This is a genomic window from Prauserella cavernicola (assembly GCF_016595675.1).
In the GTDB taxonomy this organism is placed as follows: domain Bacteria; phylum Actinomycetota; class Actinomycetes; order Mycobacteriales; family Pseudonocardiaceae; genus Prauserella_A; species Prauserella_A cavernicola.
The window spans coordinates 168,429-223,960 of sequence record NZ_JAENJH010000011.1; the positions used below are offsets into that span (position 1 = coordinate 168,429).

Genomic DNA, 55,532 nt, shown 5'->3' on the forward strand with positions numbered 1-55,532 from the left:
CTGTGGACATCCCGCTGGCGGGTCGGCCACTTCGTGCTCGTCGCCGGTGCGCTGACGAGTGTCGAGGGAACGCTGGTGTCCGTTGTGGACACCTATGAGTCGCTGGGGTACAACGGTGTTCACCTGCAACCAGTCGGTCATCTGGCCGCCGCCCTGCGGCGCGACGGTGGCGCACCCGGTGGCGCGCTGCTGGTCGTCCCCCCGACCGCGGCGGAGGCGGCCGGTGCCGTGGTGGCGGACGCGGGACTGCGCGCCGAACTCTGGGACAACGGCAGCCCCGCCCCGCTGCGGTGAAGGGCACCTTTACTGCGTTCAACGCGGTAAAGGTGCCCTTCACGGCAGCCCCGCCTCGCTCAGCTGAGCGGCTTCTCCTGCTCGCGCTCCTCGACCGCCAGCCGCGAGTGCTTGCGGCCGTAGACCAGGTAGATCACCAGGCCGAGCAGCAGCCACGCGCCGAACCGCAGCCACGTGAGCACGTCCAGGTTCAGCATCAGGTACAGGCACGCCAGCGCCGCGATGATCGGCAGCACCGGCGAGAACGGAACCCGGAACGGGCGCTTGAGGTCGGGCCTCGACCGGCGCAGCACCGGCACCGCGATCGCCACGATGATCATGGCGGACAGCGCGCCGATGCTGACCATGTCGGCGAGTTCGCTGATCGGCACGACCGCGGCGATCACCGCGATCAGCGCGGCGCCACCGATCGTCATGCGGTGCGGGGTGCCCCAGCGTGGGTGCACCCTGCCCAGAGCCTTCGGGAGCAGACCGTCCCGGCCCATCGCGAAGCCGATCCGGCCGATCGTGACGAGCTGCACCATCATCACCGACGTGAGTCCGGTGACCGCGCCCAGCGAGATCACCGCGCCGACCCAGTGCTGTCCCACCGAGTTGAACGCCGCCGCCAACGGTGCGCCCTCGTCGATGTCGGTGAACGGGATCATGCCGGTGAGCACGAGCGACACGGCGACGTAGAGCGCCGCGCACAACGCCAGCGCGCCGAGGATGCCGATCCGCAGGTCCCGGCCCGGGTTGCGCGTCTCCTCACCGAGGTTGGCCAGCGCCTCGAAACCGGTGTAGGCGAAGAACACCACGGCCGCCGCTGTGAGCATCCCGGCGAGGCCGTACACCGACTGTTCGAGGCCTAGTGCCGCCTGCACCACCGGCTGGTACAGCGTGCCGGTGTTGTCGTCGGTGGGCTGCGCCGGCGGGATGAAGGGTGTCAGGTTCGCGGCCTTGACGAAGAACGCGCCGACCACGACCACCAGCACGCACACGGCGACCTTGACGATGACGAGCGCGTTGGTGACCACGGAGGACTGCCGGATTCCGGCCACGGCGATCACCGTGAGCACCGCGATGATGAGCACCGCGCCGATGTTGACGACCGCTTCCTCGCCGAACAGCTCCGGCGGTAGCCCGAGCAGGTTCGCCAGATACCCGGACCAGCTTCTCGAGACCACGGCGGCGCCGAGCGCGAACTCGAGGAGCAGGTCCCACCCGATGATCCACGCGAAGACCTCGCCGAGCGTGGCGAAAGCATAGGTGTAGGCGCTGCCCGCGGTGGGCACGCTGGAGGCGAGCTCGGCGTAGCAGAGCGCGGCGAGCCCGGCGACCACGGCGCCGATCACGAAGGACAGGGTCACGGCGGGACCGGCGTGGTTCTTCGCCTCGACCCCTGCGAGCGTGAAGATCCCTGTACCGATGATGATCCCGACACCGAAGCCCACGAGATCCCGGCTCTTCAGCCGCCGCTTCAGGTCGCCCGATTCCTGCCGTTGGAGAACGTCGTCGACGTTGAGCGTCCGGAAAATTCCCACCCGCGACACGGTAATCCAGGTGAGCAACGCCCGCTGGGCAACGCGTGATCAGCCGTCCAGTTCGCTGGCTAGCAGCGCCGCCTGAACCCGGGAATGCAGGTGCAGCTTCGTCAGCACCCGCGACACGTGGGTCTTCACGGTCGTCTCGCCGATGAACAGCTTCGCGCCGATCTCGGCGTTGGACAGTCCCTCGCCGAGGCACGCGAGCACCTCCCGCTCCCGTCCGGTCAGCTGTTCCAGTCCCGCGGGCCGCGCGGGCGGGGGAGCGGCCTCGGCGAACGCGCTGATCAGCTTGCGCGTCACCTGCGGCGCGACCACGCCCTCGCCCGCGGCGACCAGCCGTACGGCCTCGATGAGCCGGGGTGCCTCGACGGACTTGAGCAGGAACCCGGCCGCACCGGCCCGCAGCGCGCCGTAGACGTACTCGTCGAGGTCGAACGTCGTCAGCACCAGCACCTCGCACAGACCCTGGCCGACCAGGTCGCGCGTGGCGGTGATGCCGTCCACGTCGGGCATCCGCACGTCCATGAGCACCACGTCCGGCTTGAGCGCGCGGGCCTGCCTGATCGCGGCGGCGCCGTCGGCGGCCTCGCCGACCACCTCGATGCCGTCGGCGCCGGCGAGGATCATCACGATGCCCGCCCTGATCGCCCCGTGGTCGTCGGCCACGACGACGCGGATGCTCATGCGCTCGCCTCCGGCACCGGCAGCACCGCGCGCACCCGCCAGCCCGGCCCGCCGGGACCCGCGTCGAAGGAGCCGCCGACGGCGGACGCCCGTTCGCGCATGCTGAGCAGCCCGGTGCCGGGTTCGTGCGGGCGGGCGGATCCGGTGAGCTCGTTGGTCACCTCGACGGTGACCAGGCCGCCCGTGTGCCGGATCGTCAGCGACGCCCCGGCTCCCGGCGCGTGCTTGGCCGCGTTGGTCAGCGCCTCCTGCGCGATGCGGTAGGCGGTGAGGTCCACGGCGGCGGGCAGCGTGGCGCGCTCGTCGAGGTCGGTATGGACGTCCAGGCGCATCCCGCTCGCTCTCGCCGATTCGGTGAGCCGGGAGAGCCCGTCGAGCCGGGCGGGCGCCGTGACCTCCCCTGCCGTGTTGTCGCGGAGCAGGCCGATCATCGTTCGCATCTCCTCCAGTGCGCTCACACTGTTCTCCCGCACCGACGTCAGTACCGTTCTGGCGGCCTTAGGGTCTGTTGTGGACAGAGCAGCCTCCGACTGCAGGGCGATCGCCGAGAGGTGGCCCGCGATCACGTCGTGCAGGTCCCGCGCCATCCGGGCGCGTTCGATCGCCACGGCGGCGTCGCGGTCGAGCTCCGCGATGCGCGCGGCCTGCGCCGCGTTCTCCCGCTCGGTCTCCATGAGCTCGCGATGCCAGCGGATCTCGGTGCCCCACCACACCGGAACCGCGATGAACGGCACGTACAGCACGATCGCGAGCACCGCCACGCGCCAGTCCGCCACGATGAGCAGCGCCCCCACCGACGCGCCGAGCGCGCCGAGCGCCGTGATGGTGACCATGGCCCTGCTGAGCCGCCGCGACCCGTACACGGTCGCCCCGTAGAGCGGATCGCCGAACGCCAGCAGTACCGGCACCGTCACGCCGAGCGCGGCGTCCACGGCCAGCGGCACCAGTGCCACGCACAGCAGCAACCCCGGGAAACGACGGCGCAGCAACAACAAACAGCACAGCGCGCCGAACACGAGATATCGAGTCCACATCGGAATGTGGTCGCCGCCGAACAGTGAATGCAGGCCCGCCGCGTAGAGCACACAGCCGAGCAGGAAGTAGCCCACGGCGATGGCCAGGTCCTGGCCCAGCGGCGGCAGCCCGCGGAGCGGGAGGAAACGCGGCGGCACCCGACCATCTCAGCACATCGGGCGAGCGTTCGGCGTCCTCCCAACTGATGACGGCCGGGTCCTGCCGTTCGCCGATGTCCGGCCCCGGCGGCGACGACACGCTGGGGGCGTGATCGAACTACTGGGAATCCTGCTCGTCGTCCAGGGCGTCGGCGGGCTCGTCAACCGGATCGCGGACAGCTCCACGCACAGCTGGTTCGTGCAGCTGCACCTGCTGCCCGAGGCCGCACACATCCCGGCGAGTGTCGCGCTGGCGCTGGTGGGCCTGGTCCTGGCGAGCATCGGCTCGGCCCGGCGCAAGAAAAACCCCTCGTGAGGCCGGAAAACCTCACGAGGGGTGTCGACTTGTCGCGTCAGTCCAGGTAGTCGCGCAGCACCTGCGACCGCGACGGGTGGCGCAGCTTCGACATGGTCTTGGACTCGATCTGGCGGATGCGCTCGCGGGTCACACCGTAGACCTGGCCGATCTCGTCTAAAGTCCTCGGCTGGCCATCGGTGAGACCGAAGCGCAGGCGGACCACGCCGGCCTCGCGCTCGGACAGGGTCTGCAGCACGGACTGCAGCTGGTCCTGCAGGAGCGTGAACGACACCGCGTCCACGGCCACCACGGCCTCGCTGTCCTCGATGAAGTCACCGAGCTGCGAGTCGCCCTCGTCGCCGATGGTCTGGTCGAGCGAGATCGGCTCACGGGCGTACTGCTGGATCTCGAGGACCTTCTCCGGGGAGATGTCCATCTCCTTGGCGAGTTCCTCGGGAGTCGGCTCGCGGCCGAGGTCCTGCAGCAGCTCACGCTGTATACGGCCCAGCTTGTTGATCACCTCGACCATGTGCACCGGTATACGGATGGTGCGCGCCTGGTCGGCCATGGCGCGGGTGATCGCCTGCCGGATCCACCACGTGGCGTAGGTGGAGAACTTGAAGCCCTTGGTGTAGTCGAACTTCTCGACCGCGCGGATCAGACCGAGGTTGCCCTCCTGGATCAGGTCCAGGAACGCCATCCCACGGCCGGTGTAGCGCTTGGCCAGCGAGACCACCAGGCGAAGGTTGGCCTCGAGCAGGTGGCTCTTGGCCCGCTCACCGTCGCGCACGATCCACTTGAGGTCGCGGCGCATCTGAGTGGTGAGCTTCTCGCCCTCGTCCTCGGCGACGCGCACGCGCTCGGCGGCGTAGAGCCCGGCCTCGATGCGCTTGGCGAGCTCCACCTCCTCCTCGGCGTTGAGCAGCGCGACCTTGCCGATCTGCTTGAGGTAGGCGCGCACCGAGTCGGCCGAGGCGGTGAGCTCGGCGTCCTTGCGGGCCTGCCGCAGCGCCTCCGACTCCTCTTCGTCCCAGACGAAGTCGGGGTCGTTAGAGGACCGCGACGTCTTGCTGGTGGTCGCGGGAGCGGCGGGGGTCTCCTCGTCGCCTTCGGACTCCTCGGAGTCCTCCTCGGTGACGGTCGCGTCGACGACGTCGACCTCTACGGCGTCGACGTCGAGGTCCGACAGGTCGACGTCCTCGAGCTCGGCCGCGTCGACGTCCTCCGGGTCCCCTTCGGCACCCTTCGGCTTCGCCTTGTCGCCCTTGGCGTTCTTGCGGGGCTTCGCGGGCGCCTTCTTCGCGGCCGGCTTGTCTGCGGGGGTCTTCGCACCCGTCGCCGTACCGTTCGCGGCCGCCGTGCTGTCCTCGGCTGTCGCTTCCTCGGCGGCGCTCGTTGTCTTCGTTCCGCTTCGGGTTGCGGTCTTTGCGGCTGCCACGTACGCCCTTTCACAGCGGTCGATCATGACGAACCGGTACGCGTGCGTCCCGGCTGCCTTAGATTCGGGGAACATGCCCCGGCCTGCGGTTTTGCCTCCCGCAGCCGAGGGCCGTGTTCCATTGTAACGACGATGTGCGGAAGCGTCGCGAAGCGATCAACTTTCCACTGCCGGACCGGGGTGCCGCCGGAGTTCTCCCGGCGGGTCCGGCGTCAGTGTTCGATGCCCTCCGCGGCGGCCGCTGCCGCACCCACGATCCCGGCGTTGTTCTGCAACGATGCGACTACGACCCGCGTCCGGATGTCGAGCAGCGGAACCCATTTCGACGACTTCTTGCTGACTCCACCGCCGACGATGAACAAATCCGGCCAGATCAGGTTCTCGAGCACAGTCAGGTAACGATCGACGCGCTTGGACCACTCCGGGTAGGACAGGTCCTCGTTGTCCTTGACCGAGGCGGCGGCCTTCTTCTCGGCGTCGTGCCCGTCGACCTCAAGGTGACCGAACTCGGTGTTCGGGACGAGCTTGCCGTCGTGGAACATCGCGCTGCCGATGCCCGTGCCGAACGTCAGCAGCGCGACCACGCCGTGGCGGGCCGTGGGGTCGCCGAAGCGCATCTCGGCCATGCCCGCGGCGTCGGCGTCGTTGAGCATCGCGACGTCGTCGACGTGCCTGCCGAGGCGCTTGGCGAACAGTGCGTCGGCGTCCGTGCCGATCCAGCTGGGGTCGATGTTCGCCGCGGTCTGCGCGACGCCCTTCTTGATCACCGCGGGAAGTGTGATGCCGACGGGACCGTCCCAGCCGAAGTGGTCGACGATCTCGGCGACGACCTCGGCGACGGCGTCGGGCGTCGCCGGGCGCGGAGTGTCGATCCGCAGCCGGTCGCCGATCAGCTCGCCCTTCTCCAGATCGACAAGGGCGCCTTTGATGCCGCTGCCACCGATGTCGATGCCGAATCCACGGGTCGCCGTCATTGGCGTCGTCCCTTCCTGTTCGATTCAGAAGCCATTGGCCGAGACTTTAGCCGGGTGTGATCCCATGGTGGAGTGGGAGCTATCGAAGCCGACGCGGCCGCTCTGACCAGCGTGGCCGAACAGGTGGCGGCGGAGGCCGCCGAACTCGTCCGGAACGCGCGTGAGTCCATGCTCGCGGGTCGTGAGGTCGCTGTCGACACCAAGACCAGCGCCACCGATGTCGTGACCGCCGTGGACAGGGAGTCCGAGCAGTTCATCCGCGGCAGGCTCGCCGAGCTGCGTCCCGGCGAGCCCGTGCTCGGCGAGGAGGAGGGCGGCCGGGCGGGCGACGCCGTCACCTGGGTCGTCGATCCCATCGACGGCACCGTGAACTTCCTCTACGGCATCCCGGAGTTCGCCGTCTCCGTCGCGGCGCAGATCGGCGGGGTGTCGGTGGCCGGCGCCGTCGTCGAGCCCGTCAGCGGCAGGCGCTGGACGGCCACGCGCGGCGCCGGGTCGTGGCTCGACGGCAGGCCGCTGCGCGTGTCGCGGCCCGAGCGGCTCGAACTCTCGCTGCTCGCCACCGGTTTCGCCTACCAGGCCGAGCGCAGGGCGCGGCAGGCTCAGCTCGTCGCCGGGTTGCTGGGCCACGTGCGCGACATCCGGCGTCCCGGTTCCGCGGCGCTGGATCTGTGCGCGGTGGCGGCTGGCTGGACGGACGCTTACTTCGAGCACGGCCTGCAGCGCTGGGACTGGGCGGCGGGAGCGCTGATCGCCGCGGAGGCGGGCGCGGTCGTGTCGCTGCCGGGGGAGGACCCGGAGCTGGGCCTGGACGGCACGCTGGCGGCCTCTCCCGCCATCGCGGACGCGCTGCGGGCGGCCGCGATCACGTGCGGGGCGGGCGGCGTCTGAGCGCCGCACCGGCCGGACTCAGCAGAACTCGGGGACCGTGTCGTCGAGCAGTTCCTGGTCGATGTTCGGGCCCCGGCCCGCGGACTGCTCGCTGTCGCCGGTGTTGCGGTTCTGTTCCGACCACTCGGTGAGCCGGTTGAGCACGTCCTTGGTGGCGGGCGTCAGGCGCGCGTCGTTGAACTGCGTGCCGACCGCGAGGTCCACCGTGGCGTCCTGCCGGTTGTCCTTCACGAGCTCCATGCACGGGTCGATCAGCAGCGCCGCGCGGGCGGCGCCCTCGCCGTTGTCGCCGTAGCGGATCTGGCCGTGGCAGTTGGCCTCGACGTCGGCGTAGGCGGGGTCGTTCTCCGGTTCGGCGATCTGGGTGAAGCCCAGCTGGCGCAGGCCCTCGGTCGTCATCGCGGCCTGGCCGCGCGTGCCGGTCGCGTTGAGCACGCGCACCGCGACCCGGTCGGGTGGCGTGGGCTGCGTGGTCGCGAGCGCGTCGTAGGGCTGCGGGCTGTACTGGACCCCCTCCGTGGGAGTCGGTCCAGGCGTGCACCGCATCGCCTCTTGCAAGTCCTCGTTCGACGAGATGGCGTTCACCCACACGAACGCCGCCACGAGCCCCAGTGCCCCGATCACGATCAAGGCGGGCAGCGGCTTGTACCTCCGGTACGGCTTGACCTGCCTGTTCCGGACGCCCCCGGTCCCCGACACCACTGCGCCGTCCCTTCCGATCCCTGCCTTTGCCCCACACGTCGCTGCTGATCAGCCTAGGCGTTACAGGACGGACTCCCGCAGCCCCCTCGGATGGCACCACGGGGGCCACTCGCCGGGCAAGCCGATCACGCCTCCGGCCAGCCACCTGATACCGATGTGCAACCCGGACGGGCAGCGGTCGACAAAACTCGGATTAGCCCTGATGGGTGACGTATTTCAGGGCTTGGGTGACCCGTTTCGAGTTGGGGTAAGCCGTGGGCTACCCTCTCCGGGCTCCGGGCGGACAGTGAGTGCCTTCCAGAAGAGACGACGCTCACTGCCATTTCGGGCACAAACACGGGCGCTGGAACGTTGACCAGCGACACGAAGGACTCACGAGCGGCGGCTCGGGTGTCTGAAGTACTGATATCGAAGCTGATCGCAGGGGTGAAGGACAATGGCGACCGACTACGACGCTCCGCGCCGCAGCGAAGCCGACGAGCTTGCCGAAGACTCGTTGGAGGAACTGAAGGCGCGGCGTAACGAGACGCAGTCCGGCGTGGTCGACGTTGATGAGGACGCGACCGCCGAGAATTTCGAACTTCCGGGGGCCGACCTGTCGGGACTGTCGGGTGAAGACCTGACGGTCAAGGTCGTCCCGAAGCAGGCTGACGAGTTCACCTGCTCGGTGTGCTTCCTGGTGCACCACCGCAGCCGGCTGGCCGACGAGGCCGGCGGACAGCTGATCTGTCGCGACTGCGCCTGACCGGCGACGGCAGGCGCGGCACGCGGGGGTGACGCGGTACCCGGAGGGACGGGGTTCACGAACGGGTGGTCGAGCGATGCTCGGCCACCCTTTTCGTGTGCGCTTTCTCAGGTGCCGCCCTGCTCGCCCCGCAGCAGCGCCGCCAGCCGCTCGGGGTGGCGCGTGCTGATGACCCAGTACGGCGTGGGGTCCTCGGGATCGGTGAGGTGGACCCTGACCAGGGTGGGCACCCAGCCGCGGTGGGCGACGAACGCCGCCGGGTCGAGCTCGGGGCCGAGCGCCTTGCGCTTGCCCGTCTTGCCGATCACCTCGACCGCGCCGACGAAGCGCAGCGGCAGGTGCGCGTCGCCGACCCACAGCTCCGGCTCGTCGCCGTCGGTGACCTGGACCTTGAGCCTGCCCATGCCGAGCAGCAGGAGCACCGCCACGGGAAGCAGGACCACGTAGGGCAACCAGGCCCGGATCCCGGGATAGCCCATGTGGATCTCCGCGGCCAGCAGCGCGGCGCCGAGCAGCGGCAGGGGCCAGCCCCACCACGCCAGGTACAGCCGCTCCGAGTGGCGGAGGGAAGCGTTGGTTCGCGCACGTGTACTGCTGCTCACCGCCTCAGGGTAGTCTCGCGTGTCGTGTCCAGCGTGCAGGTCCTGCTTTCCCGCCTTGATCCCGAAGTCCCGCTTCCCTCCTATGCGCGTCCCGGCGACGCCGGCGCCGATCTGGTCACCACGTCCGACGTGGTGCTTCAGCCGGGGGAACGGGCGACCGTCGGCACCGGCATCGCGATCGCGCTGCCGTCCGGGTACGCCGGGTTCGTCCACCCGCGCTCGGGTCTGGCCGCCAGGGTGGGTCTCTCGATCGTCAACACGCCGGGCACCATCGACGCGGGCTACCGCGGCGAGATCAAGGTGTGCCTCGTCAACCACGATCCCAAGGAGCCGGTCGAGCTCTCGCGAGGAGACCGGGTCGCGCAGCTCGTGGTGCAGCGGGTGGAGCACGCCGAGTTCGTCGAGGTGTCCGAGTTGGAAGCCACGGAGCGTGGCGCGGGGGGCTACGGTTCGACGGGTGGGCACGCGGCCCTGGGAACGGAGAAGTAGTGGGGATTTTCGGACGCAAGCGCAAGTCAGGGCGCGAGCGCGGCGACGAGCACGTCGAGCGGGAGGACTACGCCGGCGACGGTGACGGCAGTGGTGACCACGCCGCCCAGGACGGCCAGGACGGCCAGGTCGATCACGCCGGGCACGACGGGGCCGGGCCGTACGACGTCGCCGACGCGCCCGATGACGGCCGCCCGCGCATGGACATCGGCTCGGTGCGCGTCCCGGTGCCGGACGGCTCGCAGGTGCAGGTCGAGATGGACCAGCAGAGCGGCAATGTCCGCGCCGTGCACGTGGTGACCACGCATGGCCAGGTCACGATCAGCGCCTACGCCGCGCCCCGCTCCGGCGGGCTGTGGAGGGAGGTCAGCTCCGAGCTGGCCGAGCAGCTGCGCGCGGACGGCGCCAAGGTGACGTCCGGCCGTGGCGAGTGGGGGATGGAACTCTCGGCGATCGTGGGCGAGGTCGCGCTGCGGTTCGTGGGCGTCGACGGCCCGCGCTGGATGCTGCGCGGCGTCATCGCCGGTCCGCAGTCGCAGTCGGCGCAGGCGCCCGACACGCTGCGCGACATCGTGCGCCAGTCCGTGGTGGTGCGCGGTGACTCGCCGATGCCCGTGCGCACGCCGCTGCCGATCACGCTGCCCGAGTCGATCGCGGCGCACATCGCCGAGCAGCAGGCGCAGCAGAGCTGAGCCTGCTCAGGCCGCTCAGGCGGCCCGCTCCTCGGTGACCGCGCGCAGCAGGGCGAGCAGCGCCGCGCGGCCGAGTGCCTCCCGGTCGGTGCCGAACGAGGACAGGGTCGTGGCGCACACGCTCGCTCGTGGCAGCGCCGCCGCCCAGGCGTCCGCGACGGCCGCGGGGTGCACGGGATCGTCCGCGCACGCGGCGATCCCCACCGGGACGTCCAGCTCCCGCAGCCGGTCCAGCTCCGGGGCCCGGTGCGCCGCGGCGGAGCGGAGGCTGGCGGACAGGCCCTCGCCGTGCCCGCGCCAGGCGCGGTCGAGCTCGGCCGCGAGCCACGGCGCGATCCCCGCGGTGGACATGGCCAGCGCCGCGTCGAGGCCCTCGCGCTCGACGAGCTCGGCCGACGCGCGCGCCGCCAGCGCGGCGGGTGCCGCACCGGGGTCGCCGTTCCACGCGGGCAGCGCCGCGAGCACACCCGCGCACCGCTCCGGCGCGCGCAGCGCCCACTCGGTGGCGACGTGGGCTCCCAGTGAGATCCCGCCCGCCAGCACCGGGCCAGGCGCCGTCGCCGCGCACCGGTCGAGCAGCTCGAGGTAGCCGGCGACCACGTCGCCGCCCGTCGGCGGGGGCGGGGCGACGAGCTCGATGCCGAGCGAGGCCAGCGGCGCGGCGAACACGGATCGGACGAACACCTCGTCAGAGCCCGTTCCGGGCAGGATCACGGCGGTGGATCCGGGCATAACTGAGGTCACGTTGCGATAGTGGCGCAACTCGGCTTCTCTTGCTGCGGCAGAGTTACGCTGAACAGGTACGGGCCGGTCCGGTCGACGGGCCCCGGAGCACAGGAGCTGGCGCTTATGTCCGCCAAAGACGGCGGCTACTTCAGCCGGTTGGTTCGCAAACTGACCAGTGACATCGGGCAGCTGGACGCCGACGACCTTTCCGAGAAGTCAGAAGCCGGTGGGGCGCAGCGTGCCTGCGACTGCCGGTCGGGCGAGGAAGTGACCGTACTCGGCCGGTTGCGGAGTGTTGATTTGTGTCCGGGCAGCGATGCCGCCACTCTGGAGGCGGAGTTGTTCGACGGCACCGACGAGGTCACGCTGGTGTGGCTCGGCCGTCGCAGGATCCCCGGGATCGAACCGGGGCGCACCATCAAAGCCCGTGGCCGCCTGGCCGATCGCAACGGGCGGAAGGTGCTGTACAACCCCTACTACGAACTGTTGCAGACGACCTAGTGAGAGTAACCGCGCGTGACTGAACCCGACCGCACTACCGAGGCCGGCGACGACGCCACCAAGCACGCCACCAAGCACGCCACCAAGCACGCCACCGAGCAGAAGCCGGAGGCCGAGCGCGAGCCGACTCTGCTGGAACAGATGGGTGGCGTCTCCGGACTCTTCTACTCGTCGGTGCCGGTGATCGTGTTCGTCCTCGCGAACAGCCTGTTCAACCTCACCACCGCGATCTGGGCCTCGCTGGGCAGTGCTGTCGCGATCACGATCCTGCGCCTGGTGCGCAAGGAGCCGCTGCAGCCGGCGATCTCGGGTTTCTTCGGTGTCGCCATCGCCGCCTTCATCGCGTACCGCACGGGCTCGGCGAAGGGCTTCTTCCTCTTCGGCATCTGGGCCAGCCTGGTGTACTGCGGCGCGCTCGTCATCTCCGTGCTGGCGCGCTGGCCGCTGGCCGGTGTCGTGTGGAGCTACCTCAACGGCAGCGGCATGGCCTGGCGCAAGGACAAGGTGTCGCGGCGCGGCTACGACATCGCCACGCTCGCGCTCGCGGCCGTGTTCGCGGCCCGCTTCGTGGTGCAGCAGTGGCTCTACGCCGAGGACTACACCGGCTGGCTCGCGTTCGCCAAGATCGCGATGGGCTACCCGCTGTACGGGCTCGCGCTGCTCGTCGTCGTCTGGGCCGTGCGCCGCGCCGACAAGCGCCTCAAGGAGCTGGACACCGAGGAAGAGCTCTCCGACGCCGAGATCGAGGCGCGCCTGCGGGTGAAGTACGGCGAGAGTCCCGCGCCCGGCACGCCCCAGTAGCGGGGTTCAGTAGCCCAGCGCCGTGCGGACGTCGGACTCCACGTCGGCCGCGGCCACGAACAGCAGCTCGTCGCCCGCCTCGAGCGGGTCGTCGGGCTGCGGCACGATCACCCGGTCGCCGCGCAGGATGGTCACCAGCGCCGCGTCGCGGGGCAGGGCGAGGTCGCGCACCGGCTTGCCCGCCAGCGGCGTCTCGGAGGGCAGCGTCAGCTCCACGAGGTTGGCCTGGCTCTGCCGGAACGTCATGAGCCGCACCAGGTCGCCGACGCTCACGGCCTCCTCGACCATCGCCGCGAGCATCCTCGGAGTCGACACGGCGACGTCCACGCCCCAGCTCTCGGTGAACAGCCACTCGTTGGCCGGGTTGTTGACCCGCGCCACCACTCGCCGCACCGCGAACTCCGTCTTCGCCAGCAGCGACACCACGAGGTTGGCCTTGTCGTCACCGGTCGCGGCGATCACCACGTCGCACAGCTGCACGCCGGAGTCCTCGAGTGTGGACACCTCGCACGCGTCGCCGAGCACCCAGTCGGCCTGCTCGACGGTGCCGGGCGTGAACTGGCCAGCCTGGCGCTCGATGAGCATCACCGTGTGCCCGGCCTCGATGAGCTCGGCGGCGATGGAGCGGCCCACCGCGCCCGCGCCCGCGATCGCGACCCGCATCTAGCTCTCCTCCTCGGGGCTCCTCGCCGCCGCGCTCGTCACGTACCCGACGGTGCCGGACTGCGCGGCCACGTAGACCGCGTCGTCGGCCTGCAGCACCGTCTTCGCGTCGGGCAGCACGCCGGTGCCGAAGCGCATCACGAACGCCACGCGCGAGCCCGTCGCCTCCTCCAGCTCCCGCACGCCGCGGCCGATCCAGTCCTCGTGCAGCGGCAGCTGCAGCAGCGCGACGGTGCCCGTCGGGTCGCGCCACGACGTGGCCACGCCCTCGGGCAGCAGCGTGCGCAGGAACCGGTCGGTGGTCCAGGGCACGGTCGCGATCGTGGGGATGCCGAGCCGTTCGTACACGGCGGCGCGTTTGGGGTCGTAGATGCGGGCGACGACGTGGTCGACGCCGAACTCCTCGCGGGCCACCCGCGCGGAGATGATGTTGGAGTTGTCGCCGTTGGACACGGCCGCGAACGCGCCCGCGTGCTCGATGCCCGCCTCGACCAGCACGTCGCGGTCGAAGCCCATCCCGACGACCTGCTGGCCGTGGAAGTCGCTGCCGAGGCGTCGGAAGGCGTCCCGGTCGCGGTCGATGACGGCCACGTCGTGGCCGAGCCGCTCGAGGGCGGCCGCCAGGGACGAGCCGACCCGGCCGCATCCCATGATCACCACGTGCACGCCCGTGCCTCCTCGCTCTGCGTCGGTGACAGCGCAGAACCTACCCCGATCCGGGCCGGGTCCGCGTGCCGGTCGCGAAAGCGTTCCCCGCGAGCGTTCACAACGTTGCGAAGACCCAGAACGTAGGATGACGGACCGGACCAGGAGAGGAGCTCACCCGTGGCCGATGCGCGGGATCCCGCCGAACGGATGGCCGTCATTCTCGCGAGGCACGGCATGCACCGGATGACCGCGAGGGTGCTGTGCGTGCTGCTGTTCACCGAGCAGGAGACGATCACGGCGGGGGAGATCGCCGAACGGCTCGATGTCAGCCCGGGGTCGGTGTCCGGTGGCATCAAGATGCTCGAGGCGATCGACATGGTCGAGCGAGCGCCGGTGCGGGGCGGCCGTCGCGAGCACTACCGCTTCCCCGACGACGCGTGGCCCAGGCTGATGATGGTCCGCAACCGGGTGCTGGAGGAGATGCTCGAGGCCGCCGACGACGGCATCGCGACCGTCTCCGAGGACGGCCCCGCGGGTCGCAGGCTCACCGAGATGCGTGACTTCTACGCGCACCTGATGCGCTCGATTCCCGCGTTGATCGAAGACTGGCGCGCGAGTCGTCCCCGGTCCTGATCCGGCTGCGGCACGCGGAGGACTTACGCTCAGCGCGTGTCCAAGTTCGCCACCGTCACGAAGCGCCTCGTCCTCGGCAGGCCTTTCCGCAGCGATCGGCTGGCGCACACCCTGCTGCCGAAGCGGATCGCGCTGCCGGTGTTCGCGTCCGACCCCATGTCGAGCGTGGCGTACGCACCCGAGGAGATCCTGCTGGTGCTGTCGGTGGCCGGCGCCTCGGCCTACGTCTACAGCCCCTGGATCGGCCTGGTCGTCGCGCTGGTGATGGTGACGGTCGTGGCGTCGTACCGGCAGAACGTGCGCGCCTACGGCTCCGGCGGTGGCGACTACGAGGTGGCGACCGTCAACCACGGCCCCCGCTGGGGCCTCGTGGTGGGCAGCGCGCTGCTCGTGGACTACATCCTCACGGTCGCCGTGTCGATCGCGTCGGCGGCGGCCAACATCGGCTCCGCCGTGCCGTTCGTGGCCACCCACAAGGTGCAGTTCGCCGTGGCGGCGATCCTGGTGCTGATGGCGATCAACCTGCGGGGCGTGCGCGAGTCGGGCACGGCCTTCGCCATCCCGACCTACGCGTTCGTGGTGGGCATCCTCGCGATGATCGGCTGGGGCGCGTTCCGCACGATCGTGCTGGGCGACGAGATGCGCGCCGAGAGCGCCGACTTCGACCTGGTCGCCGAGGACCACCATCTGGTGGGGCTGGGGTTCGCGTTCCTGGTGCTGCGCGCGTTCTCCTCCGGCAGCGCGGCGCTGACCGGGGTGGAGGCCATCGCCAACGGCGTGCCCGCGTTCCGCAAGCCGAAGGGCCGCAACGCGGCGACCACGCTGCTGTGGATGGGCACCCTCGCGGTGACGATGTTCCTCGGCCTGCTCTTCCTCGCCCACGTGACGGGCGCGATCATGGCGGAGGACCCGGCGCGCCAGCTCGTGGGCGCACCGGCGGGCTACGAGCAGAAAACCCTCGTCGCGCAGCTGGCGGACGCCGTGTTCACGGGGTTCTCGCCGGGCGTCTGGTACGTCATTTTCTTCACCGGGCTCATCCTGGTGCTCGCGGCCAACACCGCGTTCAACGGTTTCCCCGTGCTCGGCTCGATCCTGGCGCAGGACCGGTTCCTGCCCCGCCAGCTGCACACCCGGGGCGACCGGCTGGCCTTCAGCAACGGGATCCTGTTCCTCGCCGGGTTCGCGATCGTGCTCGTGATCGCGTTCGACGCCGAGGTGACCAAGCTGATCCAGCTCTACATCGTCGGTGTGTTCGTGTCCTTTGTGCTCAGTCAGAGCGGCATGATCCGGCACTGGAACCGCAAGCTGCGCGACGAGACCGATCCGGCGGCCCGCCGTCAGATGCGCCGAGCGCAGCTGATCAACGGCTTCGGGCTGTTCATGACGGCCTCGGTGCTCGTGGTGATTCTCGCGACCAAGTTCCTGGCCGGCGCGTGGATCTCGATCGTGGCGATGGGCGCGATCTACTTCCTCATGGGCGGCATTCGCAAGCACTACGACCGGGTGACCCAGGAGCTCAAGGACGCCGAGGGTGAGCCGGTGACCCTGCCCGCCCGCAACCACGCGATCGTGCTGGTCTCGCAGTTGCACCGGCCGACGCTGCGCGCGCTCGCGTACGCGAAGGCGACCCGGCCCGACGTGCTGGAGGCGGTCACCGTGAACGTCGACGACGCCGATACGCGTAAGCTGATCGACGAGTGGGAGCGCAGGGGGTTCTCGATCCCGCTCAAGGTCGTCGAGTCGCCGTACCGCGAGATCACCAGGCCCGTGCTCGACTACGTCAAGCGCATCCGCGGCGATCAGCCACGCAACGTCGTCACCGTGTTCATCCCCGAGTACGTTGTCGGCCGGTGGTGGGAGCAGGTGCTGCACAACCAGAGCGCGCTGAGGCTCAAGAGCAGGCTGCTGTTCCAGTCGCGGGTGATGGTGACGAGCGTGCCGTGGCAGCTCGAGTCCTCGGAGCGTGCGCTCTCGCGCGCCGACCGGGCGCGGGCTCGCCCGGTGGCCGGTGACGTCCGGCGTGGCGTCTCGGCCCCTGGGCGCAGACCGGCCGACAAGAACGGCGAACCCGGCAAGAACGACACGAACGGCAGGAACTCCGCACGGTGAACGCAGCGAACCCGATGACCGAGGCGAAACCCGACTGGACGGGCCGCACGCTGGAGCTGGAGGTCGGCGCGGTCGCGCACGGCGGGCACTGCGTCTCCAGGGTGGAGGGCCGGGTGGTGTTCGTGCGGCACGCGCTGCCGGGCGAGCTCGTGGTCGCGGAGGTGACCGAGGACAAGGGCAAGGGCTTCTGCCGCGCCGACGCCGTGCGCGTGCTGCGGCCCTCGCCGGACCGCGTCGACGCGCCGTGCCCGGCCTCGGGGCCTGGTGGGTGCGGCGGCTGCGACTGGCAGCACGCGAGCCCCGCCGTTCAGCGCGAGCTCAAGGCCGCGGTGGTGGCCGAGCAGCTGAGCAGGCTCGCCGGGCTGGAGTGGCCGGTGGAGGTCGAGGCGCTGCCGGGACCGTCGCGCTGGCGCACCCGCGTGCGGTTCGTGGCGGGCCGCGACGGCAGGCCGGGGCTGCGAGCCCACCGCAGCCACCGGGTGATCCCGCTGGAGGACTGCCCGATCACGCTGGAGGGTGCGGCGTCGGCGGGCCTGTCGCGCCGCAAGCGCCCGAGCACCGAGATCGAGACGACCGAGGACGGCACGGGCCGGGTGCACGTCGCCGAGGTGCCCTCGCGAGGCAAGCTCAAGCAGCTCAGCGGCGGCACGGCCGTCGAGCGGGCCGCGGGCAGGCGGTGGCGGCTCGCGTCGGACGGTTTCTGGCAGGTGCATCCCGCCGCGGCCGACACGCTGGCAGGTGTGGTGGGGGAGTGGGCCGCCGCGTCGCCCGGCGCGACGGTGTGGGACCTCTACGCCGGAGTCGGGCTGTTCGCCTCGGTGCTCGCCGGGCAGGTGGGGCCGCAGGGCCGGGTGCTGGCGATGGAGTCTGGCCGGCGCGCGGTGACCGACGGCAGGGCGAACCTGGCCGATCTGCCGCAGGTGCACTGGGAGTGCGCGCGGGTCGAGGACGCCTCGGCCTCGCTGGCCGGGCAGGCCGAGGTGGTGGTGCTCGACCCGCCGCGCAAGGGCGCGGGCCGCGAGGTCGTGAAGTCCATTGTGGAGGCACAGCCGGAGCGGATCGTCTACGTGGCCTGCGATCCGGCAGCGCTGGCTCGGGACGTCGCGACACTGGCCGAGCACGGTTTCCACCTGCGGTGCCTGCGGGCCTTCGACGCCTTCCCGATGACGCACCACGTCGAGTGCGTGGCGCTGCTGAGCCGCTAGCGCAGGAGCGCGTACAGGGAGAACACCACAGCGCAGGCGAACAGCAGCAGCGCGCACGCCGTGAGCCCGGTGCGCACCACGGCGTGGCGCTCGGACTCGCCGGGCAGTGCCACGGTGGAGACGCCGTTGAGGGTGATTCCCGCGCCGATCAGCATGAACGCGGCCTCGGTGGGCCCGGGGTCCAGTACCAGCAGCACGATGCCACCGGCCAGGAGCAGGACTCCCGCGGCGAGCGTGAACCTGCCCGAGCGTCGTCGCTGTGGGTGTGCGTCGGCGGACATGGAGTCACCTCCCGACCGCTGACGGTAGCAGTTCCGGTGCTCAGAAGCCGAGCAGAACCTTGCCCGAGGCGGAGGCGTCCCTGGCGACGGCGAACGCGGTGGCGGCCTCGGACAATGGGAACTCGTGGCTGATCACCGGCGCCGTGTGCAGCGAGCCGTCGGCCATCGCGGCGACCACCTCGGTGAGCTCGGCGTGGAACCGGAACGACCCGGTGACGGTCAGCTCGCGGGTGGCGACCAGTCCGGACAGGAACGGTTGCTCCGGCGTCGGGGGCAGGCCGAGCAGCACGAGCCGCCCGCCGCGGCGCAGCGCGCCCACGGCCGTCGACACGCCGGCCGCGGACCCCGAGGAGTCGATGGCGACGTCGGCCTCGAGGTCCTCGGGCGCGTTCCCGAGGACCGTGCGCGTGGCGCCCAGTTCGGTGGCCAGCCGCAGCGGGCGCTCGTGCAGGTCGCTCACCACGATCTCGCCCGCGCCCGCCCGGCGCAGTACCGCCACGACGAGCGCGCCGATCGGCCCCGCGCCGACGACGAGCACGCGCCTGCCTGCCACCTCGCCCGCTCGCGACACGGCGTGCCAGGCGACCGACGCCGGTTCGGCGAGCGCGGCCGTGCGCACGTCCAGACCCTCCGGCAGTGCCACGAGCCTGCTCGCGTCCACCACGTGCCGCTCCGCGAACGCGCCGTCGGTGTGCGGGAACCGCGCCGCGGAGCCGAGATAGCTCGTGTGCGGGCACAGGTTCTGCCGGCCCTCGGCGCAGAAGCGGCAGGTGCCGCACGGAGTCGCGGGATGGACCGTGACGGGGGTGCCCTCGGCGGGGCCGGAGCCGTCGGCGGCCGCTCGCGCGACGTGCCCGGACACCTCGTGCCCGAGCACCATCGGCCCCCGCAGCACGGACTCTCCGACGGCGCCGTGCGCGTCGTAGTGCAGGTCCGAACCGCACACGCCGCCGTGGGCGATGGCCACCACCGCCTCGTGCGGCGCCGGTTCGCGCAGGGTGCGGGTCTCCACGCGCAGGTCGCCCGCCGCGTGCGCCACCAGTGCCCGGTACTCCACGGGGTGCTCCGTTCTCGTTCGCGTCAGACGACGGCGGTCATGCCGCCGTCGACGAACAGGACCTGGCCGTTGACGAACGCCGAGGCGTCGGAGGCGAGGAAGACCGCGGGCCCCACCAGGTCCTCGGTCCGGCCCCAGCGCCCCGCGGGCGTGCGCCCGGTGACCCAGGCGCTGAAGTCGGCGTCGGCCACGAGTGCCGCGGTGAGCTCGGTGTCGAAGTAGCCGGGCGCGATGCCGTTGACCTGCAGGCCGTGCCCCGCCCACTCGGCCGTCATGGCCTGGGTGAGGTTGCGCAGTCCGCCCTTCGCCGCCGTGTACGCCGCTATCGACGGCCTGGCCAGCGCCGTCTGCACCGAGCAGATGTTGATGATCTTGCCCCGGCCACGCTCGAGCATGCCACTGGCCACGGCCCTGCCGACCACGAACGCACTGGTCAGGTCGGTGCGCAGCACCGCCTCCCAGTCGGCCAGCGCGAGCTCCAGCATCGGCTGCCGGTGCTGGAAACCCGCGTTGTTGACGAGGATGTCGATGCCACCGTGGCGCTCGGTCAGCGCGGCGACACCGGCCGAGACGGCCGCCTCGTCGGTGACGTCGAACGCCACCGCCTCGGCGCCGAGCTCGGCGCGCGCGGCTTCGAGCCGGTCCGGATCACGGCCGTTGAGCACGACCGTGGCGCCTGCCGCGGCCAGCCCCGCGGCGATCGCCCTGCCGAGGCCCCGGCTGCTGCCGGTGACGAGCGCGACCCGGCCGGTGAGGTCGAACAGTGTGTGCGACAAAGGATTCTCCCGGTTCAGGCGAGCACGAAGATCAGGCTCGAGAGGGCGAAGCCCATGAGGCCGATCGTGGTCTGCATGACGGTCCAGGTCTTCAGCGTCGTCTTCACGTCCATTCCGAAGAACCGGCCGACGAGCCAGAACCCGGAGTCGTTGACGTGCCCGGCCGTGACCGAGCCCGCGGCGAGGGCGAGCACGAGCGCGGCCAGCTCCACACCGTTGAACCCGGCGCCGAGCACCAGCGGCTGCACCAGCACCGCGGCGGTGGTGAGCGCGACCGTCGCCGAGCCCTGCGCGATCCGCAGCACGGCGGCGATGAAGTACGCGGCCACGATCACCGGCAGGCCCAGGTCGGACATCGTGTCCGAGAGCGCGTCACCGATGCCGCTGGCCCGCAGCACTCCGCCGAACATGCCGCCCGCGCCGGTGATCAGGATGATCGAGCACACCGGGCCGAGCGCGGAGTCGAGGAGCTTCTCCACCGTCTCCCTGCCGCGGCCACGCCGCGTGCCGAGCACGTAGGTGGCGACGAACACCGTGATCAGCAGTGCCACCGGGGTGGAGCCGATCGCCTGCGCGAGCTGGAACCACGACGCGTTCTCGTCGAGCCAGCTCGCCGTTCCCGCGGTGTTCAGACCCGTGTCGGCGAAGATCAGCACCAGCGGCAGGAGCAGCAGCGCGACGACCGTGCCCGCCTTGGGAGGGTTCTCGACGTCCTCCTCCTGCGTGCCGCCCGCCAGGATGTCCGGCACGTCCAGCACGATCCGCTTGCCCACCCACAGGCCGTAGAGGTAGCTCGTGGCGAACCAGGTGGGGATGGCGACGATCAGGCCCAGCAGGATCACCAGGCCGACGTCGGCGCCGAGCAGGCCACTGGCCGCGACCGGGCCGGGGTGTGGCGGGACGTAGATGTGCATCACCGAGAACGCGCCCGCGGCGGGCAGGCCGTAGCGCAGCACGCCGCCGCCGAGCCGTCTCGCGACGGAGAACACCACCGGCAGCATCACGACCAGGCCGGCGTCGAAGAAGATCGGGAAACCGAAGATCAGCGACGCGATTCCCAGCGCGAGCGGGGCGCGTTCCTCGCCGAACCGGTTGATCAGCGAGTCCGTCAGCACCTGCGCGCCGCCGCTGACCTCGACCAGCCTGCCGAGCATCGCGCCGAGCCCGACGAGCAGCGCCACGTCCGCGAGCGTCGAGCCGAACCCGTCGGTCAGGGTATCGATCACCTGGCCCGAGGGGATCCCGGTGGCGAACGCCGTGACGATGCTGACCGTCACCAGCGCCAGGAAGGGATGGACGCGCAGTCTGATGATGAGGAACAGCAGGACGGCGATCGCGCCGCCCGCGATGGCCAGGAGGGGACCGGCGCCGAGGGTCTGGGTCCACTCGTCGGTGTTCATACGTGAGCTCCGTTGCTTCCGTGCGTGAGAGGGACTTGCTCAGGCGGGCAGGCCGAGCCGCGCGAGCGCGGTCGCGGCGACCCGCTCGGGGCCGTCGGTGACGTCGACGGTGACGCCGTCCTCGCCGGTGGCGAGGGGTTCGAGGTCGGCGAACTGGGAGCCGAGCAGTGAGGGCGGCATGAAGTGCCCCGAGCGCGCGGCCAGGCGGGCGCCGACGGTGTCGGTGGTGCCGTGCAGGTAGACGAACCGGACGTGCGCGGTCGCCTCGCGGAGGATGTCGCGGTAGGCGCGCTTGAGCGCCGAACACGTCACGACGGTGTTCTCGCCCGCGGCGTCGCACTCGCTGATCCAGTCGCGGATCGCGCGCAGCCACGGCTCCCGGTCGGCGTCGGTGAGCGGCGTGCCCGCCGACATCTTCTCGATGTTGGACCGCGGGTGGAACTCGTCGGCTTCGGCCATGCGCCAGTCGAGTCTGTCCCTGAACAGCTCGGCGATGGTGGTCTTGCCCGAGCCGGACACACCCATCACCACCAGGCACGTCGACGTCATGACCGCTCCTCGTTGAAAGGTACTATCTTTGGCGCCGAAAGATAACACCATTGGCGGACGAGGGGGAAGTACCCCTCGGAGATAGGCTCGGACCGTGGACGTGGGATACGAGTCTGGTGTCGAGGTCAGGCACAGTTCTGTGCTGGACACCATCGGGCTCGAGATCACGTGCGGCGAGCTGGCGCCCGGCGACGTCCTCACGCTCGACCGCATCCAGGAACGCTTCTGCGTCTCCCGCACGGTCGCGCGCGAGACGATGCGGATCCTGGAGTCGATGGGTCTGGTCATCTCGCGGCGGCGGGTGGGGATCACCGTGCAGCCGCGCGACTCGTGGAACGTCTTCGACCCCAGGGTCATCTGGTGGCGGCTGTCCGGGACGGGCCGTGACGAGCAGCTGCGCTCGCTGACCGAACTGCGCATCGCGGTGGAGCCGCTGGCGGCGGGCGCGGCGGCGCGCAGCGCGTCGGCGGCGGAGCGCGCCCGCGTGGTCGAGGTGGGGGCGCAGATGCGGGTGCTGGGCGAGGCGGGCGAGCTCGATGAGTTCCTCGAACTCGACATCGCCTTCCACGAGGTGCTGCTGCGCGCGAGCGGCAACGAGATGTTCGGCGCGCTCGCCGACGTGGTGGCCGCGGTGCTGCGCGGCCGCACCCAGCTGGGGCTTATGCCGCACCAGCCGGTGCCCGAGGCGCTCGACCTGCACGAGGAGGTCGCCGCCGCCGTGGCCGGCGGCCGCGCCGTGGACGCCGAGGACGGCATGCGAGAACTCCTCGCGGAGGTCCGCGACGCGATGCTCCCCCTCTGGCGCCGCTAACGCGCCCGGCGCGAGTCCCCCGCTCGGGCCCGCGAGTCCCCCGCTCCGGCGCGCGAGTTCTGCATTCGGGCGCGCGAGTCCCCCGCTCCAGACTGCGAGTTCTGCGCTCGGGTGCGAGTCGTGCGCTCCAGGCCGCGAGTTGTGCAGTCCTGACGGCGAACTCGACCGTCAGGCCTCGCGGGCGGCGATGCCGGGGTAGGAGAGCACGAGTCCGGACTCGTCGTAGAGCAGGGTGCAGCTGAACTCGAAAGCGCGGGCGGCGTAGTCGTAGCGTTGCCTGCCGCCGTCGTTGTCGAGACGCCGGTAGGCCTGTTCCAGACGTTCGATGGTGAGATCCGCCGCGCGGACGTACGCCGCGGGCGCCGCCGCGCGGTCTCCGGCGGCCAGCGCGAGGCGGTGCACCGGCAGGGTGTTGGTCATCGCCGAGGACTCCAGGTCTACGTCGAGGCAGCCGTCGAGCCGGGGCGCGGCGGCGTCGTCGATGCGCCAGTGGCCGTCGCCGTCGGCGTCGAGGACGGTGGTGCGCGCGCCGGTCGCCCAGCGGGCGGTCACCTCCGCGCGTCGCGTCCGCCAGCCGCCGTCCACGGTGATGTCGTATCCGACGATCCACGGAACCTCGTGCTCGACCGCGGTGGTGCAGCCACGGATCCGGTACCCGTCGCCGGCTCGCTCGAAGTAGGCGACCTCGAATCCGAGCCGGGCCAGCTCGTGTGACCACGCGGCGCTCGCGGGCGGTGCGGCGAAGGCCATACCGCCACGGTAGCCGCGAACGTGCCGGTCGCGACGCCGGACGGTTCGGCTGGCGGTCTGGAGCGCACGACTCGTGGTCGGGAGTGCACGACTCGCGGTCCGGCATGCACGACTCGCGCGCGGCTCTGCACGACTCGCGGTCCCGGGCGCACGACACGCACTCTGGAATGCACGACCCGCGGAGCCGGCGGCGCGACCATCCGGCCGGAAGGTGCGATTCGCGAGCGGGAGCGCGCAACTCACGCGCCCGAGTGCGGGACTCGCGAGCCGGAGTGGGGGACTCGCGCGCCCGAGTGCACAACTCGCGGGTTAGGGGGTTGCGTCCTGCGCCAGTAGGTCGGCGCATTTCTCGCCGATCGCCATCGTGGTGATGCACGGGTTCACCGCCACCAGGAACGGCATGGCGGAGCCGTCGGCGACGCGCAGGCCCTCCACGCCGCGCACCCGCAGCCGCTCGTCGAGCGGAGCCAACGGGTCGCTCGCGGGCCCCATCTTCACCGTGCACGCGGGATGGTAGACGGTGTTGTGCGTCTTGCACAGGTAGTCGGCGATCTCGTCGTCACTCGTCGCGTCTACCCCGGGCGCCAGCTCGGGTCCCGCCCACTCGGCCATCGCGGGCTGGGACACGATCTTGCGCGCCAGCCGGATCCCGTACGTCATCACCGCCAGGTCGTGCGGGTCGGTGAAGTACCGCGGATCCACCTTCGGCTTGTCGCGGAAGTCCCTGGTGCGCAGGCGGACCGTGCCGGTGGAACGGGCGCGGGTGACGTTCGGCGTCAGGCAGAACCCGTTCTCCGTGGTCGGGTAGCCGTGCCGCAGAGTGTTGAGGTCGAACGGCACGGAGCCGTAGTGGAACATCAGGTCCGGCCGGTCGAGCCTCGGGTCCGTCCTGGTGAAGATGCCGATCTCCCACCACTGCGTCGACTCGGTGATCATCGGCCTGCGCGCCTCCCACTGGATGACGCCCTCGGGATGGTCCTGCAGGTTCTCGCCGACGCCGGGGGAGTCCACCAGCACCTCGATCCCGAGCCCGATGAGGTGCTCGGCCGGCCCGATCCCCGAGAGCATCAGCAGCTTGGGCGTGTCGATGGCGCCGGTGCTCACGATCACCTCGCGCCGTGCCACGATCCGTTCGCTGTGCAGCAGGTCCTCGGTGAGCACCTCCACGCCGGTGCAGCGCAGCCCGTCGAACGTGAGCCGCTTGGCCCGCACCCCGGTGCGAACCTCCAGATTGGACCGCTTTCCCAGGATAGGGTGCAGGTAGGACACCGACGCCGACGAGCGCGTGCCGTCCTCCCGCGCGTTGATCTGGAACCAGTTGGCGCCGTGGGTCACGGTGGTGCCGGAGTTGAACTCGGTGCGCGGGATCCCCGCCTGCTCGCACGCCTGCAGCAGCGCGGCGCCCGTGGGGTCCTTCGGCGGCACCGAGCGGATCGTCACCGGACCCGAGCGGCCGTGGTGCTCGCCGGGCCCGTCGTTGGTCTCGAGCTCGCGGTACAGCGGGAAGACGTCGGCGGCCGACCAGCCGGGCAGGCCGAGCGAGGCCCACTCGTCGAGATCCTCGGCAGGTGCCCAGAACGCGATGCACGAGTTGTGCGACGAGCAGCCGCCGAGCACCTTCGCCCTCGCGTGCCGCAGGAACGAGTTGCCAGCCTCCTGCGGCTCGACGAGGTAGTCCCAGTCGTAGCCCGACTCCAGCAGCTCCATCCACCTGGTCAGCTCCAGCACCGCAGGCGCGTCCACATCGGATGGTCCGGCTTCCAGCAGGCACACGGTCGCGTTCTCGTTCTCCGAGAGGCGGGCCGCCACGACCGATCCGGCCGTGCCGCCGCCGACGACGACGTAGTCGAACTCGCGGGTCACGCTGTCTCCTTGTCCTCGGGCTCGTCCTCGGGCGAATCGAGCGCGTGGTCGGGTAGCACTCCGCTGCCCCGGCGCAGGAAGAACCAGTAGTAGGCGAACCCGAGCGCGGCGACGATGCCGATGAACAGCACCGCACCCCACTGCAGATACCAGTGGTAGGGCGGCTCCGCGTTGTAGACGTCGCGACGTGGCCAGGCGAGGTTCACGACCATCCCCGCGCCCCACAGCACGCCGAGGATGTTCACCGGAAGCCCCCACCGGCCGAGCGAGAAGTACCCGCCGCCGGTGTCGGGTGGCGGCCACTGCCCGCGCAGCCGCTTGACGAGCATCGGGATCGTCACCAGCAGGTACGCCAGGTAGATCATGACGATGCCGATGCTGGTGATCACGGTGAAGATCTGGGGCTGACCGACGTTGACGACCAGGATCACCACGGCGAGCGCGCCGGTGACGAGCGCGGGCACCACCGGGGTCCGACGTTTCGGGTCCACTGTGGCCAGAATCCGGCCCGCGGGCAGGTTGTTGTCGCGCGCCATCGCGAACATCATGCGGATGGCCGCCGACTGCACGGCCAGGTTGCAGACCGTGATCGCGATGACCACCGACCACAGCAGCGCCGTGCCGAGCCCGCTGCCGAGCGTGTTCAGCACGATGAACTGCAGTCCGCCCTCGGCGATGCGCGGGTCGGTGATGTCACCCACCGCCATGAGTGCGAACAGCAGGATAAGCCCGCCGATCAGGAACGACGCGATGAGCGCGCGCAAGATCGCGCGGGGAGCGTTGCGGCGCGGGTTGTGGCTCTCCTCGCCGAGCGAGCTCGCCGTGTCGAACCCGTACATCACGTAGGTCGAGGCGAGCGCGGCGATGAGGAACGCGCCCAGGTAGCCGCCGGGACGGCCCTCGCCGGTGCCCTGCGTCTCGAACACCACGCCGGGCCCGCGCGTGATGTTCACGGCCAGCAGGATGATCAGCAGCACGGCCGCGATCAGCTCGATGAACACGCCCGCGCTGTTGATGCGCGCCATGAGCTTGACGCCGTAGGCGTTGACGGCGGTGGTGAACACGATCAGCGCCGTGCCCAGGATGACGGCGTTGAGGGCGTCGTCGCCGGAGAACCGGAAGATGTCCGAGATCTGCGGCAGCGTGATCTGGTAGGCCAGCGCCACGGCGGCGATCGTGACGATCGAGGCGGTGAGCATCATCCACCCCGCCAGCCACGCCACGTGCCTGCTGCCCATGCGCTTCGACCAGTTGTAGATCGAGCCCGCCACCGGGTAGTGCGCCGCGAGCTCGGCGAACGACAGGGCCACCATGAGCTGGCCGACGAACACCATCGGCCACGACCACCAGTAGGCGGGCCCGCCGAAGCCGAAGCCGAAGTAGAAGAGCTGGAACGTGCCGGTCAGGATCGAGATGTAGCTGATCCCGGCCGCGAAGGTGTGGAAGTTGCCGAGCGATCTCTGGAGCTGGGGCTTGTAACCGAATCCGGCGAGCCCGTCATCGACCCTGTCAGCGCTCATGGCCGTCCCTCTCGCGTCAGGCGTCTCCCGAGAACCAGCGCGGCGGCTCGGGCCGCAGGTTCTGATAGATGTGCTTGACCTCCTGGTACTCGGCCAGCCCCGCCGGCCCGAGCTCCCGTCCGAAGCCGGACTGCTTGAACCCGCCCCACTCGGCCTGCGGCAGGTATGGATGGAAGTCGTTGATCCAGACGGTTCCGTGACGCAGCCGGTCCGCGACGCGCTGCGCGCGGGAGACGTCGGAGGTGAACACCGCGCCCGCGAGCCCGTAGTGGGTGTCGTTGGCGATGCGCACGGCGTCGTCCTCGTCGGTGAAAGTCTCCACCGTCAGCACCGGTCCGAACGACTCCTCGGTGACCGCGGTGCTGCCCTGCGCGACGTCGTCGAGCACGGTCGGCAGGTAGTAGAAGCCAGCGGCGAGCTTCTCGTCGGAGGGCCTGCGCCCGCCGGTGCGCAGCACGGCGCCCTCGGTCAGCGCGGTCTCGACGTAGCGCTCGACCTTCTCACGATGCGCAGCCGAGACGAGGGGGCCGGTCTCGGCCTCGGGGTCGAACGGTCCGCCGAGGCGGATCAGCTCGGCGCGGCGCACGACCTCGGCGACGAAGGCGTCGTGGATCTCGTCCTGCACGATCAGCCGGGAGCCCGCGGAGCACACCTGGCCGGAGTGCAGGAAGATCGCCGTCAGCGCGTAGTCGACGGCGGTCTCGAAGTCGGCGTCGGCGAACACGACGTTGGGGTTCTTGCCGCCCAGCTCCAGTGCGACCTTTTTCACGGTCGCCGCGGCTGAGGCGGCGATCACGCGCCCGGTGGCCAGCCCGCCGGTGAACGACACGAGGTCGACGTCGGGCGACTCGGACAGCGGGGCACCGACCGCGGCGCCCGCGCCCAGCACCAGGTTCGCGACCCCGCCTGGCAGGCCCGCCTCGGTGAGAATCCGCATGAGCAGGATCGCCGTGTGGGGGGTCAGCTCACTCGGCTTGAGCACGAAGGTGTTGCCCGCGGCGAGCGCGGGAGCGACCTTCCACGCCGTTTGGAGCAGCGGGTAGTTCCACGGGGTGATGAGCCCGCACACGCCCACGGGCTCGTGCACGATCCGGCTGAAGGCGTCGGCGGAACCGGTGTCGACCACGCGGCCCGCGTCCTGGCCAGCGAGCTTGCCGAAGTAGCGGAAGCACGCGGCGATGTCGGCCATGTCGATCTCGCTCTCCACCAGGCGTTTGCCGGTGTCGAGCGACTCGGCCCTGGCGAAGGCGTCGCGGTCGCGTTCGAGCAGCTCCGCCACGCGCAGCAACAGGCTGCCGCGCTCCCAGGACGAGGTGGAGCGCCACTCACCGGCGTCGAAAGCGGCCCTGGCCGCGGCGATCGCGCGCGTGGTGTCCTGCGCGGTGCCTTCGTCCACTGTGGCGACGAGGGAGCCGTCGGCGGGGCAGTGGATGTCCCGCGTGCCGCCCGAGGCCGCTCCGACCCACTCGCCGCCGATGAAGAAGTCCGCCATGTGTGAGTTTCTCCGTAGTTCGACAATGGTTCACGACCGTACCGCTGCCCTGGTGACGGCTCCACCCGGTCGAGGCCGAGTTCGTCGCCGTGAGGCTCTCCTAGACTAGGCGGACGAGGTATCGAACCAACGGGCGAGCGAGGTGGAGCGTGACGTTGCTGGAGTCCGTGCACGGGCCGGCTGACCTCAGGCGGATGGACCACGAGCAATTGGGTGTGCTGGCCGAGGAGATCAGGCAGTTCCTTGTCGACAAGGTGTGCACGACCGGCGGTCACCTGGGGCCGAACCTGGGGGTCGTCGAGCTGACGATGGCGCTGCACCGCGTCTTCGACTCGCCGACCGACTCGATCCTGTTCGACGTCGGTCACCAGGCCTACGTGCACAAGATCGTCACGGGGCGCCGCGATGGTTTCGACCAGCTGCGCCAGCAGGGGGGCCTCGCGGGCTACCCGGCGCGTGCCGAGAGCGACCACGATCACGTCGAGAACAGCCACGCCTCCACCGCCCTGTCCTACGCGGACGGTCTGGCCAAGGCCTACCAGCTCGCGGGCGGCGGCAGGCACGTCGTCGCCGTGGTCGGCGACGGTGCGCTCACCGGCGGGATGTGCTGGGAGGCGCTCAACAACATCGCCGCCAACCCCGAGCACCCGGTCGTGATCGTCGTCAACGACAACGGCCGTTCGTACTCGCCGACGATCGGCGGGCTCGCGGAGCACCTCGCGGCGCTGCGCCTGCGCCCGGCCTACGAGCGCATCCTCGACGGGGGCCGGGAGCTGCTGCAGCACACCCCCGTGGTCGGCAAGCCGCTCTACACGGCGCTGCACGCGGCGAAGGCGGGCCTCAAGGACGCCATCAGCCCCCAGGTGATGTTCTCCGACCTCGGCCTCAAGTACTTTGGCCCGGTCGACGGCCACGACATCGCCGCACTGGAGAAGGCGCTGCACAACGCGAAGTCCTTCGGCGGGCCGGTGATCGTGCACGCGGTGACGGAGAAGGGGCACGGGCACCCGCCGGCCGTCAACGACGAGGCCGACCAGATGCACCAGACCGATCCGATCGACCCGGAGACGGGCCTGCCGCCGAAGAAAGGGCCCAGCTGGACGTCGGTGTTCTCCGACGAGCTCGCCCGCATTGGCGCCGACCGCGAGGACGTCGTGGCCGTCACCGCGGCCATGCTGCGCTCCACCGGGCTGCACAAGTTCGCCGAGGCCTACCCGGACCGCTGGTACGACGTCGGCATCGCCGAGCAGCACGCCGTCACCTCGGCGGCAGGCCTCGCGATGGGCGGACTGCATCCGGTGGTCGCCGTCTACGCCACGTTCCTCAACCGGGCCTTCGACCAGGTGCTGATGGACGTGGCGCTGCACAAGCAGCCCGTCACGCTGGTGCTGGACCGCGCGGGCATCACCGGTCCCGACGGCCCCAGCCACCACGGCATGTGGGACCTCTCACTGCTCGGCATGGTGCCGGGTATGAAGGTGGCCGCGCCGCGCGACGCCGACACGTTGCGGGAGGAGCTGCGTGAGGCCGTCGCCGTCTCGGACGGTCCGACGGCGCTGCGCTTCTCGCGTGGTGGCGTGGTGCGGTCGGTGCCCGCGCAGGAGCGCGTCGGCACCGTCGACGTGCTGCGACGCGGGGCCAGCGAGGACGTGCTGCTGGTCGTCGTGGGTGCCTTCGCGCAGCTCGGTCTCGCCGCGGCGGACCGGCTGGCCGACCAGGGCATCGGCGTGACCGTGGTGGACCCGAGGTGGGTGCTTCCGGTGCCGGGGGAGCTCGTCGAACTGGCCGCGAACCACCGGCTCGTGGTGACCGTCGAGGACAGTGGCCGGCACGGTGGCTTCGGTTCCGCGCTCGCCACCGCGCTGCGCGACGCGGACTGCGACGTCCCGCTGCGTGATCTCGGTGTGCCGCAACGCTTCCTGGAGCACGGGACGCGCGATCAGGTGCTCGCCGAGATCGGCCTCACGGCACAGGACGTGGCGCGCAAGGTCACCGAGTGGGCCGCGAACCGGCTCGGCGACGCGCAGCCCGCTCCCGGCCCCGTGGAGTCGCCGCGGGACTGAGGGGCCGTGTGGGTCCTAGAAATCCCATTCCTCCTTCACACAGGAAGCTCTCAGATATCTGTGACACGGTGTTGACGTGCGGGTATTGGTAGTTGAGGACGAGGCGCCTCTGGCCGAGGCGATCGCGCGCGGACTGCGGCGCGAGGGTATGGCGGTGGACGTCGCGTTCACGGGCGACGAGGGCCACGAGAAGGCGGCCATCACGCGCTACGACGTCGTGCTGCTCGACCGCGACCTGCCGGGGATGTCGGGTGACGATCTCTGCAAGGAGATCGTCACCTCCGGGGAGCTGACGCGCGTGCTCATGCTCACCGCCAGCGGTGCGGTGTCCGACCGCGTCGAGGGACTGTCGCTGGGCGCCGACGACTACCTGGGCAAGCCGTTCGCGTTCCCCGAACTGGTGGCGCGCGTGCGCGCGCTGGGCAGGCGCGCGACGCCGGCCACGCCGCCGGTGCTGACGGCGGCCGATGTCGAACTGGACCCGTCGCGGCGCACCGTGCGCAGGGCGGGTGAACTCGTGGAGCTCACCCGCAAGGAGTTCGGGGTGCTGGAGGTACTGCTCTCGGCGGGTGGCGCCGTCGTCAGCAGTGAGGACCTGCTCGAGCGCGTGTGGGACGAGAACGCCGACCCGTTCACCACCACCGTGCGCGTCACCGTGATGACGCTGCGCAAGAAGCTGGGTGAGCCGGGCATCATCGACACGGTCGTGGGCTCCGGTTACCGGGTGCCGGGCGCGGGCTCGAGTATGGGGTCTGGTTCGCTCGCGGAGTGATCCGCCGTACGGGACTTCCGGTGCGCAGCCTGCGCGCTCGTATCACCGTGCTCGCGACCGTGCTGGCCGCGATCGTCAGCGTCGTGCTGCTGTGGCTGGCGTGGACCCTCGTCGGCGACGCCGTGGCCGCGGTGCCCGACCTGCCGCCGGGCACGCTGGTGCGGGTCGACGGCAACCAGGTGGAGGCCACGGTGCTCGCCGAGCACCTCAAGGATGCCGCGCGGCAGCGGGTGCTGGTCGCGGGGTCGATCGCGTTCTGCTTCGTGGTGGCCGCGGCGGGCGTCCTGGCGTGGACGCTCACCTCGCGTGTGCTGCGCCCGCTGCGCGAGATCACCGACACCGCCCAGCGGCTCTCCGTGGAGTCCATGGGGGAGCGCATCGGTGCACTGTCCACTCGCGACGAACTCGCCGAGCTGGCCCACACCTTCGACGCGATGCTCGACCGGCTGCAGGCCGCGTTCGAGGCCCAGCGGCACTTCGTGGCCAACGCGAGTCACGAGCTGCGCACGCCCTTGGCGGTGATCCGCACCGAGCTGGACGTGACGCTGTCCGACGAGCAGGCCGACGAGCCGGAGCTGCGCCGCATGGCCGGGGTCGTGCGCGACGCCACCGAGCGGGCCGAGCAGCTCGTGGGCTCGCTGCTGCTGCTCGCGCGCACCGACGGTGCGGGCCTCGTGCTGAGTGAGCCCGTGGACCTCGCCGCGGTGGCGAGCAGCGCCTGGAGCGCGGTGAAGACCGAGGCGGAGGGCCGGGGACTGCGGGCGGAGTTCCACCTGCCTCCCGCGCTCACCACGGGTGACTCCGCGCTGCTGGAGCGGGTGGCGGGCAACCTGCTGGAGAACGCCGTGCGGCACAACGTCGATGGCGGCTGGCTGGACGTCGCCACCGAACAGGGCCCGCGCAGGGTGACGTTGCGCGTGCGCTCGTCGGGCCCGCTCATCGACCCCGCCACCGTCTCCGAGCTGTTCGAGCCCTTCCGCAGGGCCGGGGTCGCGCGCACGGCGCGCTCGGGCGCGGGACTGGGGCTCTCGATCGTGCGCGCCGCGGTGCAGGCCCACGGTGGCGTGGTCACCGCCGAGCCGGTGGTCGGTGGTGGGCTCTCGGTCACGGTCCACCTGCCCCCGTCGCCGTAGCGGGTTACGGTCGGGGCATGGTTTCCGAAGTCGAGCTCAACAACGGCGCACGCATTCCCCAGCTCGGGTTCGGGGTCTACAAGATCCCGGACGACGAGGTGGTCACCGCCGTCACCACGGCCTTCGAGGCCGGGTACCGATCCATCGACACGGCGACGCTGTACCGCAACGAGCGGGGTGTCGGCCAGGCCGTGGCGAAGTCCGGGCTCGCGCGGGAGGACGTGTTCGTCACCACCAAGCTGTGGAACACCGATCAGGGCTACGACGAGGCGCTGCGCGCGTTCGACGCCAGCCTGGGCGAACTCGCGCTCGACTACGTCGACCTGTACCTGATCCACTGGCCGGTGCCGAGCAAGGATCGCTACGTCGACACGTGGCGCGCGCTCGAGAAGATCGCCTCCGACGGCCGCGCCCGCACGATCGGCGTCTCGAACTTCCAGGTGGCGCACCTGGAGCGGCTCATCGCCGAGACCGGCGTGGTGCCCGCGGTGAACCAGATCGAGCTGCACCCGTGGCTGCAGCAGGCCGAGCTGCGCGCGTTCCACGCCGAGCACGGCATCGCCACCGAGGCGTGGAGCCCGATCGCGCGCGGCGGCGAGCGGCTCGCGGACAACGAGGTGATCGGCGCGGCCGCGCGCAAGCACGGCAAGACCCCGGCCCAGGTGGTGCTGCGCTGGCACCTGGAGCTCGGCACGATCGTGATCCCGAAGTCGGTGACGCCGGAGCGGATCGCGCAGAACATCGACGTCTTCGACTTCGAGCTCGACCAGGACGACCTCGCGGCGTTCGCGACGCTGGAGGCCGGCGAGCGCCTGGGCCCGGACCCGGACACGCTCAGCTAGTCGTATAACGATCTATACGGCGGCTCCCTGGGGCGCGCGCCCCAGGGAGCCGCCGGTACAGGACCAGGCTCAGGACGCCGGGACCGACGCCACGCCGGGCGCCAGGAAGGGCTTGCCGTTCACGGCCTCCGACACACCCGCGCGGTCCAGGTACGGCGTGATGCCACCGAGCCAGAACGGCCAGCCGGCGCCGAGGATCAGGCACAGGTCGATGTCCTGCGCCTCGGCGACCACGCCCTCGTCGAGCATGATGCGCACCTCCTCGGCCAGCGCGGCGAGCGCCCGTTCCCGCACCTGCTCGGCGGTCGAGGGCGCGTCGCCCTGCTGCCACAGCGCGGCGACCTCGGGGTCGACCGTCTGGTCACCCGAGGAGTCCCACTGCCACACGGCCGACTTCCCGGCCCCGACGAAGCGCCTCAGGTTCTCGCTCACGCCGAAGCGGTCGGGGAACGCGTCGTGCATGGTCTCCGCCACGTGCAGGGCCACGGGCGGGCCGACCAGCTGCAGCAGCGTCAGCGGCGACATCGGCAGCCCCAGCGGGTCGAGCGCGGAGTCGGCGACCTCGAACGGAGTGCCCTCGTCCACCGCGGCCAGCACCTCGCCGAGGAAGCGCGTGAGCAGCCGGTTCACCACGAACGCCGGCGCGTCCTTCACCAGCACGCTCGACTTCTTCAGCTGCTTGGCCACCGCGAACGCGGTCGCCAGTGCGGCGTCGTCGGTCGACTCGCCGCGCACGATCTCCAGCAGCGGCAGCACGGCCACCGGGTTGAAGAAGTGGAACCCGACCACGCGCTCGGGGTGCCGGAGTTCCGCCGCCATCGCGGTGACCGACAGCGAGGACGTGTTGGTCGCGAGGATCGCCTCGGGGCCGACGTGCTGTTCGACCTCGGCGAAGACCGTGCGCTTGACGCCGGGTTCCTCGAACACCGCCTCGATCACGAAGTCGGCATCGGCGAACGCGGCCTTGTCGAGCGAACCCGACACCAGTGCGGTCAGCCGGTTGGCCTCGTCGGGCGAGATCCGCGACTTGTCCCGCAGCTTGCCGATCTCGTCGTGCACAAAGGACACTCCCTTGTCGACCCGCTGCTGGTCGATGTCGGTGAGCACCACGGGAACCTTGAGCCTGCGTACGAACAGCAGCGCCAGCTGGCTCGCCATCAGACCCGCGCCGACGATGCCGACCTTGTTCACGGGCCGGGCCAGTGACCGGTCGGGTGCGCCGGCCGGCCGCTTGGCCCGTTTGTTGACGAGATCGAACGAGTACAGCCCCGCACGCAGCGGGTCGCTCAGCAGCAGGTCCGCCAGCGCGTCGGTCTCGGCCGCGTAGCCCGCGTCGAGGTCGGCGGTCCTGGCGAGCTCGAGCAGCTCGACGGCCTTGGTCGCGCCCGCCGAGGCGCCCTTGGTCCGTCCGTCCACAAGCGAGTGTGCCCGGGCCAGTGCGGCGTCCCACGCCTCGCCGCGGTCGATCTCGGGACGTGCGGGGGAGTGCTCGCCGCGCACGACCTTCGCCGCCCACAGCAGGGACTGCTCCAGGAAGTCGGCGGAGCCGAGCAGCTCGTCGACGATGCCCAGCTTGGCGGCCTGCGCCGGCTTGAGCATCTTGTTCTGGTTCAGCGCGTTCTCGAGGACCACGGTCACCGCGGCGTCGGGCCCGATCAGGTTCGGCAGCAGCTGCGTGCCGCCCCAGCCGGGGAAGAGACCGAGAAACACCTCGGGAAACGACAGCGCCGCGGTGTTGTCGGACAGCGTCCGGTAGTGGCACGACAGTGCGAGCTCGAGCCCGCCGCCCATCGCCGCGCCGTTGACGAAGGCGAAGGTCGGGATCGGCGACTCGGTGAACCGGCGGAACACGTCGTGGCCCGCCTGCGCGATCAGCCGCGCCAGCCCGGGCTCGGAGACCTGCTCGATGCCGGAGAGGTCGGCGCCGACTGCGAACACGAACGGCTTGCCGGTGACGGCGATCGCGGCAGGTCCCGCGGCGACGGCCTCGTCGAGCGCGGTGTTCGGGCTCACCAGGCTCTGCGGGCCGAACGTCGAGGGCCGCGTGTGGTCGTGGCCGTTGTCGATGGTGATCAGGGCGACGGGCGCCTCGAGCCCGGGCACCGGCACCAGCCGGGTCACCGCGCGCGTGACCACCTCGTCGGGAAAGGCCTGCGCGGCCTGCTCCGCGGTAATCACTTGTTCCCCTCCCAGTTCGGGTTCTCCCAGATGACCGAGCCGCCCATGCCGATGCCGATGCACATGGTGGTGAGGCCGTAGCGCACGTCGGGGCGCTCGGCGAACTGGCGCGAGAGCTGGGTCATGAGCCGCACGCCGGACGAGGCGAGCGGGTGGCCGCACGCGATCGCGCCGCCCCACTGGTTGACGCGCGGATCCTGTTCGGCGATGCCGAAGTGGTCGAGGAACGCCAGCACCTGCACGGCGAACGCCTCGTTGATCTCGAACAGGCCGATGTCGTCGATCGACAGCCCTGCCCGCGCCAGTGCCTTCTCGGTGGCTGGCACCGGTCCGACACCCATCACCTCGGGTTCGACCCCGGCGAAGGAGTAGCCGACCAGCCGCATGCCGACGGGCAGGCCCAGCTCGCGTGCCACCGACTCCTCGGCGAGCAGCGCGCCGGTGGCGCCGTCGTTGAGGCCTGCCGCGTTGCCCGCGGTGACCCGGCCGTGCGGGCGGAACGGCGTCTTCAACCCGGCGAGGCCCTCGAGGGTGGTGCCGGGCCGCGGCGGCTCGTCCTCGGTCACCAGGCCCCAGCCGAGCTCGGGGTGCCGCGTCGCGACGGGCACCAGGTCGGGGCCGATGTGGCCCGCCTTCACCGCGTCGGCGAAGCGCTCCTGGCTGCGCACGGCGTAGGCGTCGCAGCGCTGCTTGGTGATGGCGGGGAAGCGGTCGTGGACGTTCTCGGCGGTCTGGCCCATCACCAGCGCGGAGGGGTCCACGAGCTTGTCGGCCAGGAACCGGGGGTTCGGGTCGACGCCCTCGCCCATCGGGTGCCTGCCCATGTGCTCGACGCCGCCCGCGACCACCACGTCGTAGGCGCCGAACGCGATGCCGCTCGCGGTGGTGGTCACCGCGGTCATCGCGCCCGCGCACATCCGGTCGACGGCGAAGCCCGGCACCGACTTGGGCAGCCCGGCCAGCAGCGCGGCGGTCCGGCCGATGGTCAGGCCCTGGTCGCCGATCTGCGTGGTCGCGGCGACGGCGACCTCGTTCACGCGCTCGGGCGGCAGCTCGGGGTGCCGCCGCAGCAGCTCGCGGATGACCTTGACGACGAGGTCGTCGGCCCGGGTGTGGGCGTAGACCCCTTTCTCACCCGCCTTGCCGAAGGGGGTTCGCACCCCTTCGACGAAGGCGACGCTGCGCGCGGTTGCGGCTACGGATGCTCCTTGGTGCGGAAGGTCGAGATACTCGGATATCCGCACCCTAGCCTCAGTTACCCGTCGGTAACCAGGCGGGAGCCCCTGTCGGGTGGTTCACGCCGTGGCGTGCAGCGCCTTGCTGATCTCCGCCGCGGTGAGCTCCACCTGCCACGGCCGCGCGCCGTTCTCCCGCAGCGTCGCCGCGACGCCCTCGGGCGAGAGGTCCTCCGGCGGCCGCCAGCACGTCCGCCGGAGCAGGTCCGGCAGCAACAGGTTCTCGACCGGGAGCCGGTGGTGTTCGGCCAGCGTGGTCAGCGCCGCGCGCGCGGCGGAGAGCCGGGCGGCGGCGTCGGGGTCCTTGTCCGCCCAGCGGTTGGGCGGGGGAGGACCGTCGTTCGGCACCGACGGGCTCGGCAGCTCCGAGGAGGGCAGCACGCGGGCCGCCTGGAGGTGCCGTAGCCAGTTGTTCGTGTACCGGCGTTGCACTCGGCCGCTGAAGACCGGCAGCTCCTGCAGCTCCGCGATGGTGCGCGGGTCGGCGAGCACGGCGTTGATGATCGCGCTGTCCGGCAGCACCCGGCTCGGAGCACGGTCGCGCTTGCGGGCCTGCTCGTCGCGGGCCTCCCACAGCGCGCGCACGGCCGCGAGTCCCTTGGCGGTGCGGATCTTGTGGATGCCCGAGGTGCGCCGCCACGGCTCGGCCCTCGGCGCGGGCGGCGGTGCCGTGCGGACGGCCTCGAACTCCTGCTGGGCCCACTCGAGCTTGCCCTGTGCGGAGAGCTCGGCCTCCAGCTTCTCGCGCAACGGCACGAGCAGTTCGACGTCGAGGGCGGCGTAGTTGAGCCAGTCCGGCGGCAGCGGCCGCTTCGACCAGTCGGCGGCGCTGTGGCCCTTCTCCAGCTGGTAGCCGAGCAGGACCTCGACGAGCGTGCCGAGAGCGACCCGCTCGTAGCCCGCGAGCCTGCCGGCCAGCTCCGTGTCGAACAGCGACGGCGGATGCAGGTCGAGCTCGGCGAGGCACGGCAGGTCCTGGGAGGCGGCGTGCAGCACCCATTCGGCGCCGCTGAGCACCTCGGCGAGCGGTTTCAGCTCGTCGCGGACGGGGATGGGGTCGATGAGGAACGTGCCAGCGCCCTCGCGTCTCACCTGCACCAGGTACGCCTTGGGCCAGTACCGGTACCCGGAGGCCCGCTCGGTGTCGACGGCGATCGAGCCGCTGCCCGCCGCCAGCGCGTCGCACGCTTCGCGCAGCGCGGCGGCGTCCGAGATCACCGGCGGGGTTCCACCGGCGGGCTCGGTCAGCGGGATGGGCGCAGACTCCTCCAGCGTCTCGGAGGCGTGATCTGCGTTTTCCACAAGAATGAACCCTACGGGACGAGCTTGCCGCGCCTGGCTCGCCCGTCCCGCAGGGACGTCCTGTGCCTAGCGGATGACGCCGGCACGCATGGCCAGCGCCACCATCTGGGCCCGGTCGCCGGTGCCCAGCTTGCGCCCGATCCGCGACAGGTGTGACTTCACCGTGAGCGCGGAGAGGCTGAGCTCTTCACCGATCTCCTTGTTGGACTGCCCGTCGGCGACCAGCTGCAGTACCTCGACCTCGCGCGCCGAGAGCTCACGCGGGGTGTTGTCGGTGCCTGCGACCCTGGTGCCGGTGGCCAGCACAGGGGCCACGCTCGGGTCGGCGTAGACGCCGCCCTCGAGGACCCTGCGCACACCGTCGGTGACGACCACCGGCGATGCGGACTTCAGCAGGTAGGCCTGGGCACCCGCCTGGAACGCCGACCGAACCGCGTACGGGTCGTCCGACGAGGCGAGCACCACGACCCTGGGCCACCCGTTGCTGCGGAGTTCGGTGACCAGCTCGATACCGCTTCCGTCCGGAAGTCCGAGATCGAGGATGGCGAGGTCGCACGGACCCGTGGCCGCCGCTCTCGCCCTTGCCTCGGCTACGGTGGCAGCCTCGTGAACCGTTCCGGCGCCCATCTGCGCCAGTCGTGCGGCAATCGCCTCCCTCAAAAGTGGGTGGTCATCGACCACCAGCACGGAAAACAACTCTTCCCGCGGATGCGGAACCATGCTCGCCGGCAAAGCACCGGCTGGCGTGGAACGAACGGCCTGCGAAAAGCCGACGGCAGCCACGTCACTACCTCCCTGGAGTCGGTCGTGCCCCCCGACCGGCACCGGGACTTTCGGCCAATCAGCCGCGCCAGCTTTAGACCGAAAGTGGTGTCGTCGGATGCACTCTAGCCGCCCGAGTGGGTCAGTGGGGGGATCGAACGGGTATCGATCCCGATCGGGTAGTTACTCGCTGCCGCTCATGTAGCACGTTCGGGTTAATGCGCATGGGGTGGTTAACGGACGGCGCATCAACGGCGATGTAACTAGTTTGCGGAGGTCAAACGGCTCATGCAGACGCCGCGTGCACAGGCTGTCGCGAGCCGGTGGTACGACCTGAAGTATCGGCGGGGGCCGCAACGGTCCCCGTGCGGGGGCCTCGCTACGACGACTGGCGCTGTTCGAACAGCGTTACTCCAACCGGCGGAAGACCTGCGTAGCTCGCCATGACCTGACAAAATGCCTCGCCGTGCGCGAGCAGCTCCGCGCTCGTGGGTGTCCAGGACGCCCTCAGTTCGAGATCGTCGGTCCGCGTGGGGCCCGAGATGTCGCCGAACCTGGCGGACGAGGTCTCGGTGACCGTGCCGCCCAGCGCGGTCCAGGACGCCCCGGACGACTCCAGCGCGTCCGTCAGCCACGCCCAGCCCACGGTCGGCAGGAACGGGTCGGTGGCCAGTTCGCGGTCGAGGCCGGCCCGCACGTAGACGACGAGCCGGAACACGCCGTCCCAGGCCTCCTGGCCCTCGGGGTCGTGCAGCAGGACGAGTCGCCCAGACACCGCCACGTCTTCGGGCCCGGTGGTCTCGCACCCCAGTGCGTAGGACCACGGGGCGAGCCGTTGCGGCGCCCTGATGGGCTCGAGGGTCACCTCGGGCCGGGGCCGCACCGATCGCAGTGCTGCTACGGCATCTCGGAACTCTTCCGGAGCCTGCGTCATGGCGGTCACCGCCCGACTGTAGAGCGCTGCCGGACGGGGACCGGCGAGGACGCGCCGAGAACAGGTCATGGCACGATAACGATGATGACAACGCCTCCGATCTCCCCTCCGGTCTCGCGCGCGAGCACCTCGACGCCGCGCCGTGACCTCGCCGACGCTCCGCTGCTCGTCGCGGCGCGCGGAGGCCGTCCCTCGCGAGTACCCGTGTGGTTCATGCGCCAGGCGGGCCGGTCGCTGCCCGAGTACCGGAAGCTGCGCGAGGGCGTGTCGATGCTCCAGGCGTGCGCCGACCCGGAGATGCTCGCCGAGGTCACGCTGCAGCCGGTGCGCAGGCACGACGTCGACGCGGCCATTCTGTTCAGTGACATCGTCGTGCCGCTGCACGCCGCTGGTGTGGACATCGACATCGTGCCCGGCACCGGCCCCGTCGTGGCCTCGCCGGTGCGCACGCGGGAGGCCGTCGCCGCGCTGCCCTCGCTCGAGGCGGACCAGGTCGCCGCTGTCAGCGACGGCATCGGGCTGCTGCTGGAGCGGCTGGGGACCACGCCGCTGATCGGCTTCGCGGGCGCGCCGTTCACGCTCGCGTCCTACCTCATCGAGGGCGGGCCGAGCCGCAACCACGAGCACACCAAGGCACTCATGCACGCCGAGCCGCAGCTCTGGCACGAGCTGGCCGGCAAGCTCGCCGACATCACCCTCGCGTTCCTGCGCGCCCAGCTGGACGCCGGGGTCGACGCGATCCAGCTGTTCGACTCGTGGGCGGGCGCGCTCTCGCCGAAGGACTACCGCGAGTTCGTGCTGCCGCACTCGGCGAAGGTGCTGGCCGGGGTCGGTCACTACGGCGTGCCGCGCATCCACTTCGGTGTCGGCACCGGCGAGCTGCTGCCCTCGATGCGCGACGCGGGCGCCGACGTCGTCGGCGTGGACTGGCGCGTGCCGCTCGACGAGGCCACCCGCAGGCTCGCGCTGCCCGACGGGCCCGCGCCGGTCGTGCAGGGCAACCTCGACCCGGCGCTGCTGATGGCGTCGTGGCCGGTGATCGAGGCCGAGGTGCGCCGCATCGTCGCCGAGGGCCGCTCGGCCGGCGGGCACATCTTCAACCTGGGCCACGGCGTGCTGCCCGACACCGACCCCGAAGTGCTGACGAGGGTCGTGGAGCTGGTCCACAGCCTGTGACCGGGAGAGCGAGGGCAGTGTGAGGGTCGCCGTCGTCGGAGGTGGCATCTCCGGGCTCACCGTCGCCTACCGGCTGCGGCAGCGGCTCGGAGACGGGGCCACGATCACGGTGTGCGAGTCGAGTCCCGTGCTGGGCGGCAAGCTGCACACCGCCGAGCTCGCCGGGCGGCCGTTCGACGTCGGCGCCGAGGCGTTCCTGGCCCGCAGGCCCGAGGCGCTCGCGCTCGCCCGCGAGGTCGGGCTCGAGGCCGACCTGGACCACCCGACTCCCGCTTCCGCGACCGTGCGGGCCGGAGGCCGGACGCTGCCGCTGCCGCGCGGCACGCTCATGGGCGTGCCAGCCCGCGGCGACGCCGTGGCGGGACTGCTGTCGGACGAGGGCAGCCGCAGGGTCGAGGCGGAGTCGACGCTGCCGGGCCTGACACTGCCCGACGGCGCCGACTCGGACGTCTCGCTGGGCGGGCTGCTGCGCGAGCGTTTCGGCGACGAACTGGTCGACCGGCTCGTCGACCCCCTGCTCGGCGGCGTCTATGCCGGCGGTGCCGATGGACTCGGACTGCGCGCGACCCTGCCGGGCCTGGCGGCGGCGATCGACCGTGGTGCCGCGTCGCTCACCGAGGCCGCCGCGGCGCAGCTGCCCGCCAACCCGAGCACCGCGCCCGTCTTCGCCACGCTGACCGGGGGACTCGGCACGCTCGTGGAGCGCCTGGCGAAGGAGTCCGCGGCCGACCTCCGCCTCGGCGAGCCGGTCCGCGAGCTGACGCGGCTGTCCGAGGGTGGCTGGCGGCTCACGTTCGGCGCGGCCGCCGCGGCCCACGCGCCCGCCGATGCCGAGCTGACCGCCGATGCCGTGGTGCTCGCCGTGCCCCCGTCCGCCGCGAGCAGGCTGCTCGCCGACGTGGTCCCGGCCGCCGCCACGGAGCTGGCCGCGATCGAGCTGGCCTCCATGGCGGTCATCGGGCTCGCGCTCCCGCCGGGAACGGAGCTGCCCCAGGCGTCCGGGGTGCTCATCGGCGCCCGCGAACGCCGAACCGACGGCGGGCTGTTCACCGCCAAGGCGTTCACGTTCTCCGCGCGCAAGTGGGCCCACCACACCGCCGACGGCGCACCCGTGCTCCTCCGCGGCTCCGTGGGCCGCTTCGGCGACACCGGGACCCTGCGCGCCACCGACGACGAGCTGTTGCGGCTCGTGCGCCGGGACCTCGCCGAGCTCACCGGCGTCACGGCCGAGCCGGTGGACGCGGTGGTGCGGCGCTGGGGCGGCGGGCTGCCGCAGTACGGCGTCGGCCACGTCGAGCGCGTCGCGCGGATCGAACGCGCCGTCGCCGACGTGCCCGGCCTCGCCCTCGCGGGCGCGGCACTGCACGGCGTGGGAGTGCCCGCCTGTATCGCGACCGCCGACGCCGCCGTGCAGCGCGTGGTGGGACGATAGGCGCATGGCGCGCCTGAACTACCAAGAACTCAACGACACCATCCGCTACACCGCCTGGTCGGTCTTCAAGGTCAACGCGGGCACGCTGCCCGAGGACCGTGGCCCTTCGGCGCAGGAGACCACCGCCTACCTCGACGCGCTCGAGGACAAGGGTGTGGTGGTGCGCGGGGTCTACGACGTCGCGGGTCTGCGGGCCGACGCGGACTACCTGATCTGGTGGCACGCCGAGGAGATCGAGCAGGTCCAGGCCGCCTACACCGGGTTCCGCCACACGCCGCTGGGCCGTGCCTCGACGCCGGTGTGGAGCCAGGTCGCGCTCCACCGGCCCGCGGAGTTCAACAAGAGCCACATCCCCGCGTTCCTCGCCGGTGAAGAAGCCCGCAAGTACGTGTGCGTGTACCCGTTCGTCCGCTCCTACGAGTGGTACCTGCTCCCGGACGACGAGCGCCGCAAGATGCTCGCCGACCACGGCAAGGAAGCCCGCGACTACCCGGACGTGCGGGCCAACACGGTGGCGTCGTTCGCGCTGGGCGACTACGAGTGGATCCTCGCGTTCGAGGCCGACGAGCTGCACCGCATCGTCGACCTCATGAGGCACCTGCGCGGCACCGAGGCCCGCCTCCACGTGCGCGAGGAGATCCCGTTCTACACCGGCACGCGCGTGGAGCCAGGCGAACTGATCCGCAACCTGCCGTAATAGCGCTAAAATAGCGCTATGGCGACGATCCAGATCCGTAACGTCCGCGACGAGGACTACCAGGCGTTGCGGCAGGCCGCGGAGGCCGAGGGCAAGTCGCTGCAGGCGTACATGCAGGAACAGGCCTCCGTGCTGGCCCGCAGGGCGAAGAAGCGGGCCGCGTTCCACACGGTCCGTTCCGCCGTGGCCGACGACGGTGGCGGCGGGGTGAGCACCGACAGCATCGTCGCCGACCTCGACGCGATCAGGGGTCCGTGGCCCGGCGACGGTTCCGACAGTTCCGCGCGTGGTTGACGAGCTGGTCGTCGACGCGTCGGCGATGGTGAAGGCGCTCACCGGCTCCGGTCCGCGGGCCCGTGAGCTCGCGGACCGGCTCAGTGCCGCCGAGCTGCACGCCCCGCACCTGCTGGACGCCGAGGTGGGCGACGTGGTGCGGCGCCAGGCGCTGCACGGCCGACTGGCCGAGGACGTCGCCGCCGCGGCGCTGTGGTCGCTGGACGCGGTGCTCGACGCCCGCTACCCGCATGCTGGCCCGCTGGCACGCGCCGCGTGGGAGCTGCGCGACCGGGTGCGGTTCTACGACGCGCTCTACGTGGCGCTGGCCGCCCGGCTGGAGCTGCCACTGCTCACCTGCGACGCCCGGCTCGCGCGAGCTCACCGCCTCCCGTGCGTGGTCGAGGTGGTGTGAGCCTCGCGCTCAGCCCTCGGACGGCACCAGGCGCAGCGAGACCGAGTTGATGCAGTAGCGCTGATCGGTGGGCGTGTCGTAGCCCTCGCCCTCGAAGACGTGACCGAGGTGGCTGTGGCAGGTCGCGCACAGCACCTCGACGCGCACCATGCCCAGCGTGCGGTCCTCGCGCAGGATCACGGCATCGGTGTCGGCGGGGTCGAAGAACGACGGCCAGCCGCAGTGACTTTCGAACTTCGTGTCGCTGCGGAACAGCTCGGCGCCGCACGCGCGGCACTCGTAGGCCCCGGTGGTCTTCGTGTCGGTGTACTCGCCGGTGAAGGGCCGCTCCGTGGCCGCCTGGCGGAGCACGGCGTACTCCTCGGGGCTGAGCTGGGCGCGCCATTCCTGGTCGGTCTTCTGAACGCGAGGGGTGGTTCCGGCGGCGTGTTCCATGCCTTCCAGATTACCTGGTCAGCCAGTTCATCAGGTTTCCCAGCGTGTCCCACGCGGTGAACAGGACCCCGGCCAGGATCAGGCACACGACCAGCACGGCGACCAGCCAGCGCAGCCCGCCCGCGCGGTTGCTGCCCTCGGCGAACTCGGAGACGCCGCGCAGCGAGCCCTCGATGGTGAACGCCGGGTCGCAGCGCTGCATGCGGTCGAGATGGGCCGCGAAGGCCTGGGCGTCGGGGTCGTCCGGATCCAGGCCGACGAGCTCGTCGTCGAACCGCGAGTGGCGGTGGGCCTGGTCGTCGGTCATGGCTCCACGGTAGGTCACGCCCGGGCCGGAGCGAAGCGGCCCGTCAGCTCTGGGAGTTGTGGCCTGGCCTCGGGTCGCTGTCGATCACGAGCCCGCCACCGTTGTCGATCACGCGCAGGTACATCTGTTGCAGGCCGTTGCCGAAGTCGACGCCGATCCGGATGTCGACGGAGCCGTCCGCGTTGTTCTGGCGCTTGTACGCCTCGGCGCCCCGGATGTCGTTGACGTCCTGCTCGTCCCAGAAGTCCTCGAAGGCCTGCTGGTCGCCGAACTTGGCCTGGACGGCGGGTGTCAGCCGGTCCCACGACGATTCCGGGTCGCTGTAGAAAGCGACCGCGGTGTTGCCTGCCTGCCCCCAGTCGACCGGCGCGCCACTGTTGGAGGCGTTACCCGACGACTCCGGGGCGCTGGGCGAGCTCTCGGACGGCGGGGGGTTGTTCTGGCTCTGGGATGTGCCGCCCGCGTTCGTGTCGCCGTTGTCGCCGTTCGAGGTGAGCACGATGGTCAGGACCGCCGCGATGACGAGCACCGCCACACCGAGGGCGCCGAACACGAGCGGCTTGCGTCTGGCGCCGTTCGGGCCGGAGGGCTGGCGCGGCGGCGGCACGGGCGTGCCGGCCGTGGTCGGGTTGCGCGGCGGGCCGCTGGGCGACTGACCACGCTGCCAGGGCGGCGAGACGGGTGCCGCGGCGGCCACGGCAGCGGGCTGTGGACCCGACTGCGGCATGCCGATCGGGGGAGCGACCCTGGTCGCGCCCAGCGCCTTGCCATTGCTCTCGCCCGCGGCGAGCGCGGCGAGCCGGTCGCGCGCCTCGCTCATCGTCGGCCGCTCCTCGGGCTCGGCCCGCAGCAAGTTCATGAGCAGGGCCGTCGCCGGGCCGGCGTGGGTGGGCGGGTTCAGCTTGCCGCTGGCGGCGGCGTAGAGCAGGGCCAGCTGGTTGGTGCTGTCGCCGTAGGGAGGCAGCCCCTCGATGGCGTGGTACAGCGTCGCGCCCAGCGAGAACACGTCGGAGGCGGGCTTCGGATCGGCGCCGCGGGCCAGCTCGGGGGCGAGGTAGGCGGGCGTGCCGCCGATGAGGCCGGTCTGGGTCAGCGTCAGGTCCCCGGCGGCACGGGAGATGCCGAAGTCCATGATCTTGCACACGCCGTTGTCGTCGATGAGGATGTTGCCCGGCTTGACGTCGCGGTGCACGATCCCGGCGCGGTGCGCGGCGACCAGCGCGGCGGCGACCTGCTCGCCGATCCGGGCGATCTCGCCGACCGGCAGCGTGCCGCGCTCGGCGAGGATCGCGGAGAGGCTCTTCGAGGGCAGATACTCCATCACGAGACACGGATCACCGTCGTGCTCGGCGATGTCGAACACCACGATCGCGTTCGGGTGCTGGAAGCGGGCGGCGTTCTTCGCCTCGCGCATGGCGCGCTGGCGGACGACGGACCGCTCCGACTCGGAGAGCCCCGGCTGCGTCAGGATCTGTTTGACGGCGACCGAACGCTCAAGACGCTCATCGATCGCTCGCCAGACGGTGCCCATGGCACCACTGCCGATGTGCTCAACGAGGCGATAGTGGCCTGCGATCAACTGACCGGTGTCGATGACGCCTTCTCCTCGGCTACTTCTCGCGATCGTGAATGGACTCAGCGCGATGATCCGGTTCGCGCACCCGACCGAGTGTAGCGGTGCCCTCTCGGTGATCCACGTGAACCGCCGGTGAGCGCCGGATCAGTTCAGCGCACGTTCAGGTTCAGCGGGATGCGGCTGTGTGGTGCGGATGACCCGTAGCAACCCTAGCGCGCCCAGCCCGGCGAAGACCACATAGCAGGCAACCAAAAGCGGTGGTGTGGTCCCCGTCAGCGCGTCGCCGAGCACCACCACGGCGACCGTGCCGGGGAAGCTGCCGAGCGCCGTGCCGATCAGGTACGGCCGCAGCCTCAGTGAGGAGACTCCACACAGATAACTCAGCGGAGCAAAGGGAATCACGGGAATGAGCCGCAGCGAGGCCACGGCGAGCACGCCGCCGCCCGCGAGCCGCGCGTTCACCGAGCGCACCGGTGCGCGATGCAGGTGCCGCAGCACGACCTCCCTGCCGAGGCCGCGCGCGAGCAGGAAGCCCAGCACCCCCGAGAGGGCGGTGGCCGTGAGTGCCACGACGACGCCGACGACCTCGCCCAGCAGCAGGCCCGCCGCCAGGTTGAAGACCGTGCGAGGCAGGGGAAGGACCGTGAACACGACGTAGGCCAGCAGGAACAGCGCCACGGCCGCCGGGCCCGCGTCCTGGGCCATCGTGCGCAGCTCAGCCGGGCTCGGGATGGGCAGGATGATCGCCGCCACCACGGCCGCCACGACCAGGACGAGCCCGGTGATCAGCTTGGTTCTTCCCGCCACCTCTTCACGGTAGTGCACGCGCGGGCACGGCCTAAGCTCACACCGTGGCGAAACGCGGTGAAGCGGTGGAGTACGAGGTCGGTGGACGCACGGTGCGGGTGTCCAATCCGGACAAGGTCTACTTCCCCGAACGGGGAATCACCAAGAGGCAGGTGGTGGAGCACTACCTCGATGTGGCCGAGCCGCTGATGCGCGCCGTCGGCGATCGGCCTACCACGCTGAAGCGCTTCGTCAACGGCGTCACCGGCGAGGCGTTCTACGCCAAGCGGGTGCCCAAGGGCGCCCCGGACTGGGTTCAGACCGCCCGCATCACCTTCCCGTCGGGGCGCACCGCCGACGAGGTCTGCCCCACCGAGCCCGCCGTACTCGCGTGGGCCGCCAACCTCGGCACCTTCGACTTCCACCCGTGGCCGGTGCGCCGCGCCGACGTCGATCACCCCGACGAGCTGCGCATCGACGTCGACCCGCCGGACACCGCGGGCTTCGCGGACGCCGTGCACGTCGCTGGCGTGGTGCGCGAGGTACTGGCCGACGCGGGCCTGGTGGGCTATCCGAAGACCTCGGGTGGACGCGGGGTGCACGTCCTCGTGCGGATCCGGCCGGAGTGGGACTTCGTGGACGTGCGGCACGCCGTGATCGCGCTGGGCAGGGAGGTCGAGCGGCGCACCCCGGGCCGGGCGACGATCGCGTGGTGGAAGGAGGAACGCGCCGGCCGGGTGTTCCTGGACTACAACCAGGCGGCGCGCGACCGCACCGTCGCCTCGGCATGGTCGGTGCGGGGCACGCCGCGCGCGACCGTCTCGATGCCGCTGACCTGGGAACAACTGGCCGACGCCGACCCCGACGACTTCGACGTGCTCACCGCGGCGGGTCTGCTCGCCGAGTACGGCGACGCCCACGCCGGGATCGACGCCGAGGCGTTCGGTATCGACGCGCTGCTGGAGGCCTACGCCCGCGACGAACGCGACCACGGCCTGGGCGAGATGCCGTACCCGCCGGACTACCCGAAGATGGCGGGCGAGCCCAAGCGGGTGCAGCCCAGCAGGGCCCGCGATGACTGAGCGCCTCAGGCCGCGCCGTCGCGCACGGTGTAGCCGGTGACGAACTCCGGTGGCAGGCGCAGCAGCACGCTCTGCCGTGGCCCGGTTTCGGGGCGCTGGAACAGGCTCTCGCACCGGGTGATGGCGTCGACGCCCAGCACCAGCTCCGCCTTGCCCGTCACGCTCACGCTCCAGCCGAGGTGGTCCTCGGGGCTGATGACGTCGGCCTCGTAGGCCACGATCTGGCCCGCGGCCGAGTCGAGGTCCGAGCCCGAGTGGCCGCGGATGATGACGTCACCGCCGTCGAGCGTGTGCCCGGCGGGGCGGATGGCGGGCAACGCGTGCAGCGTGAAAGCGACCCGCCCGAAGGACACCGTGCCGAGAAGGCGGAGTGCCGCGATGCTGGTGAGTTTCTCGATGCGCCGGGGGGCGGCGTCGTTCATGGGGTGCAGTATTCGGTCGGCCCCGGACGGGACATAGGGCACAAAGTCCTCACGTGGGCTGATCACCGACTCCGCCGAGACTGCGGAAGCCGCCGTCCTCGGTGAGCACGCCGAGCGAGCCCGTGGGAAACCACCCGTCGGCGGTCAGCGAGGGCGCCGCGGGCTCCGGAGAGCCGAGGACCGCGTCGACGACGCCCTGCCCTCGGAACTGCAGCTCACCCTGTTCGCCGGGTGGCAGGGCCTGTCCCGACACCGGGTCGGCGACCCGCACCTCGAGCTCGGGCGACACCGGCCGCCCTCCCGGCTGCCAGCGCCGGGGTGTCGGCGCGTCGTCCGGCCACACCGCGGCGGGCAGGAGTACCTCCGAGGAGCCGTGGACGCCGGTGCTGGTGACGCCGAACTCCTTCTCGGCCCAGCCCGAGGCCTCGGGGGCGCCCTCGGGCGCGCCGGTGACGCCGAACCAGCGCCAGGTCGGCAGGTCGCGGTGCCTGCGGCGCCAGGCCTCGGCGAGGCGATGGGCGGTGCCGTCGTCGACCGCGAGGTGGGTGGCGCCGAACCGGGCCATGTCGTCGAGCAGGGTGTCCTCGTCGCAGCCGGGTTCCAGCAGGCAGCCCGCTCCGCCCGCCAGCGCGGCGACGGCGAGGCCGAAGCCGGGCACGGTGGTGATCGGCTGGCTGCACGCCACCAGGTCGTCGTCGCGGATGCCCAGCGCGGCGGCCGCGGCCTGCGCGTGCCGCACGACCACCGACTCGCGGTACGCGGCGAGGCCAGGGGCGAAGGCCACGGCGAGCTCGTCGCCGCGGGTCTGGGGCATCGGCATGCCCGCCGTCGTCGCGCTCGGCAGCCACGCGCCACCGCCGACGTCCCACGGCGACGGGTCGATGGGCTGCCTGCGGTGCGGCCCGGCGACCACCGACACCGCGGGCACCGGCGCGCCCGAGGTCGCGACGGCCTGGCGCAGGGGTTCCACGAGGTCGTGCCCGAGCCCGGTCGCGAGCGCCACGACCCTCGGCCTGGTCCGGCCAAGCACCGGCGCGATGGCGTCGGCGGGCGAGCGCGGGTCGAGGCCGACCACGTGCGCACCGAGCGACGCCGCGGCGATGTGCCAGTCGAGGAGCACACTCCAGTTGGGCAGCCACACGGCCACCCCGTCTCCACGGCCGACACCTGCCGTCGCGAGATCCGCGCGCAACTGCAGCGTGCGCCGCCACAGTTCGGAGCGGCTCACGTGTACAGGCAGTCCGGGATCGGCGTCGATCGCGATGAGTGCGTGCGGGTCGCGCTTGGTCAGGCCGGCGAGCAACGACAGAAGATTCACCGGGCGCCAGCGAAACACTCCCCACGGTCCGCGTCAAGTGCCCGTAAGTTGATCGTCATGCGAGGGCTCAGGGTGATCGTCATCGGCGTCGTTGTGCTACTGCTCGCCGCGCCCGTTCCGGCGAGTGCGCGCGAGGAGCCGGTGTTGCGGGCTCTGAGCTTCAACGTCCACGCGGGGATCGGCACCGACGGCGTTCTCGATCTCGAGCGGACCGCGGCCGTGATCAGGGACAGCGGCGCGGATGTCGTGGGGCTGCAGGAGGTCGACGTGCACTGGTCCGACCGCAGCGGATACGCCGACCAGGCCACCGAGCTCGGCCGCCTCACCGGCAGGCACGTGTTCTTCGCGCCGATCTACGACCTCGATCCCGAGCCCGGCCACACCGAGCGCAGACGTTACGGAGTCGCGATCCTCAGCAGGCACCCGATCGTCGCCGCCGTGAACCACCCGCTCACGCGGCTGTCCACGGTCGAGCCCGACCCGGTGGCCGAGCCGATGCCCGGTTTCGCCGAGGCGGTGGTGTCGGTGCGTGGCAGGCCCGTGCACGTCTACGCGACGCACCTCGACCACCGGCCCGATCCGGCGGTACGGGCCACCCAGGTGCGCGAGACGGTCGACCTGCTCGACGGCGACCCGCCGGGAGCGCGGCAGGTGTTGCTCGGCGACCTCAACGCGGAACCGGGCGCGCCCGAGCTGGCACCGCTGTTCGCCAGCGCACGCGATGCGTGGGCCTCGGCCGGCGCGGGGGCGGGGCACACGTTCCCGGCGCATGCTCCGGACTCGCGGATCGACTACGTGACGTTCGCGGGCCCGCTCGCCGCGCGGGCCGTGTCGGTTCCCGCGACCGAGGCCTCGGATCACCGGCCCGTGCTCGCGGAGCTCACCCCGCGGAGGCCGGGGCGCTAGCTACGCGGGGCAGAGGGTGCCGTCCTCGGGCACCGTGCCGTCGGCGAGGAACGCCCGCACCGCCTCGGCCACGCACGGCGACCCGAGCGCACCGTGTCCGGTGCCCTGCCACGCGACGCGCACCGCGCTGGGGATCTGCTCGGCCGCGCGGATCGTGCCCTCCTCGGGGGTGACCGGGTCGGTCGCGGTGCTGACCACCACGATCGGGGGCTCGCCGTCGGTGCCGATCTCCGGCAGTGCCTCGCGCCTGCTCGGCCACGGGCTGCACCACGTGAGCTCCTGCGCCACGACGGCGCCGAACACCGGGTGCTCGTCGCCGAGCTGACCGGTGACCTGCTCCAGCTGGTCGGCGGGCAGCCGGGCCGAGGAGTCGTTGCAGCGCGTCGCGAGCACGCCGTCGAACCGGGGCGCGGTGAGGTCGTCGTCCTGCAGCGCGGGTGCCACGAACGCGGCGAGTGGTGCGCCGTCGCCGCCGCGCGCGGCGGCCAGGGCATCGGCGAGCTCGGGCCAGCGCTGCCGCTCGGCCAGTCCGTCAAGCACCGCGCGCAGGGCCAGCCCCGGCCCGAGCACGATGCCGTCAGGGCCTTCGTCGGTCCGCAGCGGGCTGGTCCTGAGCCGGTCGGTCAGCTCGGTGACCGCGCCGCGCGCGTCGCCGCCGAGCGGGCAGTCCCGGTCGGCGCAGTCCTCGCCGAACGCGTCGAGGGTCGCCTCGGCGCCGCCCGCGACGCCGTCGAGCACGGAGGCCAGGTCGGTGGAGGGGTCGGGCACGCCGTCGAGCACGACCCTGCCCACGCGGTCGGGATAGCGGGCGCCGTAGATCGCGACGGCCTTGGATCCCTCGCCGTGGCCGAGCGCGTTGAGCCGCTCGAGTCCCAGCTGCTGTCGCAATTCGTCGAGGTCTCCCGCCGCGCGCCAGCTGTCGAACGCGCCCTGCTCCTCCTCGAGGTTGATCGCGCACTGCTGGCCCGCGGTGCGCGCCTCGTCGAGTGCGGGCGTGACGCCGCGCTGCGGGTCGTGTCCGAGCAGCGCCGCGCGCGTCTCCGGTGGGACGCAGCGGACGGCGTCGGAGTCGCCGGTGCCCCTGCGGTCGACGCCGATGAGGTGGAACCTGCTCAGCAGCTCGTCCGGTAGCGACTGCGCGAGCCGTGCGGCGTAGAGCGTGCCGGGCTCGCCGTCGATGTCGTTGACCACCGCGAGCGGGATCGGCCCTTCGCCGACCTTGAGCAGAGCCATGCGCGTGATTCCGCGGCGCGGCAGGTCGGGTGCGTCGAGCGTGGTGGTGATGCGCGCGCACTCGAAACTCTGCGAACCGGCCGCCTGGCCGCCGCCGAGCCGGGCGCGGGTGGTGTCGGTGCAGTCGCCCCAGGGGATGTCGCTCGCGCTCGGCTCCTCGAGCTCGGGCAGCGGCACGTCCTGCGGCGCGGCGCTCTGCTGCGTGGGCGGCGGCCCGTCGTTCTCGACCACCGCGGGGCGGGTGGAGGGACCCGCCGTGCACCCGGTGACGATCATCAGCGGGACCAGCGCGGCGACGGTCAGAACTCGGGCACGACCACGGCGCGGCACTGGCTGGGTCCTCACTTCCCCTATGACGGAGCCTGCAACGAGCTCAACCCTCGCATGCGGGCGGTGAGGCAGACGTTAGCGGGTTCGCCTGACCTCACCGTGGAACACGGCGTCGAGGTCGTAGCGGGCGGGCTGGTCGAGCTGGGCGTAGTCGCACGAGGCCGGGTCGCGGTCGGGCCGCCAGCGCGCGAACTGCGCGGTGTGCCGGAATCGCGACGGATGACCGCCCTCGGTGTGCTCGTAGCCGACCTCGACCACGCGCTCGGGCCGCAGCGGCACCCACGGCTGCTCGTTGGGACGCCACCGGTTGACGCCGCCGGGAAGGCGCTGGTGCTCGACCACCGCGTCGCCGAGCCACGGGTGCGCTTCCTCGGTGGCCAGCGGCGCCAGCTCCGCGGCCAGTTCCCGCCGCCGGGCCACGGGAAACGCCCCGACCACGCCGACGTGGTGCAGCACGCCGTTCTCGTCGTGCAGGCCCAGCAGCAGTGAGCCCACGGCCTCGCCGGGCTCGGTGTCGACGTGCCAGCGCAGGCCCGCGACGACACAGTCGGCGGTGCGGGAGTGCTTGTACTTGAACATGGATCGCTTGCCGGGCACGTAGGGCTCGGCCAGCGGTTTGCCGATCACGCCGTCGAGCCCGGCGCCCTCGAACAGCTCGAACCAGTGCCGGGCGGTGGCCGGATCGGTGGTGGCGGGGGTGAGCCGGATCTCCTCGCCCGCCAGTTCGGTCAGTGCCTGCCTGCGCGTGCTCGTCGGCTCGTCGAGCAGTGAGCGGTCGCCGATCGCGAGCACGTCGAACGCGATGAAGCTCGCCGGGGTCTGTTCCGAGAGCAGTGCGACGCGGCTGGCGGCGGGGTGGATGCGCTCGGTGAGAGCGTCGAAGTCGAGCCTGCCGCCGAGCCCGATCACCAGCTCGCCGTCGAGCACGACCTTCGGCGGCAGGGTCTCGGCCAGTTCGGCGAGCACCTCGGGGAAGTAGCGGTTGAGCGGCTTGAGCGAGCGCGACTGCAGGGTGAGCTCGTCGCCGTCGCGGAAGACGAGGCAGCGGAAGCCGTCCCACTTCGGCTCGAACAGCAGCTCGGCCGAGTCCGGGATCTTCTTGGCGGCCTTGGCCAGCATCGGTTTGACGGGCGGCGGCACCGGCAGCGACATGCGCTCACGGTACGCGAAACGGCTCAGGAGTCCACAGTGGAGGCGACGCCGGTGACCTCGACGTTCACGAGCACGTCGCCCGCGATCGAGCGCGTCAGGTCGCGCAGCTGGGCGGCCACCTCGGGCAGCGGCCTGCCCTCGCGCAGCACCACGCCGAGCACGATCGGCGCCCGGGGGTGGCTCAGGCGCACGCCCACGATCCTGCGGTGCGGCAGCCGCGTGGCCACCAGGCCCATCGAGCCGGCCCCCAGTTCGACGACGCCGGGATGTGCCGCGACCGCCGCCGCGATCGCGTCGGCGAGCTGTTCGACCGTGCGCGAGGCAGGTCCGTGTCCGGCCCCCGGCGCGCCGGGATCGCCCGGCTGTGCGGGATTGCCGTCGTGCGCCACGAACGTCATGGCCGCTCCCTTCGCGATGGCGGTCCCCGGATGGAACCCCGGCGATGCCGTCCCGGACGGCTGCGCCGCGCGGTGGCGGCCAACACCTCCCCGAACGGGTTAGCCCGTCCGGCCGCCTGCGGACCTGCGGTAGCGCAGCATCAGGAATCCGTCCTCCTGCAGCATCGACGCCAGCTCCAGCCCGCGCGGCGGGTCGGTGGGGCGCCCGGCGACGATGCGGCCCGCGCCGGCCCCGGCCAGCAGCGGCGCGATCGTCAGGCACAGCTGGTCGACGAGGTCCTCGGCGACGAGCGTCCCGAACAGGTTGGGTCCCCCCTCGCAGTTGACGCGGTACAGCCCTCGCTGTGCCAGTACCCCGAGCGCGGTCCTGACATCGACGTCGTGCTCGCCGGCGACGAGCACCTCGGCGCCCGCCGCGGCGAGCGCGGCCCTGCGCTCGGCGGGAGCGGCCTCGGTCGTGAGCACCAGCGGTGGCACGCGGGTGTCGGTGAGCAGCGCGGCCCCGGGGTCGATCGTGCAGCGTCCGCTCACCACCGCGATGGGCGGGACGTCGGCGAGCCCGCGTTCGCGCCTGCGCGCGATGCGCCGCTCGGAGAGCTTCGCGCCGCGGTAGTTCTCGGCGGTGACCGTGCCGGCGCCCACCAGGATCACGTCGGCGAGGTCGCGGCCCAGCCCGAAGATCTTCTTGTCGGCCGGGTGCGACAGGCCCTCGGAACGGTCGGAGACCGTCACCGCCCCGTCTGCGGAGGACACGAAGTTGACCTGCACCCACGGCCGCGTGAGCCCGGCTGGGTAGTCGTAGAGCCGCTCCAGGTCGGCGTCGGAGAGCGGGCCGGAACCAGCAGGGCAGGGCCAGACGAGGTGCACGGATCACATCCCAGCACGGCTGGGGATCAGTGGCCATCCCGGGCCGTTAACCTGGCTGCCATGCCTGTGGAGAAGCTGACCGACCGCCGTCCCGAGATCGGTGCCGACGAGCTGGTCACCACGCTCGTGCCGCCGCCGCGGTTCGACGGCGTCCGCTTCTCCACCTACGTGCCCAACGCCGACGAGCCGAGCCAGGCGGCGGCTGTCGAGGCGTGCTCGGCCTTCGCCGACCGCGTGGCCGCGAGCGGGCAGCAGAAGTCGGGCTGGCGTTCGCTGTTCGGCCGTAAGCCCGAGGTGGAGGGCAAGCCGGGGCTCTACCTCGACGGCGGCTTCGGCGTCGGCAAGACCCACCTGCTCGCCTCGATCTGGCACGCGGTGCCCGGGCCCAAGTCCTACGGCACGTTCGTGGAGCTCACCCACGTGGTCGGCGCGCTGGGCTTCGCGGAGGCCGTGCGGCGGCTCTCGGAGCACCGGCTGCTCGCGATCGACGAGTTCGAGCTCGACGACCCGGGCGACACGATGCTGGTCAACAGGTTGCTGCGCGAGCTGACGGCCGCGGGCGTGTTCGTCGCGGCGACGTCCAACACGCTGCCGGACAAGCTGGGCGAGGGCCGCTTCGCCGCCGAGGACTTCCTGCGCGAGATCCAGGCGCTGTCGGCGAAGTTCGGCGTGGTGCGCGTCGACGGCCCCGACTACCGCCACCGCGGCCTGCCCGACCCGCCCGCGCCGGTGACCGACGAGGAGCTGCTGGCCTCGGCCGAAGCCAGGCCGGGGTCCACGATCGACGACTTCGACGCCCTGTGCGAGCACCTGGCGACCCTGCATCCGTCCGGTTACGGCAGGCTCGTCGACGGCGTGGCCGCGGTGCACCTGCGCGGGGTCCGGCCCGCGGGGGACCAGTCGCTGGCGTTGCGGTTGGTGGCCCTCGCCGACCGGCTCTACGACCGGGCGATCCCCGTGCTCGTGTCCGGTGAGTCGCTGAGCGGGCTGTTCACCGAGGAGATGCTCGCGGGCGGCTACCGCAAGAAGTACCTACGCGCGGTCAGCAGGCTCACCGCGCTCGCCCGCGACGCCGCCGCCTCTCCGGTGCCGCGCTGACGCGCCGACGAGTGCGGCGAGCCCGAGCGTCGCGGCGACGGCGAACGCCGCTCCGCCGAGCACATCGCTGAGGTAGTGGTACTCGAGGCCCACCATCCCGATGCCCGCGAGCGCGG

The 55,532-nt window shown here is 71.5% G+C and carries 59 protein-coding genes (2 of these 59 cut by a window edge); 24 read left to right on the forward strand and 35 right to left on the reverse strand.

Annotated features, from left to right (window positions below; translation table 11 throughout):
* On the forward strand, positions 1 to 294 hold the final stretch of the coding sequence (locus JHE00_RS30730; protein WP_200324939.1) for a DUF6885 family protein. 507 nt of this gene lie to the left of the window's left edge; only the last 294 of its 801 coding nucleotides appear in the window; its start codon lies off the left edge, out of view; it ends in the stop codon at positions 292 to 294.
* Positions 295 to 353: 59 nt separating this feature from the next.
* Here the strand turns inward: JHE00_RS30730 and JHE00_RS30735 are convergent, their stop codons facing one another.
* Genes JHE00_RS30735 through JHE00_RS30745 form a run of 3 tightly spaced genes read right to left on the reverse strand, consistent with a single transcriptional unit; the run spans position 354 to position 3,676 of the window.
* A complete protein-coding gene (locus JHE00_RS30735; protein WP_200324941.1) occupies positions 354 to 1,817 on the reverse strand; it encodes an amino acid permease in 1,464 nt (487 codons plus the stop codon).
* 48 nt (positions 1,818 to 1,865) lie between these two features.
* Positions 1,866 to 2,504: a response regulator gene (locus JHE00_RS30740; RefSeq protein ID WP_200324943.1), complete on the reverse strand. Its 639-nt coding sequence runs from the start codon at positions 2,502 to 2,504 to the stop codon at positions 1,866 to 1,868.
* Entirely contained in the window at positions 2,501 to 3,676 is a 1,176-nt protein-coding gene (locus tag JHE00_RS30745; RefSeq protein WP_200324945.1) for a sensor histidine kinase, read from the reverse strand. Before JHE00_RS30745 ends, JHE00_RS30740 begins: the two co-directional genes overlap by 4 nt.
* A 109-nt stretch (positions 3,677 to 3,785) precedes the next feature.
* Here JHE00_RS30745 and JHE00_RS30750 point away from each other — a divergent pair, with 109 nt between their 5' ends.
* The gene (locus JHE00_RS30750) at positions 3,786 to 3,992 is read left to right on the forward strand and encodes a hypothetical protein (protein WP_200324947.1); all 207 of its coding nucleotides are present in this window, start codon (positions 3,786 to 3,788) and stop codon (positions 3,990 to 3,992) included.
* A gap of 37 nt (positions 3,993 to 4,029) precedes the next feature.
* Here JHE00_RS30750 and JHE00_RS30755 read toward each other — a convergent pair whose 3' ends face one another.
* Together JHE00_RS30755 and ppgK are read right to left on the reverse strand one after the other, a co-directional pair.
* Positions 4,030 to 5,439: an RNA polymerase sigma factor gene (locus tag JHE00_RS30755; RefSeq protein ID WP_200324949.1), complete on the reverse strand. Its 1,410-nt coding sequence runs from the start codon at positions 5,437 to 5,439 to the stop codon at positions 4,030 to 4,032.
* Positions 5,440 to 5,624: 185 nt separating this feature from the next.
* Positions 5,625 to 6,386: a polyphosphate--glucose phosphotransferase gene (ppgK, locus tag JHE00_RS30760; protein ID WP_200324951.1), complete on the reverse strand. Its 762-nt coding sequence runs from the start codon at positions 6,384 to 6,386 to the stop codon at positions 5,625 to 5,627.
* A gap of 81 nt (positions 6,387 to 6,467) precedes the next feature.
* On the opposite strand from ppgK, the gene JHE00_RS30765 reads away from it, so the two are divergent.
* Positions 6,468 to 7,277 carry an inositol monophosphatase family protein gene (locus tag JHE00_RS30765; protein WP_307832197.1) on the forward strand — a complete coding sequence of 270 codons (810 nt, stop codon included), beginning with the start codon at positions 6,468 to 6,470 and terminating at the stop codon, positions 7,275 to 7,277.
* 18 nt (positions 7,278 to 7,295) lie between these two features.
* On the opposite strand, the gene cei is transcribed toward JHE00_RS30765, so the two are convergent.
* Complete coding sequence (gene cei / locus JHE00_RS30770; protein WP_200324955.1) at positions 7,296 to 7,976, reverse strand: envelope integrity protein Cei; 681 nt, start codon at positions 7,974 to 7,976, stop codon at positions 7,296 to 7,298.
* A gap of 439 nt (positions 7,977 to 8,415) precedes the next feature.
* On the opposite strand from cei, the gene JHE00_RS30775 reads away from it, so the two are divergent.
* Positions 8,416 to 8,724 carry a DUF4193 domain-containing protein gene (locus JHE00_RS30775; protein ID WP_200324957.1) on the forward strand — a complete coding sequence of 103 codons (309 nt, stop codon included), beginning with the start codon at positions 8,416 to 8,418 and terminating at the stop codon, positions 8,722 to 8,724.
* A 107-nt stretch (positions 8,725 to 8,831) separates the two neighbouring features.
* Here the strand turns inward: JHE00_RS30775 and JHE00_RS30780 are convergent, their stop codons facing one another.
* Positions 8,832 to 9,326: a DUF3093 domain-containing protein gene (locus JHE00_RS30780; protein WP_200324959.1), complete on the reverse strand. Its 495-nt coding sequence runs from the start codon at positions 9,324 to 9,326 to the stop codon at positions 8,832 to 8,834.
* Between the two features lie 24 nt (positions 9,327 to 9,350).
* Between JHE00_RS30780 and dut the strand changes: the two genes are divergently transcribed.
* The gene (dut, locus tag JHE00_RS30785) at positions 9,351 to 9,815 is read left to right on the forward strand and encodes a dUTP diphosphatase (RefSeq protein ID WP_200324961.1); all 465 of its coding nucleotides are present in this window, start codon (positions 9,351 to 9,353) and stop codon (positions 9,813 to 9,815) included.
* Positions 9,815 to 10,507, forward strand: coding sequence for a DUF3710 domain-containing protein (locus tag JHE00_RS30790; RefSeq protein WP_200324963.1), 693 nt, complete (start codon positions 9,815 to 9,817; stop codon positions 10,505 to 10,507). Before dut ends, JHE00_RS30790 begins: the two co-directional genes overlap by 1 nt.
* Positions 10,508 to 10,522: 15 nt before the next feature.
* Here the strand turns inward: JHE00_RS30790 and JHE00_RS30795 are convergent, their stop codons facing one another.
* On the reverse strand, positions 10,523 to 11,239 hold the full coding sequence (locus tag JHE00_RS30795; protein ID WP_200325090.1) for an alpha/beta hydrolase: 717 nt from the start codon (positions 11,237 to 11,239) through the stop codon (positions 10,523 to 10,525).
* Between the two features lie 117 nt (positions 11,240 to 11,356).
* On the opposite strand from JHE00_RS30795, the gene JHE00_RS30800 reads away from it, so the two are divergent.
* On the forward strand, positions 11,357 to 11,734 hold the full coding sequence (locus tag JHE00_RS30800) for an OB-fold nucleic acid binding domain-containing protein (RefSeq protein WP_200324965.1): 378 nt from the start codon (positions 11,357 to 11,359) through the stop codon (positions 11,732 to 11,734).
* A 141-nt stretch (positions 11,735 to 11,875) separates the two neighbouring features.
* Positions 11,876 to 12,535 (forward strand): DUF3159 domain-containing protein, encoded by a 660-nt coding sequence (locus JHE00_RS30805; protein WP_200325092.1) that lies wholly within the window; start codon positions 11,876 to 11,878, stop codon positions 12,533 to 12,535.
* Between the two features lie 6 nt (positions 12,536 to 12,541).
* On the opposite strand, the gene JHE00_RS30810 is transcribed toward JHE00_RS30805, so the two are convergent.
* Together JHE00_RS30810 and JHE00_RS30815 are read right to left on the reverse strand one after the other, a co-directional pair.
* Positions 12,542 to 13,198 (reverse strand): potassium channel family protein, encoded by a 657-nt coding sequence (locus tag JHE00_RS30810; protein ID WP_200324967.1) that lies wholly within the window; start codon positions 13,196 to 13,198, stop codon positions 12,542 to 12,544.
* Positions 13,199 to 13,864: a potassium channel family protein gene (locus JHE00_RS30815; protein ID WP_200324969.1), complete on the reverse strand. Its 666-nt coding sequence runs from the start codon at positions 13,862 to 13,864 to the stop codon at positions 13,199 to 13,201.
* Positions 13,865 to 14,023: 159 nt separating this feature from the next.
* On the opposite strand from JHE00_RS30815, the gene JHE00_RS30820 reads away from it, so the two are divergent.
* From JHE00_RS30820 to JHE00_RS30830, 3 genes are read left to right on the forward strand one after another with little or no spacing between them, the layout of a single operon-like run.
* A complete protein-coding gene (locus JHE00_RS30820) occupies positions 14,024 to 14,479 on the forward strand; it encodes a GbsR/MarR family transcriptional regulator (RefSeq protein WP_200324971.1) in 456 nt (151 codons plus the stop codon).
* 36 nt (positions 14,480 to 14,515) lie between these two features.
* Positions 14,516 to 16,588, forward strand: a complete 2,073-nt coding sequence (locus JHE00_RS30825; protein WP_200324973.1) for an APC family permease — start codon at positions 14,516 to 14,518, stop codon at positions 16,586 to 16,588.
* Between the two features lie 14 nt (positions 16,589 to 16,602).
* A complete protein-coding gene (locus JHE00_RS30830; RefSeq protein ID WP_200324975.1) occupies positions 16,603 to 17,793 on the forward strand; it encodes a class I SAM-dependent RNA methyltransferase in 1,191 nt (396 codons plus the stop codon).
* Here JHE00_RS30830 and JHE00_RS30835 read toward each other — a convergent pair.
* From JHE00_RS30835 to JHE00_RS30855, 5 genes are read right to left on the reverse strand one after another with little or no spacing between them, the layout of a single operon-like run.
* Complete coding sequence (locus JHE00_RS30835; protein WP_200324977.1) at positions 17,790 to 18,074, reverse strand: hypothetical protein; 285 nt, start codon at positions 18,072 to 18,074, stop codon at positions 17,790 to 17,792. The two genes, JHE00_RS30830 and JHE00_RS30835, sit on opposite strands and share 4 nt — an antisense overlap.
* A 40-nt stretch (positions 18,075 to 18,114) precedes the next feature.
* Positions 18,115 to 19,131, reverse strand: a complete 1,017-nt coding sequence (locus tag JHE00_RS30840) for an L-idonate 5-dehydrogenase (RefSeq protein WP_307832191.1) — start codon at positions 19,129 to 19,131, stop codon at positions 18,115 to 18,117.
* Between the two features lie 23 nt (positions 19,132 to 19,154).
* Positions 19,155 to 19,907 (reverse strand): SDR family oxidoreductase, encoded by a 753-nt coding sequence (locus tag JHE00_RS30845; protein WP_200324979.1) that lies wholly within the window; start codon positions 19,905 to 19,907, stop codon positions 19,155 to 19,157.
* A 14-nt stretch (positions 19,908 to 19,921) separates the two neighbouring features.
* Positions 19,922 to 21,307 carry a GntP family permease gene (locus tag JHE00_RS30850; protein WP_200324981.1) on the reverse strand — a complete coding sequence of 462 codons (1,386 nt, stop codon included), beginning with the start codon at positions 21,305 to 21,307 and terminating at the stop codon, positions 19,922 to 19,924.
* Between the two features lie 39 nt (positions 21,308 to 21,346).
* Positions 21,347 to 21,856, reverse strand: coding sequence for a gluconokinase (locus JHE00_RS30855; RefSeq protein WP_200324983.1), 510 nt, complete (start codon positions 21,854 to 21,856; stop codon positions 21,347 to 21,349).
* A gap of 100 nt (positions 21,857 to 21,956) precedes the next feature.
* Here JHE00_RS30855 and JHE00_RS30860 point away from each other — a divergent pair, with 100 nt between their 5' ends.
* On the forward strand, positions 21,957 to 22,667 hold the full coding sequence (locus JHE00_RS30860) for a FadR/GntR family transcriptional regulator (protein ID WP_200325096.1): 711 nt from the start codon (positions 21,957 to 21,959) through the stop codon (positions 22,665 to 22,667).
* Positions 22,668 to 22,835: 168 nt separating this feature from the next.
* On the opposite strand, the gene JHE00_RS30865 is transcribed toward JHE00_RS30860, so the two are convergent.
* From JHE00_RS30865 to JHE00_RS30880, 4 genes are all read right to left on the reverse strand, one after another.
* Complete coding sequence (locus JHE00_RS30865) at positions 22,836 to 23,417, reverse strand: putative glycolipid-binding domain-containing protein (protein ID WP_200324985.1); 582 nt, start codon at positions 23,415 to 23,417, stop codon at positions 22,836 to 22,838.
* 309 nt (positions 23,418 to 23,726) lie between these two features.
* Entirely contained in the window at positions 23,727 to 25,280 is a 1,554-nt protein-coding gene (locus JHE00_RS30870) for a GMC family oxidoreductase (RefSeq protein WP_200324987.1), read from the reverse strand.
* Positions 25,277 to 26,800 carry an APC family permease gene (locus JHE00_RS30875; protein ID WP_200324989.1) on the reverse strand — a complete coding sequence of 508 codons (1,524 nt, stop codon included), beginning with the start codon at positions 26,798 to 26,800 and terminating at the stop codon, positions 25,277 to 25,279. The genes JHE00_RS30870 and JHE00_RS30875 overlap by 4 nt, the downstream gene beginning before the upstream one ends.
* Positions 26,801 to 26,816: 16 nt before the next feature.
* Positions 26,817 to 28,292, reverse strand: a complete 1,476-nt coding sequence (locus JHE00_RS30880) for an aldehyde dehydrogenase family protein (protein ID WP_200324991.1) — start codon at positions 28,290 to 28,292, stop codon at positions 26,817 to 26,819.
* Between the two features lie 149 nt (positions 28,293 to 28,441).
* On the opposite strand from JHE00_RS30880, the gene dxs reads away from it, so the two are divergent.
* From dxs to JHE00_RS30900, 4 genes are all read left to right on the forward strand, one after another.
* Entirely contained in the window at positions 28,442 to 30,355 is a 1,914-nt protein-coding gene (dxs, locus tag JHE00_RS30885; RefSeq protein ID WP_200324993.1) for a 1-deoxy-D-xylulose-5-phosphate synthase, read from the forward strand.
* A 76-nt stretch (positions 30,356 to 30,431) separates the two neighbouring features.
* On the forward strand, positions 30,432 to 31,127 hold the full coding sequence (locus JHE00_RS30890; RefSeq protein WP_200324994.1) for a response regulator transcription factor: 696 nt from the start codon (positions 30,432 to 30,434) through the stop codon (positions 31,125 to 31,127).
* A complete protein-coding gene (locus tag JHE00_RS30895; protein WP_200324996.1) occupies positions 31,124 to 32,260 on the forward strand; it encodes a sensor histidine kinase in 1,137 nt (378 codons plus the stop codon). Before JHE00_RS30890 ends, JHE00_RS30895 begins: the two co-directional genes overlap by 4 nt.
* Before the next feature lie 17 nt (positions 32,261 to 32,277).
* On the forward strand, positions 32,278 to 33,102 hold the full coding sequence (locus JHE00_RS30900) for an aldo/keto reductase (protein WP_200324998.1): 825 nt from the start codon (positions 32,278 to 32,280) through the stop codon (positions 33,100 to 33,102).
* A 69-nt stretch (positions 33,103 to 33,171) separates the two neighbouring features.
* Here the strand turns inward: JHE00_RS30900 and JHE00_RS30905 are convergent, their stop codons facing one another.
* From JHE00_RS30905 to JHE00_RS30925, 5 genes are all read right to left on the reverse strand, one after another.
* Positions 33,172 to 35,280 (reverse strand): 3-hydroxyacyl-CoA dehydrogenase NAD-binding domain-containing protein, encoded by a 2,109-nt coding sequence (locus JHE00_RS30905; RefSeq protein ID WP_200325000.1) that lies wholly within the window; start codon positions 35,278 to 35,280, stop codon positions 33,172 to 33,174.
* Positions 35,277 to 36,518, reverse strand: a complete 1,242-nt coding sequence (locus JHE00_RS30910) for a thiolase family protein (protein ID WP_200325098.1) — start codon at positions 36,516 to 36,518, stop codon at positions 35,277 to 35,279. The genes JHE00_RS30905 and JHE00_RS30910 overlap by 4 nt, the downstream gene beginning before the upstream one ends.
* 57 nt (positions 36,519 to 36,575) lie before the next feature.
* On the reverse strand, positions 36,576 to 37,817 hold the full coding sequence (locus JHE00_RS30915) for a ribonuclease D (protein ID WP_200325002.1): 1,242 nt from the start codon (positions 37,815 to 37,817) through the stop codon (positions 36,576 to 36,578).
* Between the two features lie 66 nt (positions 37,818 to 37,883).
* A complete protein-coding gene (locus JHE00_RS30920) occupies positions 37,884 to 38,600 on the reverse strand; it encodes a response regulator transcription factor (RefSeq protein ID WP_110338478.1) in 717 nt (238 codons plus the stop codon).
* A gap of 358 nt (positions 38,601 to 38,958) precedes the next feature.
* On the reverse strand, positions 38,959 to 39,522 hold the full coding sequence (locus tag JHE00_RS30925; RefSeq protein WP_200325004.1) for a DUF3000 domain-containing protein: 564 nt from the start codon (positions 39,520 to 39,522) through the stop codon (positions 38,959 to 38,961).
* A gap of 75 nt (positions 39,523 to 39,597) precedes the next feature.
* On the opposite strand from JHE00_RS30925, the gene hemE reads away from it, so the two are divergent.
* From hemE to JHE00_RS30950, 5 genes are read left to right on the forward strand one after another with little or no spacing between them, the layout of a single operon-like run.
* A complete protein-coding gene (hemE, locus tag JHE00_RS30930) occupies positions 39,598 to 40,689 on the forward strand; it encodes a uroporphyrinogen decarboxylase (RefSeq protein WP_200325006.1) in 1,092 nt (363 codons plus the stop codon).
* Positions 40,690 to 40,708: 19 nt separating this feature from the next.
* On the forward strand, positions 40,709 to 42,121 hold the full coding sequence (gene hemG, locus JHE00_RS30935) for a protoporphyrinogen oxidase (RefSeq protein ID WP_200325008.1): 1,413 nt from the start codon (positions 40,709 to 40,711) through the stop codon (positions 42,119 to 42,121).
* 4 nt (positions 42,122 to 42,125) lie between these two features.
* Positions 42,126 to 42,818 carry a hydrogen peroxide-dependent heme synthase gene (gene hemQ, locus JHE00_RS30940; protein WP_200325010.1) on the forward strand — a complete coding sequence of 231 codons (693 nt, stop codon included), beginning with the start codon at positions 42,126 to 42,128 and terminating at the stop codon, positions 42,816 to 42,818.
* Between the two features lie 18 nt (positions 42,819 to 42,836).
* Entirely contained in the window at positions 42,837 to 43,112 is a 276-nt protein-coding gene (locus tag JHE00_RS30945) for a FitA-like ribbon-helix-helix domain-containing protein (protein ID WP_230425253.1), read from the forward strand.
* The gene (locus tag JHE00_RS30950) at positions 43,105 to 43,506 is read left to right on the forward strand and encodes a type II toxin-antitoxin system VapC family toxin (protein ID WP_307832192.1); all 402 of its coding nucleotides are present in this window, start codon (positions 43,105 to 43,107) and stop codon (positions 43,504 to 43,506) included. The genes JHE00_RS30945 and JHE00_RS30950 overlap by 8 nt, the downstream gene beginning before the upstream one ends.
* Positions 43,507 to 43,515: 9 nt before the next feature.
* Here the strand turns inward: JHE00_RS30950 and msrB are convergent, their stop codons facing one another.
* The 4 genes from msrB to JHE00_RS30970 form a co-directional block, all read right to left on the reverse strand.
* Entirely contained in the window at positions 43,516 to 43,941 is a 426-nt protein-coding gene (gene msrB, locus JHE00_RS30955; protein ID WP_200325012.1) for a peptide-methionine (R)-S-oxide reductase MsrB, read from the reverse strand.
* Between the two features lie 10 nt (positions 43,942 to 43,951).
* Positions 43,952 to 44,248, reverse strand: a complete 297-nt coding sequence (locus tag JHE00_RS30960; protein ID WP_200325014.1) for a hypothetical protein — start codon at positions 44,246 to 44,248, stop codon at positions 43,952 to 43,954.
* Between the two features lie 43 nt (positions 44,249 to 44,291).
* Positions 44,292 to 45,827, reverse strand: a complete 1,536-nt coding sequence (locus tag JHE00_RS30965; RefSeq protein WP_200325016.1) for a serine/threonine-protein kinase — start codon at positions 45,825 to 45,827, stop codon at positions 44,292 to 44,294.
* Between the two features lie 141 nt (positions 45,828 to 45,968).
* Positions 45,969 to 46,631, reverse strand: coding sequence for a TVP38/TMEM64 family protein (locus JHE00_RS30970; RefSeq protein ID WP_307832193.1), 663 nt, complete (start codon positions 46,629 to 46,631; stop codon positions 45,969 to 45,971).
* A gap of 44 nt (positions 46,632 to 46,675) precedes the next feature.
* On the opposite strand from JHE00_RS30970, the gene ligD reads away from it, so the two are divergent.
* On the forward strand, positions 46,676 to 47,692 hold the full coding sequence (gene ligD / locus JHE00_RS30975; RefSeq protein ID WP_200325018.1) for a non-homologous end-joining DNA ligase: 1,017 nt from the start codon (positions 46,676 to 46,678) through the stop codon (positions 47,690 to 47,692).
* A gap of 5 nt (positions 47,693 to 47,697) precedes the next feature.
* Here ligD and JHE00_RS30980 read toward each other — a convergent pair whose 3' ends face one another.
* Complete coding sequence (locus tag JHE00_RS30980) at positions 47,698 to 48,114, reverse strand: pyridoxamine 5'-phosphate oxidase family protein (RefSeq protein WP_200325020.1); 417 nt, start codon at positions 48,112 to 48,114, stop codon at positions 47,698 to 47,700.
* A gap of 49 nt (positions 48,115 to 48,163) precedes the next feature.
* Positions 48,164 to 49,432, reverse strand: coding sequence for an AMP-binding protein (locus JHE00_RS30985; RefSeq protein ID WP_200325022.1), 1,269 nt, complete (start codon positions 49,430 to 49,432; stop codon positions 48,164 to 48,166).
* Positions 49,433 to 49,489: 57 nt separating this feature from the next.
* Between JHE00_RS30985 and JHE00_RS30990 the strand changes: the two genes are divergently transcribed.
* The gene (locus tag JHE00_RS30990; protein WP_200325025.1) at positions 49,490 to 50,338 is read left to right on the forward strand and encodes an endonuclease/exonuclease/phosphatase family protein; all 849 of its coding nucleotides are present in this window, start codon (positions 49,490 to 49,492) and stop codon (positions 50,336 to 50,338) included.
* Here JHE00_RS30990 and JHE00_RS30995 read toward each other — a convergent pair whose 3' ends face one another.
* The 4 genes from JHE00_RS30995 to JHE00_RS31010 form a co-directional block, all read right to left on the reverse strand.
* Entirely contained in the window at positions 50,339 to 51,847 is a 1,509-nt protein-coding gene (locus JHE00_RS30995; RefSeq protein WP_200325106.1) for an alpha/beta hydrolase, read from the reverse strand.
* Positions 51,848 to 51,976: 129 nt separating this feature from the next.
* Entirely contained in the window at positions 51,977 to 53,053 is a 1,077-nt protein-coding gene (locus JHE00_RS31000; protein ID WP_200325027.1) for an ATP-dependent DNA ligase, read from the reverse strand.
* A 23-nt stretch (positions 53,054 to 53,076) separates the two neighbouring features.
* On the reverse strand, positions 53,077 to 53,451 hold the full coding sequence (locus JHE00_RS31005) for a hypothetical protein (protein ID WP_230425255.1): 375 nt from the start codon (positions 53,449 to 53,451) through the stop codon (positions 53,077 to 53,079).
* A gap of 99 nt (positions 53,452 to 53,550) precedes the next feature.
* A complete protein-coding gene (locus JHE00_RS31010; protein ID WP_200325029.1) occupies positions 53,551 to 54,318 on the reverse strand; it encodes a pyrimidine reductase family protein in 768 nt (255 codons plus the stop codon).
* 60 nt (positions 54,319 to 54,378) lie between these two features.
* On the opposite strand from JHE00_RS31010, the gene zapE reads away from it, so the two are divergent.
* Entirely contained in the window at positions 54,379 to 55,416 is a 1,038-nt protein-coding gene (gene zapE / locus JHE00_RS31015) for a cell division protein ZapE (RefSeq protein ID WP_200325031.1), read from the forward strand.
* On the opposite strand, the gene JHE00_RS31020 is transcribed toward zapE, so the two are convergent.
* Positions 55,351 to 55,532, reverse strand: partial view of a phosphatase PAP2 family protein gene (locus JHE00_RS31020; RefSeq protein WP_307832194.1) — the end only. It continues 445 nt past the right edge of the window; the window shows 182 of its 627 coding nt (coding positions 446-627); the start codon falls outside the window, past its right edge — the gene reads right to left on this strand; it ends in the stop codon at positions 55,351 to 55,353. The genes zapE and JHE00_RS31020 overlap by 66 nt on opposite strands.

What these genes read in the sequence shown, in the direction of transcription:
- JHE00_RS30800 (WP_200324965.1), top strand. Translation starts at nt 11,357, where the DNA reads ATGTCCGCCAAAGACGGCGGCTACTTCAGCCGGTTGGTTCGCAAACTG.
- JHE00_RS31005 (WP_230425255.1), bottom strand. Translation starts at nt 53,451, where the DNA reads ATGACGTTCGTGGCGCACGACGGCAATCCCGCACAGCCGGGCGATCCC.
- JHE00_RS30855 (WP_200324983.1), bottom strand. Translation starts at nt 21,856, where the DNA reads ATGACGTCGACGTGCCTGGTGGTGATGGGTGTGTCCGGCTCGGGCAAG.
- JHE00_RS30990 (WP_200325025.1), top strand. Translation starts at nt 49,490, where the DNA reads ATGCGAGGGCTCAGGGTGATCGTCATCGGCGTCGTTGTGCTACTGCTC.
- msrB (WP_200325012.1), bottom strand. Translation starts at nt 43,941, where the DNA reads ATGGAACACGCCGCCGGAACCACCCCTCGCGTTCAGAAGACCGACCAG.
- hemQ (WP_200325010.1), top strand. Translation starts at nt 42,126, where the DNA reads ATGGCGCGCCTGAACTACCAAGAACTCAACGACACCATCCGCTACACC.
- JHE00_RS30755 (WP_200324949.1), bottom strand. Translation starts at nt 5,439, where the DNA reads ATGATCGACCGCTGTGAAAGGGCGTACGTGGCAGCCGCAAAGACCGCA.
- JHE00_RS30875 (WP_200324989.1), bottom strand. Translation starts at nt 26,800, where the DNA reads ATGAGCGCTGACAGGGTCGATGACGGGCTCGCCGGATTCGGTTACAAG.
- JHE00_RS30775 (WP_200324957.1), top strand. Translation starts at nt 8,416, where the DNA reads ATGGCGACCGACTACGACGCTCCGCGCCGCAGCGAAGCCGACGAGCTT.
- JHE00_RS30865 (WP_200324985.1), bottom strand. Translation starts at nt 23,417, where the DNA reads ATGGCCTTCGCCGCACCGCCCGCGAGCGCCGCGTGGTCACACGAGCTG.
- JHE00_RS30945 (WP_230425253.1), top strand. Translation starts at nt 42,837, where the DNA reads ATGGCGACGATCCAGATCCGTAACGTCCGCGACGAGGACTACCAGGCG.
- JHE00_RS30740 (WP_200324943.1), bottom strand. Translation starts at nt 2,504, where the DNA reads ATGAGCATCCGCGTCGTCGTGGCCGACGACCACGGGGCGATCAGGGCG.
- JHE00_RS30880 (WP_200324991.1), bottom strand. Translation starts at nt 28,292, where the DNA reads ATGGCGGACTTCTTCATCGGCGGCGAGTGGGTCGGAGCGGCCTCGGGC.
- JHE00_RS30810 (WP_200324967.1), bottom strand. Translation starts at nt 13,198, where the DNA reads ATGCGGGTCGCGATCGCGGGCGCGGGCGCGGTGGGCCGCTCCATCGCC.
- JHE00_RS30995 (WP_200325106.1), bottom strand. Translation starts at nt 51,847, where the DNA reads ATGATCGTCACCGGGTGCACGGCGGGTCCCTCCACCCGCCCCGCGGTG.
- JHE00_RS31000 (WP_200325027.1), bottom strand. Translation starts at nt 53,053, where the DNA reads ATGTCGCTGCCGGTGCCGCCGCCCGTCAAACCGATGCTGGCCAAGGCC.
- hemE (WP_200325006.1), top strand. Translation starts at nt 39,598, where the DNA reads ATGACAACGCCTCCGATCTCCCCTCCGGTCTCGCGCGCGAGCACCTCG.
- JHE00_RS30795 (WP_200325090.1), bottom strand. Translation starts at nt 11,239, where the DNA reads ATGCCCGGATCCACCGCCGTGATCCTGCCCGGAACGGGCTCTGACGAG.
- JHE00_RS30805 (WP_200325092.1), top strand. Translation starts at nt 11,876, where the DNA reads ATGGGTGGCGTCTCCGGACTCTTCTACTCGTCGGTGCCGGTGATCGTG.
- JHE00_RS30980 (WP_200325020.1), bottom strand. Translation starts at nt 48,114, where the DNA reads ATGAACGACGCCGCCCCCCGGCGCATCGAGAAACTCACCAGCATCGCG.
- JHE00_RS30835 (WP_200324977.1), bottom strand. Translation starts at nt 18,074, where the DNA reads ATGTCCGCCGACGCACACCCACAGCGACGACGCTCGGGCAGGTTCACG.
- JHE00_RS30960 (WP_200325014.1), bottom strand. Translation starts at nt 44,248, where the DNA reads ATGACCGACGACCAGGCCCACCGCCACTCGCGGTTCGACGACGAGCTC.
- ppgK (WP_200324951.1), bottom strand. Translation starts at nt 6,386, where the DNA reads ATGACGGCGACCCGTGGATTCGGCATCGACATCGGTGGCAGCGGCATC.
- zapE (WP_200325031.1), top strand. Translation starts at nt 54,379, where the DNA reads ATGCCTGTGGAGAAGCTGACCGACCGCCGTCCCGAGATCGGTGCCGAC.
- JHE00_RS30850 (WP_200324981.1), bottom strand. Translation starts at nt 21,307, where the DNA reads ATGAACACCGACGAGTGGACCCAGACCCTCGGCGCCGGTCCCCTCCTG.
- JHE00_RS30830 (WP_200324975.1), top strand. Translation starts at nt 16,603, where the DNA reads ATGACCGAGGCGAAACCCGACTGGACGGGCCGCACGCTGGAGCTGGAG.
- JHE00_RS30900 (WP_200324998.1), top strand. Translation starts at nt 32,278, where the DNA reads ATGGTTTCCGAAGTCGAGCTCAACAACGGCGCACGCATTCCCCAGCTC.